Below are 50,258 nucleotides of genomic sequence, written 5' to 3'. Positions count from 1 at the left end.
TTGACGTCGGAGGCCTCGATCAGGCGGGCGCCGTCGGCGATGGCTTCGTCGTTCAACCGCAGCCCGCCGCCCTGGGCCAGGCGGCGGGCTTCGCCGTTGGACGCCGTCAGACCGGCCTTAGTGACGACCGCGGCCACCATGGCGCCGATCACCTCGTCGCGGGGCAGTTCGACGGTCGGCAGGTCGGCCGACAGTTGGCCCTTTTCGAAGGCGGCCTCGGCGGCGGCGCGGGCGGTGTGGGCGGCCTCCGAGCCGTGCAGCATCGAGGTAGCCGCGTCGGCGAGGGCCTTCTTGGCCTCGTTGATGCCGGCGCCTTCCATGGCTTCGTAGAGGGCGATCTGGTCCAGCGGCAGGTCGGTGAACAGGCGCATGAAGCGACCGACGTCGGCGTCCTCGGCGTTGCGCCAGAACTGCCAGTAGTCGTAGGGGCCGAGTTGTTCGGCGTTCAGCCAGATGGCGCCCTGGGCCGTCTTGCCCATCTTGCCGCCCGAGGCAGTGGTCAGCAGCGGCGTGGTCAGGCCGAAGGAAGCCTTCTGATCGACGCGGCGCACCAGATCGACGCCGGAGGTGATGTTACCCCACTGGTCCGAGCCGCCCATCTGCAGCGTCACGTTCAGCGAGCGGTTCAGCTCCAGGAAGTCCACCGACTGCATCAGCATGTAGTTGAACTCGAGGAAGGTCATCGGCTGTTCGCGCTCGAGGCGCAGCTTGACCGAGTCGAAGCTCAGCATCCGGTTGACCGTGAAATGCGTGCCGTAGTCGCGCAGGAACTCGACGTAGCCAAACTTCGACAGCCATTCGTCGTTGTCGACCATGACGGCGTCGGACGGGCCGTCGCCGAAGGTCAGGAACTTCTCGAACACGGTCTTGATCGAGGCGATGTTGGCCTGGATCGTCTCGTCGGTCAGTTGCGGGCGCGAGGCGTCCTTGCCGGTCGGGTCGCCGACCTTGGTGGTGCCGCCGCCCATCAGGACGACAGGCTTGTGTCCGGCCTGCTGCAGTCGACGCAGCATCATGATCTGGATCAGGCTGCCGACGTGCAGGCTGGGCGCCGTGGCGTCGAAGCCGATGTAGGCCGTCACGATCCCGTTCGAGGCGGCCTCGTCCAGCTCCACCGGGTGGGTCACCTGGTGGATATAGCCGCGCGATTGCAGGGTCTTGAGAAAGTCGGACTTGAAGGCTTGGTCGGTCATGGACGGCTCCGTAGCAGGGATGCCGGCGGCCGTCTTCCTTGTCGAGGAAGTCGCACCGCCAGCGAAGGCGGCACGAGATCGCGGCCGCTCGCTAGCTCAGCGAACGGTAATACAGGCCGGAAATGGCGCGGACGGCGATCATGGGCGCTAGCTACGGCGTGCGCGACGTGGCAGTCAACCCGCCATGACGATCTCTCCCTCGACAAAGACCCTTCGCGTGCTCGGTTTCATGACCGGCACCTCGCTCGACGCCGTGGACATGGCGGTGATCGAAACCGACGGTGAGAACATCATCAGCTTCGGTCCGGCCGGCGAGATGAAGCTGGACGCCGAGACCCGCGCCATCGTCGAGGACGCCATCGAGGACGCTCTGGACTGGGAGCGCGACGAGGAAGAACCCGACAGCTTCGAGGACGCCCGCATGGCGGTGGCGGACGCCCATCTGGCGGCGGCGCTCGGCTTCATGGCGGTGAACGGGGTCAAGGCCAGTTCGCTGGACCTGGTCGGGGTGCATGGCCAGACCGTGCTTCATGAGGCGCCGACGGCGGAACTGCCGGGGCGCACGGTGCAACTGATCGACGCCCTGAGCGTGGCCGAAGGCTTGGACGTACGCACGGCCCATGATTTCCGCAGCGCAGACGTGGCCGCAGGCGGGCAGGGCGCGCCGCTGGCCCCGGTCTATCACGCGGCCCTGGTCAGAAAGGCGGGGCTGAGCGGGCCGGTCGCCGTGCTGAACCTGGGGGGCGTGGGGAACATCACCCTGATCCGCGCCGATGGCGGGTTGGAAGCCTTCGACACCGGCCCGGCGAACGGCATGGTCGATCTGCTGGTCCAGTCACGCGGCAGGAAGCGCATGGACGAGGGCGGCAAACTGGCGGCGGCGGGGACGGTCGATCAGGCTGTGCTGGCCGCCTATCTGGCCCATCCCTATTTCGCGGCGACAGGGCCGAAGTCTCTGGACCGGTTCGACTTCTCGTTGGACCCGGCGGCGGGTCTGTCGCTGGAAGACGCGGCGGCGACGCTGACCGCCTTCGCCGCCGAGGCCGTGGCCCTGGGCGTGGCGCGCTGTTCGGCGAAGCCGGCCAAGGTCGTGGTCTGCGGCGGCGGCCGGCATAATCCGGTTCTGCTGGCGGCGATCCGAGAGCGCGCGGGCGTGCCGGTGACGACCGCCGAGGACGAGGGGTGGCGAGGCGACTCGATCGAAGCCGAGGCCTTCGCCTTCCTGGCCGCGCGCTGCCTGCTGGGCTTGCCGATCAGCTTCCCCGGCACGACCGGCGTGCCTGAGCCGATGACGGGCGGCCGCATCGTGGAGCCGGGCGCGCAGTGAGCCTGATGCAGTCCCAGCGGTTCTGGGGCGTCGCCAGCGGTGCGGCGGCGGGCGCCCTGTGGGGGCTGGTCTTCCTGGCGCCCAAGGTGGCGCCCGAGGCGTCGCCGATGATGCTGACGGCGGGGCGCTACCTCGCCTATGGTCTGATCGCCGCCCTGCTGATCGCGCCGCGCTGGCGACGGGTCACGGCGGCGCTGGACTGGAAGGCGTGGCGGGCGCTGGCCTGGCTGAGCCTGGCCGGGAACATCGTCTATTTCGTCTTCCTGGTGGTGAGCGTTCATTTCGCGGGCGTCGGCGCCTCGGCCCTGATCGTCGGCATGGTGCCGGTCGTGGTCGCCCTGTGGGGCTTGAAGGACAAGGATTCCCCGCCGTTGGCGCGCGTGGCGCCGCCCATCGCGGTCGCGGCCCTGGCGGTCGGTCTGATTGGCTGGGAATCGTTGAGCCAAGGCGCGGGCGGCCACGACGGCGTGCAGACCCTGATCGGTCTGGCCTGTGCGCTGGCGGCCCTGCTGTCCTGGTCGGCCTTTGCGGTCGGCAACAGCCGCTGGATGGGGCGGCTGCCGGCGGTCTCGCCGCACGACTGGTCGCTGCTGACCGGGGTGGTGACGGGCGGGTTCGCCCTGCTGCTGGCCCTGCCGGCGGCTCTGACCCTGGGCGTCTGGTCCGGCGAGGCCTGGATGCGGTTCCTGGGCGTCAGCATCGGGGTGGCGGTCTTCGCCTCCATCATCGGCAACGCCTTCTGGAACCAGGCCAGCCGTCTGTTGCCCCTGACGATGCTGGGCCAGATGATCGTGTCCGAGACCCTGTTCGCCTTCCTCTACGGCTTCCTGTGGGAAGGGCGCGGTCCGACCGTCATCGAGGTGGTCGCCATGATCCTGATGGTGGTCAGCGTCATCTGGTGCGTTCGCGCGCATCGCCCGGCGGCGCTGGCGGCGGCGGAAGGCGATCACTAGGTCGCAGGGGAAACTCTGAACGCCTTCGCCGATGTCGCGTTGATCCCTTAGCGGACCGGGCCCCTCTGGCGGCGCAGGTCGTGATGTCGGGCCGCGCCGGTCGTCCGTTCGGGCGCCGGCGGCGTGAACGGTCCAGAGGCGAAGATGGAGTTCCTGACAGTCGAATGGATGGGCAAGCCCGCGTGGATGTGGGCGGCCTTTCTGGTGGCCGTCGTCGCCCTGCTGACGTTCGATCTGGGCGTGCTGCACCGCAAGGCCCACGAGATCGGCGTGCGGGAAAGCCTGCTGCTGTCGGCCTTCTATATCGGCGTCGCCCTGTTGTTCGGGGTCTGGGTCTGGATTCGGCTGGGGGCGGACAGCGGGCTGGATTATCTGACCGGGTTCGCCATCGAAAAGAGCCTGGCGATGGACAATGTCTTCGTCATCGCCATGATTTTCAGCGCCTTCGGCATCCCGCGCCTGCATCAGCATCGGGTGCTGTTCTGGGGCGTGCTGGGGGTGATCGTGCTCAGGGCGATCATGATCGCGGCGGGCGCGGCGCTGGTCAGCCGATACGAGTGGGCGCTCTATGTCTTCGCCGGCTTCCTGATCTTCACCGGCGGGCGGATGATCGCGACCCGTCCCAAGGATGAAGCCGCAGCCGGGCGGGGCCTGATGAACTGGCTGATCCGGCGCGTGCCGGTGACGGATCAGCTGCACGGGGCGAGGTTCTTTGTGCGCGAGAGCGATGCGAGCGGCCAGTGGGTCTGGCGAGCCACGCCGCTGTTCCTGGCTTTGGTGACGATCGAGTTCGCAGACGTCATCTTCGCCGTGGACTCGGTGCCGGCGATCTTCGCCATCACGACGGACCCCTACATCGTCTACACGTCCAATATCTTCGCCATTCTGGGGCTGAGGGCGTTGTATTTCGCGCTGGCGGCGGTGATCCACCGCTTCGCCTACCTGAAGCAGGCGCTGGCCATCCTGCTGGTCTTCATCGGGGGGAAGGTCATCGCCGCGCCGCTGATGGGGCTGGAGAAGTTTCCGCCGGCGATCTCGCTCGGCGTGACGGCCGCCATCCTGGCCGCGGGTATCCTGTGGTCGATGTGGAAGACCCGGGCCGAAACCCGGGTCGACACATGACGTTCGATCAGGCCGGGTTTTCTTCCAGACGCTTGTCCAGATAGGCGCCGACGCGACGCTCGACCGCGCCGATGTGGTCCTGCCAGAAGTGGCTCGCGCCCTCTTCCAGTTCGTAGTCGATGACGATGCCCTTCTGGGTGCGCAGCTTGTTGACCACGCGCTCGACCTCGATGGGCGGCACGACGGTGTCGGCGGTGCCGTGCAGGAACAGGCCCGAAGCCGGGCAGGGCGCCAGGAAGCTGAAGTCGTACATGTTCGACGGCGGCGACACGGAGATGAAGCCGTCGGTTTCAGGGCGGCGCATCAGCAGTTGCATGCCGATATAGGCGCCGAACTGATAGCCGGCGACCCAGGTCTGAGTGGCGGCGGGGTTGTTGGCCTGCAGCCAGTCCAGAGCAGTGGCTGCGTCAGCCAATTCGCCGATGCCGCTGTCGAACTCGCCCTGCGACTTGCCGACGCCGCGCGAGTTGTAGCGCAGGGTGGCGAAACCACGCTGGACGAACAGCTGGTGCAGCGTCACCGCCACCGGGTTGTTCATGTGCCCGCCCGCCTTGGGGTGCGGGTGCAGGATCAGGGCGATCGGCGCATTGGGGCGCTTGCCGGGCGAATAGCGGCCTTCGATGCGGCCCGAGGCGCCGGGAAGAATGACTTCAGGCATGGATCAGAGGAATCCTGTCTTCAACTGTCGTTTCGCGGGCGGACAATACTTGACCAACGCAGTAGGACTTTCTAAGTCCGCTCGGCGTGGCGCACTTGTCTGCGAGGGCGCGGGTTCTAACACATGAGCCCCGAAAAGCGTGAAATTTTTGAGGGCATTCCATGCGCCTGTCGACAAAGGGACGATACGCCGTGATGGCGATGGCCGATCTGGCGCGCAATGGCGCGGACCGGGCGGTGTCTCTGGCCGAGATCGCCACGCGTCAGGAAATCTCTCTCAGCTATCTTGAGCAGTTGTTCGCGCGGCTGCGCAAGAGCGGCCTGGTCAAGAGCGTCCGCGGTCCGGGCGGCGGCTATCGTCTGGCGCGCGAAGCCTGCGAGACCGCCGTGGCCGAGATCGTTTTGGCGGTCGATGAGCCGATCCGCGCCACGCGCTGCGTCGGCGCCGGATCGCCCAAGGGGTGCATGATCAAGGGCGAGCGTTGCATCACCCACCATCTGTGGGAGGACCTGGGTCAGGAAATCCATCGCTATCTCGCCAGCGTCAGTCTGGAGGACGTGATCCAGAACCGCACCGGCCAGGCGCGCATGGGCGCAGCCCCGGCGACCTCAGGCATGGAGGCGGCGGCGTGAGCGTCTATCTGGATTACAATGCGTCGGGACTGGTGCGTCCTGAAGTTCAGGAGGTCATGGCCAAGGCCTTGGCCGATAACGGCAATCCGTCGGCGGTTCATGCGGCGGGTCGTCGGGCGCGGGCGCGGATCGAGACAGCGCGGGCCCAGGTGGCCGAACTGGTCGGGGCCGACCCGACCGCCGTGGTCTTTTCGTCCGGCGGCACGGAATCCAACGCCCAGGCCATCGTCAGCGCCCTGGCGGCGGGGTGCGAGCGGCTGATCGTCAGCGCCACCGAGCATCCTTGCGTGGCCGAGGCGGCGATGGTTTCGGGGGCGCCAGTCGAGGTGCTGCCGGTCGATGCGAACGGCGTGGTCGATCTGGGCTGGCTGGCCGAGGCGCTGAAACGTCCGGGCCGCGCGGTCGTCGCCATTCATCATGCGAACAATGAAAGCGGCGTGATCCAGCCCATCGCCGAGGCGGCGGTCCTGGTGCGCGCGGCGGGCGGTTGGCTGCACGTCGACGCCATCCAGTCGGCGGGCAAGGTTCCGATCGACGTGCGGGCGTTGGACGCGGACAGCCTGACGCTGTCGGCACACAAGCTGGGCGGGCCGCAGGGCGTGGGCGCTCTGGTGCTCAAGGAAGGCGTCGCCGCCGTGCGCATCCTGCACGGGGCTGGTCAGGAGCGCGGCCTGCGCGCCGGGACCGAGAACGTGCCGGGCATAGCAGGTTTCGGAGCATCGGCGGATTGCGCCGCGCGCGATCTCGCTGAGGCGATGGCGCACGTCGCCTGGCGCGATGCGGCCGAGGCCAGGGTCAAGGCGGCGGGCGCGACCATCATCGGCGGTGCGGTCGAACGCCTGCCCAACACCCTTTTCATGGCCATCGAGGGCTGGGACAGCCCGCAACAGCTGATCACTCTGGATCTGGTCGGGGTCATGGTTTCGGCCGGCTCGGCCTGTTCGTCGGGCAAGGTGAAGCCGTCCAAGGCGATCAGCGCCATGGGTCTGGATCACCTCGCGACCGGAGGCGTGCGCGTCTCCGGGGGCTGGGGCACGACCGAGGCCGACTGGGACCGGTTCGCCGAGGCCTGGGTCACGGCCTGGAACAAGCATAGAGCGCGCCTGTCTGAGCGCGTGAAGGAAGTCGCGTAAGTCATGGCTGCTGTTAAGGAAACCGTCGAAGCTGTCGCCGCGCTGGAGAAGTATGCGCACGGCTTCACCTCGGACATCGAGCAGGAGTTCGCTCCCAAGGGCCTGAGCGCCGACATCGTCCGCTTCATCTCCGAAAAGAAGGGCGAGCCGGAGTGGATGCTGGAATGGCGCCTGGCCGCCTACGAGCGCTGGCTTGCGATGGAGGAGCCGACCTGGGCGGCGGTGAAATACGAACCCGTGGACTATCAGGACCTCTACTACTACGCCGCGCCGAAACAGAAGGAGGGGCCGAAGTCGCTCGACGAGGTCGATCCCGAGATTCTGGAGGTCTACAAGAAGCTGGGCATCCCGCTGAAGGAGCAGGAGGTCCTGGCGGGCGTGCAGGGTGCGCCCAAGGTGGCCGTGGACGCCGTGTTCGACAGCGTTTCGGTTGTGACCACCTTCAAGGAGGAGTTGGCCAAGGTTGGCGTGATTTTCATGCCGATTTCCGAGGCCTTGCGCGAATATCCTGATCTGGTGCGGCAATACCTCGGCTCGGTCGTGCCGGTGTCGGACAACTACTTCGCGGCGCTGAACAGCGCGGTCTTTTCGGATGGGTCCTTCGTCTACATCCCGCCGGGCGTGAAGTGCCCGATGGAGCTGTCGACCTATTTCCGCATCAACGCGAGCCAGACCGGCCAGTTCGAACGCACCCTGATCATCGCCGACAAGGGCAGCTACGTTTCCTATCTGGAAGGCTGCACCGCGCCGATGCGCGACGAGAACCAGCTGCACGCGGCGGTCGTGGAGATCGTGGCCCTGGACGACGCCGAGGTGAAATACTCGACGGTTCAGAACTGGTACCCCGGTGACGCCGAGGGCAAGGGCGGCATCTACAACTTCGTCACCAAGCGCGCCGACTGCCGCGGCGACCGCTCCAAGGTCAGCTGGACCCAGGTCGAGACCGGCTCGGCCGTGACCTGGAAATACCCGTCCTGCATCCTGAAGGGCGAAGAGAGCTCGGGCGAGTTCTACTCCATCGCCATCACCAACGGGCATCAGCAGGCCGACACCGGCACCAAGATGATCCACCTGGGCAAGAACTCGAAGTCGCGGATCATCGCCAAGGCGGTGTCTGCGGGCAAGTCGGACTCGACCTATCGCGGCCTGGTCTCGGTGCACCCCAAGGCGACCGGCGTGCGCAACTTCACCCAGTGCGACAGCCTGCTGATCGGCAAGGAGTGCGGCTCGCACACCATCCCCTATATCGAGGCCCGCAACGGCTCGGCCCAGCTGGAGCATGAGGCGACGACGACCCGCCTGTCGGAAGACCAGCTCTTTTACGCCCAGCAGCGCGGCCTGTCGGAGGAGGAGGCGGTGGCCCTGCTGGTCAACGGCTTCGTTCGCGACGTCATGCAGAAGCTGCCGATGGAGTTCGCCGTCGAGGCGCAAAAACTAGTGGCGATCAGCCTTGAAGGCTCGGTCGGGTAAAGAAGAACAATGCTGAAGATCAACAATCTCCACGTCTCGGTCGCTGACAAGCCGATCCTCAAGGGCCTGACGCTCGAAGTGCCGGCGGGCGAAGTCCATGCCGTCATGGGGCCGAACGGGGCCGGGAAGTCGACGCTGGGCTACAGCCTGTCGGGCCGTCCCGGCTATGAGGTCACGGACGGTTCCGCCTCGTGGAACGGTCAGGACCTGCTGGAACTGGACCCGGCCGAGCGCGCGGCCAAGGGCGTCTTCCTGTCCTTCCAGTATCCGATGGAGATCCCCGGCGTGCCGGCCATGACCTTCATCCGCACGGCGCTGAACGCCCAGAAGCGCGCGCGCGGCGAGGAAGAGGTCTCGGCTCCCGCCTTCCTGAAGCAGGTCAAGGCGGCGTCGCAGGCGCTGAAGATGGACTTCGACATGCTGAAGCGGCCGCTGAACGTCGGCTTCTCCGGCGGCGAGAAGAAGCGGATGGAAATCCTGCAGATGGCCCTGCTGGAGCCGTCGCTGCTGATCCTAGACGAGACGGACTCCGGCCTCGACATCGACGCTCTGCGTATCGTGTCGGAGGGGGTGAACGCCCTGCGCCGTGCGGACCGGTCCATGCTGGTCATCACCCACTATCAGCGCCTGCTGGACTACATCAAACCGGACAAGGTGCACGTCCTGGCCGCCGGCCGCATCGTCGCCTCGGGCGGGCCCGAACTGGCGCTGGAGCTGGAGGCGGAAGGGTACGACAAGTTCCTGCCGGCTGCGGCATGAGCGCGGCGCCGCAAATCGATCTGACGAACGCCGAGACCTTTCCATCGCGGCGCTCGGAAGCGTGGAAATACAGCGATCTGAAGCGCTGGCTTCGCGAAGCGCCTGAACCGTCCGGCACGGCGCTGGTCGGGGCTCCCGGGCCGTTCTACGACCTGGGCGGAGAGGCGATCGTCTTCGCCAACGGCCGTGCGGTCGGGGTGACCGACTTCATCGCCTCGGGCGTGCAGACCCTGCGTCTTCGCTTCCTGTCGGATGCGGTCGGCACCGGCCACACGGCGGCGGCGCGGATCGTCGCGCGTCCCGGCGCGCGGTTGCTGCTGCTGGAGACGCACGAGGGCAAGGGCTCGGCCTATGTGGCCCACAACAAGGTCGAGATCGACGTGGCCCGCGACGCCGAGGTCACGCGCGTCGTCCTGATCGAAGAGCCCGAGGACGCCATCTCGGTGACGAACGCCGAGGTGCGGCTGGACGCCGGCGGTCGCTATCGCCAGACCGTCGTCACGACCGGCGCCAAGCTGCAGCGCATCGAGACGCAGCTGAGCCATGGGGCCGAGGGCGCCGACGCGCGTCTGGACGGCCTCTATCTGTTGAAGGGTTCGCGCCACGCCGACCTGACGACCGTGGTCGATCACCTGGCCGCCGACGGCGCCACCAGCCAACTGACCAAAGGCGTCGTTCACGATACGGCGCGCGGCGTGTTTCAGGGCAAGATCATCGTCGAGCGCGGGGCCGACGGCACCGACGCCCGCATGGCCCACAACGCCCTGATCGCGTCCGAGCGTGGCGAGATCGACGCCAAGCCGGAACTGATCATCTATGCCGACGACGTGCAGTGCGCGCACGGCAATACGGTGGGGACACTGGACGAGCGCGCGCTCTTCTACATGCAGCAGCGCGGCATTCCGGCGGACGAGGCCCGCGCCCTGCTGGTCCAGGCCTTCCTGTTCGAGGTCATCGACCGGATCGATGACGAGGCGGCGAGGGAGGTGGTGCGCGCATGGCTGACGGCCAGACTCTGAAAAGCGGGCCCGTGAAGACCTTCGATCCCTACGCCGCGCGGGCGCAGTTCCCGATCCTGTCGCGACAGGTGAACGGCAAGCCGCTGGTCTATCTGGACAACGCCGCATCGGCGCAGAAGCCGCGCGCGGTGATCGACGCCCTGGTGGCGTCGATGGAGGGCAGTTACGCCAATGTTCACCGCGGCCTGCACACCCTGTCGAACGAGGCGACCGAGGCGTTCGAGGCGGCGCGCGAGATCGTCGCCCGCTTCCTGAACGCGCCCTCGGCCGAGAACATCGTCTGGACCAAGGGAGGGACCGAGGCGATCAATCTGGTCGCCAACGGGATCGGCCTGACCATCGAGCCCGGCGACGAGATCATCGTCAGCGAGATGGAGCACCACTCCAACATCGTCCCGTGGCACCTGCTGCGCGAGCGCAATGGCGCGGTGCTGAAATGGGCGCCGATCAGGGACGACGGCTCGCTGGACATGGCGGCCTATGCCGAACTGCTGGGGCCAAGGACCAAGGTCGTCGCCGTCACCCATATGTCCAACGTCCTGGGCACCATCAATCCGATCGCCGAGATCACCCGTCTGGCCCACGCCGCCGGGGCTCGGGTGCTGATCGACGGCTGCCAGGGCGCGGTTCACGCCACGCCGGACATTCAGGCGGTCGGCTGCGACTGGTATGTCATCACCGGCCACAAGCTGTATGGCCCGACCGGTGTCGGCGCCCTGTATGGCACGACCGAGGCTCTGGAGAGCCTGCCGCCCTATCAGGGCGGGGGTGAGATGATTCAGACGGTCGAGAAGGACCGAATTACCTACGCCAAACCACCGCATCGCTTCGAGGCCGGCACGCCGCCGATCCTGGAGGCCATTGGTCTGGGCGCGGCGCTGGAATGGTTGTCGGGCTTTGATCGCCAGGCCGTGGCCGCGCATGAGATGGCGCTTTATGCCCACGCTAGTGCACGGCTGGCCGACGCTGGCTGGCTGCGGGTGCTGGGCGAGGCCGAAGGGAAGGGCGCGCTGCTGACCTTCTCGGTCGAGGGCGCGCACGCCCATGACGTGGCCCAGATCATGGACCGTTACGGCGTCGCCGTGCGGGCCGGTCTGCACTGCGCCGAACCGCTGGCGAAAAGACTGGGCGTGACATCGAGCACGCGCGCCTCCTTCGCCCTATATAACACCGTGGAGGATACAGACGCCTTCGTGGATGCGCTGATCAAGGCGCGGAACTTCTTCGTGTGACGAGTATGGACGACGCCAAGACCGAAACCGCCATCAGCGACAGCGACGCCTTCGCCGCCAGCTGGGACGAGCCGCAGAAAAGCGCCCTGTCGCAGGCCGAGTTGGACAGGCTGACCGACGACCTGATCGCGGCGCTGAAGACCGTCTACGACCCGGAAATCCCGGTCGACATCTATGAGCTGGGGCTGATCTACAAGGTGGACGTGTCCGACGACCGCGACGTCTTGGTCGAGATGACGCTGACGGCGCCCGGTTGCCCTGTGGCCGGCGAAATGCCGGGCTGGGTCGAGGCGGCGGTTATGACGGTCGAGGGCGTGAAGTCCGCGCGGGCCAACCTGGTGTTCGATCCGCCGTGGGACTCGTCCAAGATGAGCGACGAGGCCAAGCTGGCCCTGAATATGTTCTGAGGACGTAGCGATGACCGAGCTTCAGACCGCCACACGACCCCGCCGACCACGCCCCAAGGCCGTCACCCTGACCGAGGCCGCCGCCGAGCGCGTGCGCGAGATCATGGCCAATGCCGAAAAGGACTACGTCGGCCTGCGGGTGGGCGTGAAGAACGGCGGCTGCGCCGGGCAGGAATACACCTTCGCCTATGCCGAGCAGATCGAGCCGCTGGACGAGGTGGTCGAGGACAGGGGCGTCACCATCCTGATCGAGCCCAAGGCCGTGCTGTTTCTGATCGGGTCCGAAATCGACTATGAGACGACGAAGCTGGCGTCCAAATTCGTCTTCCGCAATCCGAACGAGACCGACGCTTGCGGCTGCGGCGAGAGCGTGACCATTATCCCCGCCGCCGCCCTGGACGCCGACTAGAATGATCCGACTGGAAGGCGTGACCCGGCGCTATCGCAGCGCGGCGGGCGAGCGCACGGCGCTGGACGCCGTCGATCTGACCATCGGGCGCGGCGAGGTGTTCGGCGTGGTCGGGCGGTCGGGCGCCGGCAAGTCGACCCTGATCCGCGCCATCAATCGCCTGGAGACCCCTGACGCGGGCCGCATCTTCGTCGACGACCAGGAGATCACGGCGCTGAAGGCCGCCGAGCTGCGGGCCGCGCGCCGCCGGATCGGCATGATCTTCCAGCATTTCAACCTGCTGAACGCCAAGACCATTGAGGACAATGTCGCCTTCCCCCTGCGACTGGAAGGACGGCCTGAAGCCGAGGTGAAGGCGCGGACGGCGGAACTGTTGGCTCAACTGGGGCTGACGGAGCACGCGAAGAAGCACCCTGTCCAGTTGTCCGGCGGCCAGAAACAGCGCGTCGGCATCGCCCGCGCCCTGGCCTGCGGTCCCAGCGTCCTGCTGTGCGACGAGGCGACCAGCGCCCTCGACCCGGAAACGACCGAGGACATTCTGACGCTGCTGGACGGGCTGAACCGCGATCTGGGGCTGACCATTGTCCTGATCACTCACCAGATGGAGGTGGTGCGCCGCGTCTGCGATCGGGTGGCGGTGCTGAAGGACGGCAAGATCGTGGAGCAGGGCGCGACGGCGGACGTCTTCCTGCATCCGCAGCACGCCGTGACCCGCGCCATGCTGGCCGAGGGCGAGGAGGCGTTCGACGCCTCGGTCGTGCCCGCCGGCGCACGGCTGGTCAAACTGACCTTCCGCGGCGGTTCGACCTATGAGCCGGAACTGAGCCGCGTCGCGCGGACGGTGGGCGTGGACTATTCGATCCTGTCGGGACGCATCAGCCGAATCCGGGGCGAGCCCTATGGCCAGCTGGTCGTGGCCTTCACCGGCGGCGACGCCGACGCGGCCGTGGCGCAACTGACCGCGCGCGGCGTGACGGTAGAGGCGGCCTGATGTTCGAGAACGTAGCCAAGAACATTGATTGGGCCGAGATCGGCCGCGCCACCGTGGACACCCTGCTGATGCTGGGCGGGTCGCTGGTGCTGACCGTCATCCTGGGCGTGCCGCTGGGCGTGCTGCTCTATTTGTCGGGCAAGGGACGGCTGGCGGCCAATCCGGTGCTGAACGCCGTGCTGTCGCTGATCGTCAACGTTCTGCGCTCGGTGCCCTTCATCATCCTGCTGATCGTCATGCTGCCGGTGACGGTGCTGCTGGTCGGCACCTCGCTGGGCGTGGCCGGGGCCATTCCGCCGCTGGTCGTCGGGGCCGCGCCCTTTTATGCGCGTCTGGTCGAGACGGCTCTGCGCGAAGTGGACAAGGGCGTGGTCGAGGCGACCCAGGCCATGGGCGGCTCGACCTTCCAGATCGTCACGCGGGCCCTCTTGCCCGAGGCCATGCCGGGCATCATCGCCGGGGCCACGGTCACGGCCATCGCCCTGGTCAGCTACACCGCCATGGCGGGCGTCGTAGGGGCGGGCGGTCTGGGCGACCTGGCCGTACGCTTCGGCTATCAGCGCTTCCAGACCGACGTCATGGTGGTGACCGTAGTTCTGCTGCTGGTCCTCGTACAAATTCTGCAGATGATTGGCGACCGTCTGGTCGCTAAGGTTTCGCACCGCTGATTTTTCGAAAGCCTGCCCCATGATCCGCCGTTCGCTGCTGCTGTCCGCCGTCGCTGTCCTGACGCTCGCCGCCTGCGGGCAGGGCGCGGACAAGAAGGCGGGCGCCGAGGGCGCGCCTCTGCTGGTCGGCGCGACCGCCGTGCCGCACGCCGAAATCCTCGAGGTGGTGAAGCCGATTCTGGCCGCCGAGGGCGTGCCGATCGAGATCAAGGTCTTCAACGACTACGTTCAGCCGAACGTGCAACTATCTGAAAAGCGGCTGGACGTGAACTACTTCCAGACCAAGCCCTATCTGGATGAGTTCAACATCGCGCGCGGCGCTGACCTGGTTACGGTGGCCGGCGTTCACGTCGAGCCGCTGGGCGTCTATTCCAAGAAGCACACGACCCTGGCGGCGATCCCGAACGGCGCGCAGGTTGTGCTGCCGAACGATGCGTCGAACACCGGACGTGCGCTGCTGCTGTTGCAGGGCGCGGGCCTGATCACTCTGCGCGATCCGACCAATCCGCTGCAGACCGTGCGCGACGTGGCGACCAATCCCCGGGGGCTGAAGTTCCAGGAGGTCGAGGCCGCCACCATTCCGCGCATCCTGCCCCAGGTCGATGCGGCGGTGATCAACACCAACTATGCTCTGGACGCCGGCCTGAAGCCAAAGACTGACGCCCTGTCGCTGGAAGGCGCCGACAGCCCCTACGTGAACTATCTGGTGGCGCGCCCCGACAATCAGAACGACCCCCGCGTGCAGGCGCTGGCCACCGCTCTGCGCAGCCAGGCGGTCAAGGACTTCATCGCCAAGAAGTACGACGGCGCGGTGATCCCGGCGGCTTGATAAGCGGCTCTACCCTAACGACGTTTTTTCGATATGCTTTGATCTCCATTCAGGAGAACGCGTCGTGCTGTCTATGAAACGCAACATCATTCTGCTGTCCGCGACTGTCGGAGCCGCTGTTGGTCCGCTTGTGGTGTTGCGAGATGCGCTGGTCAGTTCCGAGACGGACTGAAGCGGTCAATGGTGGATCGTCGCCGCCCTGAGCGCAGCAGCAGTCTGCGGCTTGATGGGCGCGCTGGCAGGCGCGCTCCTGAAGAGGCTTATGGCCCGACTGCAGCCTCAGTAATTATCTCAAGCTGCGGTGGCTTGCTGTGGTGCGTCCATTCTGGCCATTTCGCTCGGCGTCGGGACCTGAACTGCCGGGGTGATCGCATGGCCGGTGGCCTCGGCGATCAGTTCGGCGGTCTTGCCTTCGATGGCGGTTTCCAGACGGGCCAGGAATTCCTCCTTCGACAAGCCGGTCGGGATGGGTTCGAGAAACTCCAGCGTGGCGGTCCCGGGCGTCTTGCGCGACGCCTCCTGCGGCCAGAACAGGCCGAGGTTGGTCGCCAGAGGCACCACCGGCATGTCGAAGTCGCGGTACATGTGCCAGACGCCGGAGCGATAGCGGAACTTTTCGCCGACCCTGGCCAGATGGCCTTCGGGATAGATCAGGATCTTGCGGCCTTCCTTGTGGGCGTCGGCGGCGCGTTCCTTGAGCGCCGCGCGGGCCGTATGGCCGCCGCAGCTGTTGACGACGATGGCGCCGAGCTTTCTCAGCACAGTGCCCAGCAGCGGGAACTTTTCGAGGTGGTCGCCGGTGACGAAGGCCAGGTCGTCGAACTGGTCATAGGTGGCGAAGCCGTCGCCCCAGCTCTGATGTTTGGAGGCGACGATGAAGGCTCCTTGCGGCAAGCGCTCCCGGCCGCGAACCTGAAGGCGGATGCCGGCGAACAGGGCCATGGCCTGCACCATGCGGCGCACATAACGGCGAATGATCCAACTGGTCGCGCGTCGTCCGGGCGCCAGAGCGGCGAAGGCGGCCGCCAGGCAATAGACGATCGACAGAACCCAGTAGGCGACGTTGAAAGCGAAGCTTCTCATCCCCCTGTTATGGCACAGGCGGGGGGCGATCACGCAAGAGCCTAGGCGGCTGCCTGTGTCATGAGTTCGGCGTTGGTGACGCAGTTCCGGCCGCCGCGCTTGGACGCGTAGAGGGCCTCGTCAGCGCGCTCCAGAACGCTCAGCGCGGTTTCGCCGGCGCGACGTTCAGCGAAGCCCACGGAAATGGTCACGGCGCCGAGGTCGTCATTGGTCGAGCGGCGACGCAGGGAGCGCGAGCCGATCTCCTCGCGGATGGCGTTCAGCGCCGCCTCGACCGTGCCGGGCGTCTCGCCGGGGAAGATGACCGCGAATTCCTCGCCGCCATAGCGGGCCGCGACGCGCGGATTGCGGGCGATCCGGCCCAGAACGCTGGCCACGTAACGCAAGACCTGATCGCCGGTCTGATGGCCCCAGGTGTCGTTGAAGCGCTTGAAGTGGTCGATATCGACGATGGCCAGGGTCAGACACTTGGCTTCGTTTTCGGCTTCCTCGCAGAGACGGGCCAGTTGCTCGTCGAAGGTCTTGCGGTTGGCCAGATTGGTCAAGGCGTCCGTCATGGCGTCGCGGCGCACCTGCTCAAGGTGTTCACGGAGGCGGACGACCTCGCGGTTCGATGACTCCAGGCGCTTTTCAAGCGCCGAGGTGTGACGCTGGACCTTGCGCGTGGCGCTGGACAGGGTGCTGACGATGGCGGTCAGGTCGGTCGGGCCGTCGGCGTCCTGCATCTTCGCCGAGGCGTTGCTGAGCGTTTCACCATAGGCGGTCTGGGTCTTGCGCGCGTTATCAATGGCCTCGGCCACGGCGGCGAGTTCGCGATTCAACACGGCGCCGACGTCACGGATTTCCTCAGACAGGCGTCCGCGCGGCAGGAACTCCGCCGCCAGCATTTCCGCCGTCGCGTCGGTGAAAGGCGTGTCGCCGGAGAGCAGGCGATGCAACTCTCGGCCCAAGGCGCCCTCAGGATCGCTGACGTAGTGAACCCACAGTTCGAAATTCAGCGGGGTCGGCCATACCGAGGCCTGCTGCATGGCGTCGACGACGCGATGCGCCAAGGCATACGCCTCCGGTCCCCGAAGGGAGGTCTCGACCTGCGCCGTCATTCTGATTCTCGCGCCCCTACTTCTTAGTTGGGCGACACTAGAACGCCGATCCGTAATGAGCAGTTAAGCTGGCGACCCGAAAGCCTCAGCTTCTAGTCCTGAAATACGACCGGACGACGCAGGAAGGCCGGAATGTCGTCGCCGAACCCGCCGCTGGCGGCGCGCAGGGGCTGGTCTTTCGAGGACTCGGACTTGCGGGCCTCGCGCGGCGCCTGGTCACGGTTGCGGTCGCGACCTTGACGGGCGGGCCGGGCCGGCGGGGTCACGACCTCGGCGACGGGCTCCGGCGTCGTGACGACAGCGGTTTCGACCACCGTCTCGACGGCGGATTCCGGCTTGGTCGAGCGACGGCTGCGCGCGCGACGCGGAGCCTCTTCCCGGGCCTCATCGACCTTTTCGACCTTCGGGAGCGGCGCCGTGATGGGCTCCATCGAGGCGACGTTGTCGCTCTTGGGGATGGGGCGGGGACGGTCGCTGCGGCCCCGGCCGCGTCCCTTGCCGTCGTCGCTGCGCGGGCGATCCTTGATGGAGGCGAAGTCGATGCCTTCCAGCGTCAGCTCCTGCGGCTCCATCTTGATCAGCTTCAGCACCTTATCCAGCGACTTGTCGTCGGACGGGGTGACGATCATGTAGGCTTCGCCCTTGCGACCGGCGCGACCGGTGCGGCCGATGCGGTGCACATAGTCGTCGGCGTGGTGCGAGACGTCGTAGTTGAAGACGTGGCTGACGTCAGGGATGTCGAGACCGCGCGCGGCGACGTCCGAGGCGACCAGAATCTTCAGATCGCCTCCGCGGAAGTCGGCCAGGGTCTTCATCCGCAGGGACTGATCCAGATCGCCGTGGATCGGCGCGGCGTCGAAACCGTGGGTCTTCAGCGACTTGGCGACGATATCGACTTCAGACTTGCGGTTGCAGAAGACGATGCCGTTCTTGACGTCCGAGCGCTCGATCAGGGCGCGCAGGGCCGTGCGCTTGGCCTTCGGATCGCTGGTCGGAATGCGGACCAGATACTGGGTGATGGTGTCGGCGGTCATGGCCGGACGCGAAGCCTCGATCCGGGTCGGATCCTTGAGGAACTGCGTGGTCAGGCGCGTGATCTCGGGCGGCATGGTGGCCGAGAAGAACAGGGTCTGGCGGCGCGGCGGCGTCAGTTTGAAGATGCGCTCGATGTCGGGGATGAAGCCCATGTCGAGCATGCGGTCGGCTTCGTCCACGACCATCATCTCGACGCCGGTCAGCAGGATCTTGCCGCGCTCGAACAGGTCCAGCAGGCGGCCCGGCGTGGCGATCAGGACGTCGACGCCCTTGTTCAGCAGGGCCACTTGGTCGCCCATGGACACGCCGCCAATGAGCAGCGCCCAGCTGAGTTTGGTGCCTTTGGCGTATTTGGCGAAGTTCTCGGCGACCTGGTCGGCCAGTTCGCGGGTGGGGGCCAGCACCAGGGCGCGCGGCATTCGAGCACGGGCGCGGCCCGAGCCGAGGCGGTCGATCATCGGCAGGGTGAAGGCGGCGGTCTTGCCGGTGCCGGTCTGGGCGATGCCCAGGACGTCGCGGCCGGCCAGGGCCACCGGGATAGCGGAGGCCTGAATGGGGGTGGCTTCGGTGTAGCCCGTGTCGGCGACCGCTTTGAGGGTCGTGGCCGAAAGGCCCAGCTTGGTGAATTCTGTCATGTAACCTTGAGGACGGAGGAAACGTCGTAACGTCTTCAGCTTACGGAACCGCCCCTCGTGGGCGAGTGGGCGGCGCGCATCGCCAGTCCTATCCCGAGCCTGCGGCGGTATATGGAAACCCCTACGCCTCAGTCAAGTATTTCCGTTCGGAACCGAGTGGTTGGCAAAGCCTTACAGCTCTGTAATCTCGCCTCGGGGTAGGGAAGGATTGTCGTATGCGTATGAAAACGCTTGCGTTAGCCTTGGCGGCTTGTTGCGCGACGGCGCTTCCGGCCCAGGCGGAGATGGAATCGGCCTTCGGGAACACCGTCATCTCTCATTACCCGGACGGCGCGTGGGTGAAGCACTGGTTCGACCGGGACGGCAGCTATCGGGCGACCTTCTCGGACGGCCGACGATTGACGGCGCGCTGGGCCATTGAGGGCGAGCGGGTCTGTCTGAACGGAATCAGGCCGCGAATGCTGCTGTCGCGATTCTGCACCACCCTGGTGGAAGCGTCGGTCGGGCAAAGCTGGCCCGGGCGCGATCCGCTGGGCCGTCGGGTTCGCAACGAACTGGTCGCCGGGCGCTGAAAGCCTCCCGATCCGCAGGGCGCGGACCGGGAGATTGATCGCCATCAGTCGGCGGCGGCGGCCTTCTTGGGCGCGGCTTTCTTTGCAGCCGGCTTCTTGGCGGCAGGCTTCTTGGCCGCCGCTGGCTTCTTGTCGGCAGCGGCCTTGGTCGGAGCCTTCTTCGCCGCAGGTTTCTTGGCCGCAGCCGCCTTCTTCTTCGGCGCCGCGCCGGCCTTGGCGGCGAGCAGGGGCAGGGCGGCTTCCAGGGTCAGATCTTCCGGCGCCATGCCCTTGGGCAGGGTGGCGTTGACCTTGCCCCATTTGACGTAGGGACCGAAACGACCGGCCATGACCTGAACGGGCGCTTCGTCTTCCGGGTGCGCGCCCAGTTCCTTCAGCGGGGCCGTGGCCGAGCCGCGGCCGGGACGCCCGGCGCGCTTTTCAGCCAGCAGAGCGACGGCGCGGTTAATGCCGACCTCGAACACCTCGTCGATGTCCGACACATTGGCGTAGGTGCCAGCGTGCAGGACGAAGGGACCGTAGCGGCCCAGACCCGCCGTGATCATCTTGCCGTCCTCGGGGTGAGGACCGACTTCGCGCGGCAGGGCCAGCAGGCGCAGGGCCTGTTCCAGCGTCAGGGATGCAGGGCTCCAGCCCTTGGGCAGGGATGAGCGCTTGGGCTTCTCTTCGCCCGGCGGGGTGGTTTCGACGTAGGGTCCGAAGCGGCCGATCTTCAGTTGCACCGGCTGGCCGGTCGCCGGATCGACACCCAGTTCGCGGTCGCCGCCGTCCGCGCCGCCCTCGGCGCCGTCAGGCGAGGCCACGGGGCGGGTGTATTTGCAGTCGGGGTAGCGCGAACAGCCGATGAAGGCGCCGAAGCGGCTGGTCTTCAGGCTGAGCTGTCCCTGATGGCAGAGCGGGCATTCGCGCGGGTCTGAACCATCACCCTTGTCCGGGAAGATGTGCGGGCCCAGGGCATCGTTCAGATGGTCAAGGATGGCCGTGGTGCGCAGTTCGCCGGCGGCCTGCGTGGCGGCGTGGAAGTCGGTCCAGAAGCTGCGCAGCAACGCTTTCCAGTCGAGATCGCCAGCCGACACCTCGTCCAACTGGGTCTCCAGCGCGGCGGTGAAGTCATACTCGACCCAGCGGCTGAAGAACTGCTCGAGGAAGGCCGTGACCAGCCGTCCCTTGTCCTCGGGATAGAAGCGGTTCTTGTCCATGCGGACGTATTCGCGGTCGCGCAGGGTGGTCAGGATTGAGGCGTAGGTCGAGGGGCGCCCGATGCCGAGCTCTTCCAGTTTCTTGACCAGGGTGGCTTCGGAGAAGCGCGGCGGCGGCTCGGTGAAGTGCTGGTCCGTGCGGACGGCTTCAACCTTGGCCTTGGCGCCTTCCTTCAGCGCGGGCAGGCGGCCGCCTTCGTCCTCTTCGTCTTCAGAGCCCTTCTGCTTCTCGTCGCGGCCTTCCTCGTAGGCGGCGATGAAGCCGTCGAAGGCGACGACCTGGCCCGTGGCGCGCAGGCCGGTCTGGCCGTCGGGCGTCTCGATCTCGACCGTGGTGCGGTCCAGACGGGCGCTTTCCATCTGCGAGGCGACCATGCGCTTCCAGATCAGCTCGTAGAGGCGCTGCAGGTCGCCTTCGAGACGCAGGGATTCGGGGTGGCGCGCGATATTGGTCGGACGGATGGCCTCGTGCGCTTCTTGAGCGTTCTTGGCCTTGGTCTTGTAGTAGCGCGGCTCGGCCGGGACGTAGGCGGGACCGAAACGATCGGCGATGACCTCACGCGCCTGGGCGATGCCCTCGGGGCTGACGAACAGGCCGTCGGTCCGCATGTAGGTGATCAGGCCGCCAGTGTCGTCGACGCCCTCATATAGCTTCTGCGCAGCCTGCATGGTGCGCTGGGCGGTGAAGCCCAGCTTGCGCGAGGCTTCCTGCTGCAAGGTCGAGGTGGTGAAGGGCGGGGCGGGCGAACGCTTGGCGGGCTTCTTCTCGACCGACTTGATGGTGAAGTCGCCGGCCTGGATCGCGTCGCGCGCGGCGAAGGCCATTTCCTCGGTCGGGATATCCAGGCGCTGGATGCGCTTGCCCGCGTGCTTGACCAGACGGGTGGTGAAGGGCGGGCTGTCGGCGACCAGATCGGCTTCGACCGACCAGTATTCCTGGGCCTTGAACTTCTCGATCTCCATCTCGCGATCAACGACGATGCGCAGGGCGACGGACTGCACCCGACCCGCCGAGCGGGCGCCGGGCAGCTTGCGCCACAGCACGGGCGACAGGTTGAAGCCCACCAGATAGTCGAGGGCGCGGCGGGCCAGGTAGGCCTCGACCAGTTCCATATCCAGCTGGCGCGGATTGGCCATGGCCTCGAGCACGGCGGCCTTGGTGATGGCGTTGAAGGTGACGCGCTGGACCTCGGTGTCCTTCAGCGCCTTCTTCTTGTTCAGGACTTCCAGAACGTGCCAGCTGATCGCCTCACCCTCGCGGTCGGGGTCGGTCGCGAGGATGACGCGGTCGGCGCGCTTGGCCGCCTCGGCGATCTCGGACAGGCGCTTGGACGCCTTGGCGTCGACCTCCCAATGCATGGCGAAATCGTCGTCAGGCAGCACCGAGCCGTCCTTCGACGGCAGGTCGCGGATGTGGCCGTAGGACGCCAGCACCTCATAGCCGGAACCCAGATACTTATTGATGGTCTTGGCCTTGGCGGGGCTCTCGACGATGACGAGATTCATGGCGCTCTGTTCGGGAAATTGGGGCGCGAACGTGGTTGGCGCGGAGAGGGAAGTCAATCGCATGATTGACCGGTTCCCGTATTGAGAGTTTTTGTTGTTGCGATGCGTCTATAAGTTGTGTCTTGCTGGTTCAACGCGTGAGGAGGGTTTGGAACGTGGCGGAAGCAGCAGGGCGGCACGAACTTAAGTCTGGAAGGCAGGCCCACCAGCCGACGCCGACGAACCTGGCCGACTATCCCGTGCGGGAGTATGTCGCGGCCATGGCTGTAGAGCTGGCCAGGATGGCACGCTGGGACGGTGACGAGAGCCTGGCTTCGGCTTTGGAAGCGGCCGCAGATCAGGCGCGACAGGAGACACCAACGACTCGCTCAGGCGGAGGCCAGGCCGCCGGACAATAGGCTGGCGCGTCCGACAAGGCTCAGTTCCAACAGAGCGGCGGCCACGACGCCTATCGGCAGGTCCAAGGCTCGGGCCAACTCGTCGCGCGGCGTCGGGGTGGGAGACAGAAGCGCCGCCACCTGTTCAAGCAGCGCCTCATCCAATTCCTCAGGGGCGCCATCGAACGCGGAGGCGCCCGGCGGCTCGCGAAGGGTCCGCAGGGTGGTGAAGGCGCGTTCGACGTCCTCCAGCCCCTCGCACAGGATGGCGCCCTGGCGGAGCAACTCGTTGGGGCCTTTGGAGCGGGGGTCCAGCGGAGAGCCCGGGACGGCGAAGACGTCGCGGCCCTGTTCATTGGCCAGGCGGGCGGTGATCAGGGAGCCTGAACGGATCTCGGCCTCGACCACGATCACCCCGCGCGAAAGACCCGAGATGATGCGATTGCGACGGGGGAAGTCGCGCGCCTGGGCGCGGGCGCCGACATGGCTTTCCGAGACGACGCAGCCTTGTTCGATGATCTGGCGATAGAGGTCGGCGTTTTCAGAGGGGTAGATGTCGTCCACGCCGCCGCCGAGAACCGCGACGGTGCCGGTCGGCAGGGCCCCCTGGTGCGCCGCTGCGTCGATGCCGCGCGCCAGACCAGATACGACCACATGGCCGGCCTCGCCCAACTGCTGCGACAGGCCGCGCGCGATGCGTTGGCCACCGGCCGATGCGATTCGGGCGCCGACTACGCCGATGCAGGGACGGGCCAGCAGCGCCGGATCGCCGCGCGTCCACAGCAGCGGCGGGGCTGGATCGACAGCGGCCAGCATGTCGGGATAGCCGGGGTCGCCCAGCAGGATCAGTTGCGCGCCTACGCGCTCGCCCGCCGCCAGCTCGGCCTCAACCCGTTCGATGGCGGGCAGGGCATAGCCGTCACGCCCGCTGCGACGGACCAGATCAGGCAGGGCTTCAATTGCGCGCACAGCCGAGCCGAAGCGTTGCAGCAGTTGGGAAAAGGCCACGGGACCGACACGGTCGGTGCGGGCCAGCCGAAGCCGGGCGAAGCGCTCGGCGTCGGACAGAGGGATCAAGCCTTCTTCGCCCCGATCCTGGGCTCGGCGCCTTTTAGCAGCCGGCCGATGTTCTCATGGTGGCGGATGTAGATCAGGACTGCGGTGACGATCGCCAGGATCAGGATGGCTGCAGGGGCGGGAAGGCCCAGCGCGGGCAGGGGCAGCAGGGCGTAGAGCGGCGTCAGCGCCGCGGCGACCAGAGCCGCCAGCGAGGAATAGCGCAGGGTGAAGGCGACGATCAGCCAGGTCGCCGCCGCCATCAGGCCCAGAGGCCAGCAGGCGGCCAGGATCAGGCCAAAGAAGGTCGCGACCCCCTTGCCGCCCTTGAAGCCCAGCCAGACGGGGAAGAGGTGGCCCAAGAAGGCCGCGCCGCCGGCGATCACGCCTGCGACTTCACCGAACAAATAGCGGGCGATCAGCAGGGCGACCGCGCCCTTGCCGGCGTCGAGGATCAGGGTGGCGATGGCCAGATCCTTGCGGCCCGTCCGCAGGACGTTGGTCGCGCCGATATTGCCGGAGCCGATGTTGCGCACGTCCCCGGCGCCTGCGGCGCGGGTCAGTACGACCCCGAACGGAATCGAACCGAGCAGGTATCCGCCAATCGCGACAAGCCCGAGCGTCAGAAGCGCCGGTGCGGCCAGATCCTGCAAAGTGATTCGCTCCCGTTTAGCGTGCGTCGTGGACGATGCGTCCACCGACGACAGTGAGCAAGACCTTCCCTTGCAGGCGGCGGCCGTCAAAGGGCGAATTCTTCGATTTGGAGCGAAGCGTGGCCGCGTCGACCACAATCGGCGCGCCCGCGTCGAACAGGACGAGATCGGCGGGCGCGCCCTGAGCTAGAACGCCCGCTTCCAGACCCAGCAGACCGGCAGGCCCTTGGGTCAGGGGGCGGAGCACGTCGAGCAGGTCCAGCCCATGCTCGTGATGCAGCATCAGAGCGGCGGGCAGCAGGGTCTCCAGACCCACGGCGCCGGGTTCGGCCTCGGCGAAGGGGCGGCGCTTGTTTTCAGCGGGTTCAGGGGCGTGGGCCGAAGTGATGGCGTCGATCAGGCCGTCGCGGACGGCTTCGACCAGGGCCTGGCGGTCGCTCTCGGCGCGCAGCGGCGGGTCCAGCCGATAGAAGGTCCGGTAGTCGCCGATGTCGATCTCGTTGAAGCAGAGATGGTTGATCGACACCGAGGCTGAAACCTCAAGCCCGCGCGCACGAGCGCGAGCCAGCGTGTGAAGAGCGCCTTCGGTGGAGATCTGGTCGACCAGGAAGCGGGCACCGGTCTGTTCGACCAGGGCCAGATCGCGTTCCAGCTGGATGCGCTCGGCGATGGCGGGGGCGCCGGACAGGCCCAGACGGGTCGCGAGTTCGCCAGAGGTCGCGACCGCGCCTTCCGACAGCCAGGGCTCGGCCGGACGGCAGGCGATCAGGGCGTTGAAGGTGGCGGCGTAGCTCATCACCCGCTGCAGGGTGCGCGTGTTGACGATGACCCGGTCGCCGTCGGTGAAATAGAGGGCGCCCGCCTCGTGCATCAGGCCGATCTCGGCCATGCGCTGGCCGTCTCGGCCTTGCGTCGCCGCGCCCGCCGCCCGGACGTTGACCAGATCGAGCGCCGCGCCGCGCCGCTGGATGTGATCGATCAGGGCCGGGTCGTCGATGGCCGGGTCGGTGTCGGGCTGGACCACGATGGTGGTGACGCCGCCCGCCGCCGCCGACAGGCTGGCCGACTTCAGGGTTTCCTTGGGTTCATTGCCGGGCTCGCCGGTCTTGACCCGAATATCGATCAGGCCGGGGGCGAGGCAGCGGCTCTGGGCGTCGATGACGGTCACGCCCTCGGGATGCTGAGTCGCCTGACCATGGACGACCTCGACGATGCGCCCGTCGTTGATCAGGAGAGCGCCGGGGCCGTCGTAGTCGCTGGCGGGATCGAGCAGACGGGCGTTGATAATCGCGAGCGTGTTCGGAGCGGCGGTCATGCGGCGGCTCCGGCGCGGCGGTGGGCGAGGGCGGCCAAGACGGCCATGCGGGCGGCGACGCCCATCTCGACCTGGTCCTGAATAAGGGAGACGCCGAGGTCGTCGGCCACGTCAGAATCGATCTCGACACCCCGGTTCATCGGGCCAGGGTGCATGACCTTGGCGTTGGGCGCGGCCCAGGCCAGCTTCTCGCGGTCCAGACCCCAGAAGCGGAAATACTCGCGGGTCGAGGGGATCAGGGCGCCGGTCATGCGTTCCAGCTGAAGGCGCAGCATCATGACCACGTCGCAGCCGGCCAAGCCCTCCTTCATGTCGTGGAAGACCTCGCAGCCCCATCGGTCGGCGTCGCCGGGCACCAGGGTCGGCGGGCCGATCAGGCGCACCCGCGCGCCCATCATCGACAACAGGGCCACGTTGGAGCGGGCCACGCGGCTGTGGGCGATGTCGCCGCAGATAGCGATCGTCAGACCGCCGACGTCGCCAAAGGCGCGGCGAAGGCTGAGCAGGTCGAGGAGGGCTTGCGTCGGGTGTTCATGGCGACCGTCGCCGGCGTTGACGACCGCGCAGCCGACCTTTTGAGAGAGCAGGTCCACGGCACCCGACGAGGCATGACGCACTACCAGGATTTCCGGCTTCATCGCGTTCAGCGTCACCGCGGTGTCGATCAGGGTCTCGCCCTTGGCGACCGATGAGGCCGAGACCGGCATGGTCACCACGTCGGCGCCCAGTCGCTTGGCGGCGATCTCGAACGACGAACTGGTGCGGGTCGAATTCTCGAAGAACAGGTTCACCACCGTCTGGCCGCGCATCAGATCGACGCCCTTGGCCGACTGTCGATTGAAATCGACAAAGGCGTCGGCGAGATCCAGCAGCGCCAGGGCAGCGGGTGGATTCAGATCGCCAGCGGCGAGGAAGTGATCGCGGGGAAACGGCAGCAGCCGTTCCTCGATGGTTTCGGTGACGGAAGCGGCATGGGTCATCGAGACGCCGCTATAAGCCCGACTCTCGACGAGGGGAAGGTCAGGCGCGCAGACGGTCCAGCGCGCCCTGCAGAATCCAGGCGGCGGCGGTGCGGTCCACCACGTCGGCGCGACGCTTGCGTGTCAGGTCCAGCTCGTCGATCAGAAAGCGTTCGACCGCCGTGGTCGACAGGCGCTCGTCCTGGAACGCGACATTGACGGGGCGGATGCGCTCCAGATTGCGTGCGAAGGCGCGGCAGGACTGGGCGCGCGGACCCTCGGTCCCGTCCATGTTCAGCGGCAGGCCGATGACCAGAGCCGAGACGTTGCGGCCGTTCATCAGCTTGATCAGCTGCTCCGCGTCCTGGGTGAATTTCGTCTTGCGGATCAGCTGCAGCGGACTGGCGATCATGCGGCTGGTGTCGGACACCGCCACGCCGATGGTGTTCTCGCCCAGATCCAGCCCCAGCCAGGCGGTGTCGGGCGGGCAGGCGGCGGGCAGGTCTGTCAGGTCAAATACGGGCACGGGCTCCCCATATTGCAATGCGGGACGCTTGTCGAAGCCGCATAGGGCGGTTAACCCACGACAGGAGTCAGTCTGGGCGACTCCCTTGCGCCCTGGCTGGATGATTTTCGGAGATTTCCATGGCTATCGACGCCGCGACGGTGAGGCGTGTCGCCCACCTCGCCCGCATCAAGACCCCCGAGGACCGCCTGGAGCCGCTGGCCCAGGAGCTGAACGGCATCCTGAACTGGATCGAGCAGCTCAACGAGGTCGATGTGCAGGGCGTCGAGCCGATGACCTCCAACGTCGCCCAACCGCTGCGTTTGCGTGACGACGTCGTCACCGACGGCGCCAAGGTGGACGCAGTCCTGTCGAACGCTCCGAAGTCGGCCGACGGTTTCTTCGTCGTGCCCAAGGTCGTGGATTAAGTCATGAGCGATCTGACCAAGCTTACCCTCAAGGACGCCATCGAGGGCCTGAAGGCCAAGACCTTCTCGTCGGAAGAACTGACGCGCGCCTTCCTGACGACCATCGAAGCGTCGAATCCTACCCTGAACGCCTATATCGAAGTGACCGCGGACAAGGCGCTGGGACAGGCGCGCGCTTCTGACGCCAAACTGGCCAAGGGCGAGGGCGGCGACCTGGAAGGCGCGCCGCTGGGCATCAAGGACCTGTTCTGCACCGAGGGCGTGCAGACAACCGCAGGCTCCAACATGCTGCGCGGCTTCGTGCCGCCCTATGAGTCCACCGTCACCGCCAATCTGTGGCGCGAAGGCGCGGTCATGCTGGGCAAGCTCAACATGGACGAGTTCGCCATGGGCTCGGCCAACGAGACCTCGGCCTTTGGTCCGGTGAAAAACCCCTGGCGGGTCAGCGGGTCGAACGCCGCGTTGACGCCGGGCGGTTCGTCGGGCGGTTCGGCCTCGGCTGTGGCGTCTGATATGTGTCTGGCTGCAACGGCCTCGGACACTGGCGGCTCGATCCGCCAGCCCGCCGCCTTCACCGGCACGGTCGGCATCAAGCCCACCTATGGACGCGCCAGCCGCTTCGGCATGGTGGCCTTCGCCTCGTCGCTGGATCAGGCCGGCCCGATCACCAAGACGGTGACCGACGCCGCCATCCTGCTGAAGTCCATGTGCTCGTTCGACGCCAAGGACTCGACCAGCCTCGACATCCCGACGCCGGACTGGACCCAGTCGGTCGGCCAGTCGGTCAAGGGCCTGCGCATCGGCGTGCCGGCGGAATACCTGATCGACGGCATGTCCGAAGAGATCAAGGCGCTGTGGCAACAGGGCGTCGAGTGGCTGAAGGCCGCAGGCTGTGAGATCGTCGAGATCAGCCTGCCGCACACCAAGTACGCCCTGCCAGCCTATTATATCGTGGCCCCGGCCGAGGCCTCGTCGAATCTGGCACGCTATGACGGCATGCGCTTCGGTCACCGCGCCGAAGACTTCTCGTCGCTGGACGACCTCTACGCCGCATCGCGGGCCGAGGGCTTCGGCAAGGAGGTCCAGCGTCGCCTGACCATCGGCACCTATGTGCTGTCGGCCGGCTTCTATGACGCCTACTACGTCAAGGCGCTGAAGGTGCGTCGCCGCATCGCCGAGGACTTCGACAACGTCTGGGGCAAGGTGGACGCCATCCTGACCCCGTCGACCCCGACGGCGGCGTTCAAGCTGGGCGACAAGCAGATCGACCCGCTGACCATGTATCTGAACGACGTCTTCACGGTGACGACCAACCTGGCCGGTCTGCCGGGCATCTCGGTGCCCGCGGGTCTGAGCAGCGATGGTCTGCCGCTGGGCCTTCAGGTCATCGGCAAGGCCCTTGATGAGGCGACCGTCTTCCAGGTCGCGGCCGCACTGGAAGACTCCGCCGGTTTCGTCGCCAAACCGGCCAAGTGGTGGTGAGCATGTCTGAGAACAAAACAGTGATCAAAGGTCGCACCGGCGACTGGGAAATCGTCATGGGGCTGGAAATCCACGCCCAAGTTGCGTCGAACGCCAAGCTGTTCTCGGGCGCTGCTGTCGGTTTCGGCGCGGGTCCGAACGAGCAGGTGTCGCTGGTCGACGCCGGATTCCCTGGCATGCTGCCGACCCTGAACAGGCACTGTGTCGAGCAGGCGGTGAAGTCGGGTCTGGGCCTGAAGGCGCAGATCAATCTGAAGAGCCAGTTCGACCGCAAGAACTACTTCTATCCTGATCTGCCGACCGGCTATCAGATCAGCCAGTTGTATCACCCGATCGTGGGCGAGGGCGTGGTCGAGGTGGAGGCCGAGGACGGCAGCTTCTTCAACGTGGGCATCGAGCGCCTGCACCTGGAGCAGGACGCGGGCAAGCTCATCCACGACCTGTCGCCGACCGAGTCCTATGTCGACCTGAACCGGGCCGGCACGGCGCTGATGGAGATCGTCTCGCGTCCCGACATCCGTTCGCCTGAACAGGCGGTCGCCTACGTCAAGAAGATCCGGACCATCCTGATCTACCTGGGCACCTGCGACGGCGACATGGAGAAGGGCAACCTGCGCGCCGACGTCAACGTCTCGGTCTGCCGCGTCGGCAACTACGACAAGTTCAAGGAAACGGGCGACTTCGGCTTCCTGGGCACGCGTTGCGAGATCAAGAACGTCAACAGCTTCCGCTTCATCAGCCAGGCGATCAACTACGAGGCGCGCCGCCAGGTCGAGATTCTCGAGGACGGCGGTTCGATCACTCAGGAAACTCGCCTGTACGATCCGACGGCGGGCGAAACGCGCTCGATGCGTTCGAAGGAAGAGGCGATGGACTATCGCTATTTCCCCGACCCCGACCTGCTGCCGCTGGAAATCGAACAGGCCTGGATCGACGAGATCAAGGCCGATCTGCCGGAACTGCCGGACGAGAAGCGCCGTCGTCTGATGGCTGACTACGGTCTGTCGCAATACGACGCCGTGGTGCTGATCTCGGAACAGGCCAAGGCCGACTACTTCGAGGCCGCTGCGAAAGGACGCGACGCCAAGCTGGTGTCCAACTGGGTGACCAACGAGGTCTCTGCGCGCCTGGCTGCGGACGGCAAGGACTTCGGCGAGAACCCGCTGCCGGCGGCGCATGTCGCGCAACTGGTCGAGTTGATCGAGACCAACGTCATTTCGTCCAAGATCGCCAAGGAGGTCTTCGACTACGTCTGGAACGGCGAGGGTTCGCCCGCCGAGGTAGTCGAGAAGCACGGCCTGAAGCAGGTGACCGATACCGGCGCTATCGAGAAGGCGGTCGACGACATCATCGCCGCCAACCCGGACAAGGCGGCGGCGGTCGCCGAGAAGCCTCAGGCTCTCGGCTGGTTCGTCGGTCAGGTGATGAAGGCGACGGGCGGCAAGGCCAACCCAGCCGCCGTCAACGACATCCTGAAGGCCAAGCTGGGACTGTAAGGCTCAGGCCTCCATCCTGGCCCAATAGAAAAAGGCCCCGGAGATCGCTCTCCGGGGCCTCTTTTGTCCGGCGCTGACTACCAGTTCCAGGCGTCGCGGACGACTTCGATGATGTAGCCGTCGTATTCGTCGATCAGATAGATCGTGTTGTCGACGTAGACCCAGCGAGTGCCCGGAGGCGGGTAGCCGAGGCCGTAGGTCCGCCAGTCGTTGACCTGATAGCGCCAGAAGATGTCCGGCAGGTATTGGCCGACGTAGTACTGGCGGTTCCAATAGGTGCGCGGCACGCTGTAGTAGCCGTAGCCCGGCGCGAAATAGAAGCCGAGGCGTACGCCGTTCCAGCCTCGGAAGCGGCTGTCGTTACGCCACCAGTCGCTGCGATGGCTGCGGTTCCAGTCGCGCCGCCACTGATCGCGATTCCAGCGGTTGTGAAAATCGCGGTAGTCGCGGTCGTTGTTCCAGTTGGGACGATCGGGGCGATTGGGCCGACCAGGCTGATCCGGACGGCCGGGCCTGTTCCAATCCGGCCGGTTCGGACGTCCTGGCTGCTGTGACCCGGGACGGTCTGGCCGATTCCAGTCGGGGCGGTCAGGACGGTTGGGCTGATTGGGGCGATCAGGACGATCCGGACGGTTCGGCCGATCCGGCGTTCCGGGGCGATCGGGCCGGTCCGGCTGATCTGGTCGGTTCGGCCCCTGACCATTGGGGCGGTCAGGGCGGTCCGGTCGATTGGGGCGCTCGGGACGGTTCGGTCGCTCGGGGCGCGGCGTTTCTGGGCGACCCTGATCACCTGGGCGATCGGGACGATCAGGACGCGGTTGTCCGGCGCCGGGACGGCCTTCGCCGCCCGGACGCTGGGGGCGATCAGGGCGCGGCGTGTCGGGCCGGGTTTGCGGGCGGTCAGGCCGGGACGCGCGGGGTTCGTCACGGCGCTGCTGTGGTGATGCGGCCCGATCGCCGCGCGGGGCCTGACGCTGGGCGCGCGGCGAATCCTCGGCCTGCGCCTGTCGTTCCTGAGCCAGGGTGGCCACAGGGGCGAGCGCGGGCAGGGCGAAGCTGGCGATGGCGGTGAACACCATCAGAGAACGTTTCATGGTCGTCTTCCTCGCACGCCGATCCCGGCGGCTTGACCACCAATCTGACGTCGACGCCATGAACCACGGCTGAACGCGGATCGCTGGAAACGTGCAGCATTTCAAAATGAAACCCCGCAGAGCCGTGCTCTGCGGGGTGATTTCCGAGTCCTGACGGAACGCTCTAGTAGACGTCGTGCAGCACGCTGGCGATCAGGCCGGTGGCGACGGCGATCAGCAGGATGTCGTTATTGGCGTGGACGTAGCGATAGCCGCGCGGGGCCGGTCGCAGGTTGTAATAATAGGGGTCGTCCACGTAGTAGCCGCGATAGGCGGAGGGCAGATAGCCGCCCTGACGCCAACGATAGCCGTAATAGCGGGGATCGACGCGGTAGTAGCCGCGGCCGGGCGCATACCAGTAGCCGTTGCGGGCGCCGCGATAGTCGCGGAACTCAGGCCGGCCCCGCCACCAGTCGCGATTGTTGCGGTCCCAGCGTTCCACCCGGCGCTGATCCTGTCGCCAGTCCCGGCGGTCGTCGCGGCGGTCCTGACGCCACTCACGGCGGTCGTCACGTCGATCCTGGCGCCATTCGCGACGATCATCCCGGCGATCGTGGCGGTCATCGCGACGGTCCTGGCGATATTCGCGATGATCGCGGCTCTGCGCCTGGGTCGCCAGCGGCGCGGCCGTGGTGGTCAGCGCCAGGGCGACGATGGCGGCCTTGGTGAGGCGGTTCATCTCTACGTCTCCGTAGTCTGGGCGCCGAAGAAAGCTGCGGACGGCCCGTTGAAACAGGAGCGCAGGTTCGAGTTCGGCGCATGAACTCGTCCTGAACATGGATGTCAGGTTTGCGCCTTGTCTGTTCATCGGGCGCAGGCCATGTCTGGCGTCTGAACGCGAGTGGAAGGCGATGACGATGACCCAGCCGATCGAGCTCTGGTACTGGCCCACACCGAACGGGTGGAAGATCTCCATCGCGCTGGAGGAGATGGGTTTGCCCTATGTCGTCAGGCCGGTGAACATCGGGGCGGGCGAGCAGTTCGAGTCTGCGTTTCAAGCCATCAGCCCCAATGGCCGGATGCCCGCCATCGTTGATCCTGACGGTCCCGGCGGCGCCCCGCTGTCGATCTTCGAGTCCGGAGCCATCCTGCAATACCTGGGTCTGAAGTCGGGCCAGTTCTATCCTTCCGACCTGCGGGCGAGGGTCGAGGTCGATCAGTGGCTGTTCTGGCAGGTAGGCGGTCTGGGGCCGATGGCGGGCCAGACGCACCATTTCCGCCAGTACGCGCCCGCGATGATCAGGGACCAGCGTCAGATCGCCTATGGCGTGCAGCGCTACACCAACGAGACGCATCGGCTGTATGGCGTCCTGAACAGGAGGCTGGCGGATCGGGACTATGTCGCCGGGGACTACTCCATCGCCGACATGGCGATCTGGCCGTGGATCCTGCCGGCGCACCAGGGGCAGGATCTGGCCGAGTTTCCGCATCTGGCCGCCTGGATGGAGCGGGTCGGAGCGCGACCGGCGGTCAGAGCAGGCAGGGGCGTAGGTGAGCAATTGCGCGCCAATCTGGCCGCGTCCGGCCAGGCGGCCGAGGCGGCGCGGCGTGTTCTTTTCGGCCAGCGGGCGCGTTAACTCTAATTTCAAACCGGCGGTATTTGAATGCAGTTCGAACGGCACGGTCAGAATGACCAAGGCCTGGAGAACCGACATGACCGCGCACCAAACCGCGCCTGAGACCATCGAAACCGCAGCGCTGCCGCTGCCCACGATCGACATGGACGGGGACGCCCTGTTCCGGCTGGGTCTGGCCTATTCGGCCGGGCTGGACGGCTGCCCCGTCGATAGGGTTTCGGCCCATATGATCTTCAACCTGGCGTCCATGAAGGGATCGGTCGAGGCGCGCGAGTATCGCCGCGACCTGAGCCAGGAGATGGAGCACGACGAGATCGCCGAGGCCCAGCGCGCCGCACGCCGCTGGATCGACGCCGGTTCGAGCACGCTGGCCGCCTGATCTGGCTGCGGATGGCTGGACCAGGCGACGAGGTCGGGTTATGGACCCGGCCAAGACCCGTCGCCGAAGGATTCCTCCCATGCTCGCTCGCATCTATCGCCCGGCCAAGACCGCGATGCAGTCGGGCAAGGCCAAGACCCACGACTGGCGTCTGGAGTTCGAACCGGCTTCCGCCCGCACCCAAGACCCGCTGACCGGCTGGACCAGCACGACCGACATGAACGGTCAGGTGCGGTTGAACTTCGAAACCAAGGAAGAGGCCGTTGAGTACGCCGAGCGTCACGGCATCGCCTTCCGCCTGCACGAGCCGCAGGACGCGCCGCTGATCCTCAAGGCCTACGCCGACAACTTCGCCACCAACCGCAAGCAGTCCTGGACCCACTAGGTTCGGGCGACCGCTGCGGTCCAGGCCGAGGCGCCCTTAGCTCAACCGGATAGAGCACCCGCCTTCTAAGCGGTGGCAAGCTATTGAACTAGAACGGATCGACCCAACTGTTCCCGGTCGGTTCCGGCCAGCTAAGGCCTTGAAATGACTGGCGCGGTCGAGGCGAGTCCGACGGTCTGGTGCGCCTGTGCGACCGCCGGAGGACGGGCTGCCGCGATGTCACGCTGCACATATCCGTAAAGCTGGCTGCCCAACCAGGCAATCAGGCTGACTACAATGGTAGCCAGCATCCCGAGCGCCATGCGGATGCCCTTCTTGATGGCCTCCGTCTCGCCCTTCACGTCACTGATCGCGCCGCCAAGGGCCTCATAGCGCAAGGTGCACTCGCGCTCATGGCTCTCAATCTTGGCGTAAGCTCCGGCCACCGTCTGCTTCCCCGTCGTCACCCGGCGCCCTCCCAGTGGCATAAGCGTACCCCGACGGCGTTGTGTTCCTTCACGCCCCGGATCGTTTCATCAGTATCGCGGCTCGACCATGTGATCGGCTTGGCGATTGCGCAGAAGGTGTTGGCGCCCGCGACCGGGGCCTCAATCACGGCGGAACCCGTCAGACTGGCGCAACCGTTCAGGGTCAGCATCGCGCACAGCAGCATCAACGCGGGCGTCGTCGGCTTTCCGAATGGCGCGGTCTGCATCGGCTCGGTCTTTCGTGACTTGAGATTGGCGGCCGTCCTTGCGGCCCTCACGGAACAGCAGGACGGTGGCGAGGAAGGCGAGGGCGCCGAACGCCCCTCTGATCCCCAGCAGCCGCCATGCGACCGCCACCAGAGCGACGCCGGCGGCGAAAAGGACGATGAACGGGACGTTCTCGATCAGCCAGTTCATCGCGCCCACTCGCCAGTCTTGCCCTTCAGCCAGCTCAGGAACTGGCCCACCGTCTTGTCTTCCAGTATCGATCGGTTCGCCTTCGTCGCGGCTTCCCCTGCGATCAGATCCGCACGGGCTTCCACATCGGCGGCGATCACCGCCGCCGCCGTCACTGGTCCGAAGAAGTGCGCGGCATAGAGAGACGCCTTGTTAATCGGGATGCCGCGCTCGCGCAGATAGGTGACGTTCTTGGCCGTGAAGGTCTTGACGCGCTGCAACTGCTCTTCGGGCGACGGCTTCAGACCGCCGAACGCCGGGCGACGGATATACTCGCCCTTGGCGTCCTTGCCCCAGGCGCCGCCCTCACCAACCCAACTTTTGAGGATGAACTGATAGAGGCCGGAAGCCGTCGACGATTTGGCCTGTATGTAGGGTCTGTCGTCGCTCTCGATCTTCGACAGCATCGGCCAATAGTCAGCCGGGATCGCGAAAAGGTCCGCCGCCGTGATCGTCGGCGGTTTCAGGTCGTTCAGCTTGGCGACCGTATCGCGCCCGGCCCAGCCATCCACCGTCAGGCCAAAGCGTTCCTGAAATAGCCGAACGAAAGCGTCGTCTGAAATCACGCTCACGACGCATCGCCCTTCGTTCCCGCGCGAATGGCGGCCACCTGCGCCAGCATCTTCGTCATCTGTTCGGCCGACGGCGTGACCACGGTCAGGGTCGCCGCGAAGACGATCATCCAGGCAAGTGTCGAGACAACGAAGGCGGGTTTGTCGAAATAGATCGATAGGCCCAAGATCACCACGAGCACGCCGGTCAAACCGGCCAGATAGTTCAGACGGTTCGGCCATCGCGAGTGCTCGATTGCGGCTGCGGCGCCGATGATCAAATCTAGCTTTTGGGGACGCGCGGAGGTCATGCCGCATAATCGCGGTTGTTCCCACGACTGGAATGCACCGCTTGAAGCGACAAAGGGTTGCGCGGGAAGGTCAGGCCGCTAGGTTTGATTTATGAGCAAGAAAGACGATCCCGCCGCCCGGACGTGGCGGAACATTCAGGAAGCGTTTCGCAAGCACGGATGGAAAGAGGTAGCCCGTTCAGAGGATCGAGATCCTCATGGCGAACCCATGGATTCACATAAGCTGGCATCGCGCCCGGCGTCCTCGACGAGACACTGACACCATGCCCATCAGCGATGACGCTCTCGACTACAATCTTGATCAGGTGTCGATTCTCGGGCGCGCTCTGTACATCGGTGGCTGGGCGCGAGCTCTGTCCCCCCGCATCCTCTTGGACGGCAGAGATCTGCCGTTCATGACGGAAAGAGTCGTTAGGGCTGACGTCGCTTCTTTCTTCGACGAACCCGACGCAGCGACTTGGGGTTTTGTGCTGGTCGCCATGCTGCCCGAAGGAAGGATAGACCGCACTCGACTCACGGTTCAGTTGCGGATCGACGTGGTGCTGACCGATCCAGCTAGATTCATCATCGCTGGGGAAGACTATGCGGGCAAAGCCCTGATCGAGGGTTTCATCAGCAAGGTCCATGAGACCAAGGGGAGCCTGCTGGAACTCGGCAGTCGCGCCAGGAGCGGAAACTCCTATCGCGGCCTGTTCCCTGACGACATCGAATACACCGGGATCGACATCACCTCCGGCCCGAATGTTGATGTGGTCGGTGATGCCCACAGCATGTCGGACGTGATCGACAAGCGGTTCGACTACATTTTCTCGATCTCAGTTTTCGAGCACCTTTTGATGCCGTGGAAGGTGGCCATCGAAATGGGCAAGGTACTGAAGCCTGGCGGCCTGGCCTATATCCAGTCGCATTCGGCTTATCCTCTTCACGATGAGCCATGGGACTTCTGGCGATTTTCGAAGAACGCCTGGAGTGCGCTTTTTAACGCCCACACCGGGTTTGAAGTTGTCGATGCGCAGTACCGGTACCCGGCCTTCGTGGTCCCCAAACTCATCGGAGAAGCTGGCCATGAGGACGTCAGCACATCCATGAACCATCTGGTGAGCGCGTGCTTGGTCAGGAAGGTCGGCGAGCCGAAGGTCGAGTGGGCAGCCAACACGGCTGACGTTTACGACCTCGGCTATTCGCACGGGGAGCGTTAGGGGTTCAGGGCGGCCACTTTCGCTCGCAACGCCTTGACCTCTTCCCAGAGGAAAGGAAGCAGGTAGTCGGGTCGTATCATCATTTCGCCCCCATCGCCTTCGACGTAGCCGCCAAAGTCGCAGCCTAGGTCTTCGCCTATCTTGGCCCACTCGCTGGCGTCGAAGCCGAAGTGTTGACGCCGTCCAGGACGGCTTTCCTGCGCCTCAACGTCGACCTCCTTTTCCACCATGCGGGGAATGCGATAGGTCTGTTGAACCATGCGCTTGCGCTTTGCTGGAACCTCGACAACCTGATCTTCCTGACGGCCGTCAGCGCCGATAACTGGATTTCCCGCCTCGTCGAACTTCGGAGTCGTCATGCGGATCATGCGGGGCTGACCAGCATCATCTAGATCCAGTTCCCGGATCTCATGCATGACAGGATTACCCTGCTCGTCTAGCAGGGGCGCTTCGTCCCACAGAAGGTTTTCCTGCTTTACCATTTCGATACGGCGGGTCGCGATGCCGTCCACCACCTCAATCACCTCATGAGAGCCCCAGGCGATTTCGCTGGCCTGGACCAAACGCGGCTCACGCCGCACGACCGGCACTGTCCCCCCGACTTTGAACCGATAGGAATATCCGCTGACCCTTTCGAACACGGCGGAACGGGCTTCCTCAGACAGCCCCGTCATGCCGGTTTTCTGCATGGGATCGCTACTGACGGTCGGGTTGTTAGCCAGATAGATCGTGGTGAAGCGTTGTGATGCGCCCCCGACGGCCTTCTGGTTGTCCGTATTGGGGTAGATTGAGGCACCGACAAAAATGTCAGTGACACCGGTCTCGCCAAGGCGAAGGTTGTTGGAGGCGTCTAGCACTGCCAGCGACGCGTTGGTGTTGTCGGCGCGCTTGGCGCCGTAAGAGACCCCATTAGGCAGGCGCACGCCAAGTGCGGAATAGGTGCCGGAGAAATCCGCGCCATAGGCGTGATTGCCGAGATCGCGATAAGATGCGGTCGCGTTCGAATAGTCATCATAGGCCGCTTGCTTGGTTGAGCCAGGACCAACCATATAGCCGCGTTCGTAGATTGGCCCCATACCCGATCCCAGCAGGGCGTGCCCCGCAGTTACGGTATTGTTGCCCGGATTGCCGCCGTTGACGGTAACGCCATAGACGGAGGGAGCCGCGATTCCGGCCGCTCCGATGCCGGCGCCAAAGTCTGAGCCAGAGTGATTGTCGATGTCGAACTCGACGATGTTGACGAACTCAGGCGTGACACCTGTGTCGAGGTGCATTAACAAGTTCATCGTCCAGGCTTTGTAGCAGCCAGAACGCATATTGACCCCACCGTAGAGCAACACCTTGCCGCCCTCGTCTCCAGGGCCGCTTTCGCTCCCACCCCCGGTGCCGGGCGTGCCCTTAGAATAGTTGGCTCCCAGGGCGAAATCGAACTGGCGAACGCTGACGCTTTCGTTTGTGTCGTCAAACAATAGATGGAAATGACCTTTGGTTGGCCAACCGTTGCCGACCGGGTCGAACGTTATAAGTGGGCCACCAAGCAAATAGTTGACCGGCTGCAGGTTCGACAGGTTGGATAGCGCCTTGCCGTCCAAGACGGCCTGACCCGTCACCGACAGGTTTGAGAAATCAACATTCAGCTTCCCCGCGACGGCTTGGGCCGCGTCGATCACATCCTGTGGCGATATGGGGTCGGCACCCACTGGCTGGATGATCGCGCGGCGGATCAGGCGCATCAGGTCTTGCTGGCGCGCCGTCCCTTTGTTGCTGTCGGCATTGAGCGCAGGCATCGAGAGGGGGGCAGCCCTAGAGAACTGGCTTTCCCTGGCGCCAACGACTAATCGATCTACCGTCACCGTGCAGTTTTGCACTGGCGAGCCAAGTACGACCTGGCCCGAACCGTACGATCTCTCATACACACCGCCGACCGATGAAGATCACGCCTTGGTCTCTTGTCCGGACTGCGGGGCGGGAGTGTTCGTCGATGACGCATCTTTCCGTCGTGACGCCGCCGCCCGCCAAGCCCTCTCCGCAGCACCTGGGGAGGCGGGGGAATGAGCAAGCTGATTTGGCGTCTTCGATACACCTTCCTGCTGTTGCGCTCTCCATACGTCATCACGCCGCTTGAGGCTTGGTCGATGTCGGCTGGGTCGTGGGAAGCGAACGACGACACGCGCGGGTCAGATCCAATGCCGACACCAGCGGACGCCCTCTACGAAGACCAATATTACTGGAGCGAGAACTGATGACCGCCCCGATGCCTGAGACCATGAGCCCGCGCGAGAAGGTGGAACTGAAGCCGTGTCCGTTCTGTGGTTCGCAGCCCGAGCGACACCCATCCGGCGACGGAACGGGCACGATGATCGAGTGCATCGCGCCAGACTGCCCCAACCCGCACGTTTCCTATTACGGAGATGGCGAGGCTGAGGCCCGATGGAACCGCCGCGCAGCCCTCGCCTCATCCGGCGATCATGCGGAACTGGCGCGCTGGATCGACGACTATGAGCGGGACGCGGCCATTGATGCAGAGGATGACGGCGACCTGTCCCACGTCGATGACGGCCTACGCGAGTTTCCAATGCGGGGGGTCAAAGCCCTCATCGCAGAGGTCGCGGCGCTGCGGGGTGAGCGTGATCGTCTGGCGAAAGAGTTGCACGACGAAGTGAGGGCTTGTGTCATCGCCTCGAAATCCGACCGATTAACAAGGTAGTGGTTGGGGTGGTGCGTTTCGCTGGACTGGAAGTCATCAGCCATGCGCTGACAAATGGCCCGCAGCTTCTCAGCCTCTGGCGCGGGCGGGGTGATTGGTGATGGCTGCCAGAACGGTTCCGATCGGGGGTTAGCCAAGTTCAGAGCGTTCATGCTGCGGTCGCCAAGTTCCGCCCCTATCGGGTAGTTGATATGGACACCGCGTCGGGGCTTTCCATCGAAGCAGTTCATCCCGATGTCGCCCGCGTCGATCCGATACCGAAGACCATCGACGTAGAGCTCGATGAAAGCAGTCTTGGTCGGCTTCCATCCGTATTCGCCGTATCGCTCTGACGGCGGACATCCGACGAACTCAACCTGCACCATGCCCGCGGGGCAATCCTTGCCGTAGTAGGTCGCACCGTCGTTCACCGGCTGCACTTCCTCGCGGGCTTGGGGTTTCGACAGGGCCTCAATCACCTCTCGGATTTCGTTGTGCCGAATGGTCGAATTTGTCCCCTTAACCAGGGCGTCTCGGAGCTATGCAGCCGAGCAATCCGTCAACGCCACCGAAGCAGAGCGCAAGCTGGCTGACGAGCGCCTGAACTACGAAGGCGCCCTGTCGGACATAGACAGCCTGCTCACTGTCCTGATCCGACGCATCAATGGAGAGAAGGACTTAGCGTCTGCCGCCGAATGGGTGCGACTGAACTATCCGCTCGCCGCTGAAAAAATCATCAGCAAGGAGGCCGAACGTGGGTGAGGTCGTAGAGGATGCTGGCTGGGATTGGTGCCCGCCAGGAGAACCGATAACCGGCAAGACTTATCGTGCGGATGGGTGGGTCTACCGCGATCTTCCTCGCATGGCGCCGGAGCAGCTAGACCAGTTGGTGGCAATAATTGGAGACGATAACATCGTCTGGCTGTCTAAGGCCGATTATGGGTCGTCTAAGCGCGGCCAGCTTCTGATTTCTCCGGCGGGAATGCAAAGTCTCTCGGCCCATAACGGGGCGCGCCAATGACTGACCCTATGGAACTGGTGAAGCGGCTGGAGGGTCGCGCTCAATATGCTGTCGCTGATCCGCTTGTGTCCGAAGCCGCCGCCTGCATCCGCGAGTTGGTGGAGCGCCAGACAAAACTTGCCGACGCAGCCCGAGCCTATTTCGTCGGTTGGATGATGGATGAAGCTGACGACAGCGGCCCCATCTTCACAGGATGCTCTACGGAACAGCATCTCGCCGCAAAGCGCCTCGGAGACGCCCTCCCTCCAGCACCAGGAACGAAACCATGAGCGGCGTTCCTCCTGACCTCCCGCCGCGGTTGACGACTACTGAGGTCTGCGCGCTCGGACGCATCTCGGTTCGCACCTTCGCCCGCCGGCGCCGGGAAGGGCGATATTTGCTCGAGCCGTGCGATCGCGGTTCCGAAAACCTGTGGCGCCTCGCGGATGTTCTGCGCGCGCTTGATCTGGTCCAATCTCAACCGGCGCCCGTAGTGGCCGCCCCACCAAAGGTCGATCCCGATGCCATCCGTGCAGCAAGAGCTGGGCAAGTACGTCAGCGTCCGGGTCCGCAAGGACGGGACAGCGCGCGTCCTGTTCGAGGTGCCCGCACGACTCCGGCCCTCACACTGGCCTTCGACGCGTCCGCTCCCGATTGAGGGCAGGCGGGGGGACCTGACAGATGCTGCCGAGGTGGCGCGGATCCAGGCTGACGCCAGACGCCTCTACGCTGAGCTGATGGCGGCACGTGACGGCGCACCGAAAGTCGATCCGAACGCTCGCACCTTCAGCACGCTCATCACAGCTTGGCAGAATTCTCAGTCGTGGAAGGACAACAAGCCACGGACGAACAAGGGTTACGAAGAGTGTCTGCGCGAGATCAAGGCATGGGAGACGGCGAGCAATCCTGACCCCACGCACCTGACGGTGCCGGACATTGAAGCGTTTATCGGCATCTACGATGACCGGCCGACAACCCGCTATCACGTCCGCAAGGTCCTGCGCATGGTCATGGCGCAGGCCGTCCGTCTGAAGTGGCGCACCGACAATCCTGTCGACGAGGTGAAGGTCGCCATGCCGAAGTCGCGGGTGACGATCTGGGAGCAGGCCGACGTCGACACATACGTCTGGGCGGCGCTCGCCGCGGGCAATCCCGACCTCGCAGCGATCATCCTCACCGAGTGGGAGATCGGGCAGCGCCTGACCGATGTGGTGCTGTTTCGGCGCGGCGGCGAATACCTGCCCAAGGAGGGCGTATTCAGCTTCGATCAGAGCAAGACAGCCCAGCCGGTCGCCATACCCGTCAGCAACCGCCTGAGGGCCATCCTCGCCATGATTGAGCGGCCGGGCTCACTCTATCTCTTCCACGACACCACGGCGGCGCGCAGCACGGCGTCCCTGGTGCTCGACCTGCTGTTCGAGGGGCAGCGCGTCGGGGCCATTCCTAGCGCTGTTCAGATGGGCAAGACGCTCGGCATCAGCGATGTTGCCGTGGGCAAGGCCCTGAGAAAGCTGCGCGTGCAAGGATGTGTGGCGACCGTCGACGGAACAATGATGCTGAAGCGTCCGAACTGGGATGACGGGGCCAAGCCGTTCGCCAATGTCGAGCGCCTGTCCCATGTCTTTGGTGATGTCCGAACCCGCTTCGTTCTGCCAGCCGGAGGGCGTCACCTGGTGCTGCGCGCCATCCGCCATAGCTGCGTCGTGCAGCTAGCTCGCCACGGCGCTGAGGTGCCGGAGATCGTCAGCGTGACCGGCCACAGTCTGTCCAGCGCGAACGAAATCCTGAAGGTCTATATGCCGCGCGACAGCCGCGTGGCGATGAACGCTCAGAGGAAACGGGGGCTGGTCGCGTGAGAACATCACGCGCACAGAGTCTGACGGACCGATCTAACGGGAGTCAGACGGTCGGCATTCGTTCTCTTGCCCGACGATCCGAAACCCCTTACGGAGCAACGCTTTCCGGCTCAATGCGCCCTTAGCTCAACCGGATAGAGCACCCGCCTTCTAAGCGGGATGTTGCAGGTTCGAGTCCTGCAGGGCGCGCCAGGCTTTCAGACCCTTTTCGAGATCCGCGATCAGATCCGCGGGGTCTTCCAGCCCCACATGCAGGCGCAGCAGTTGACCGGCCAGGCTCGGGGCATGCTGGCGCCAGGCCAGTTGCGGGGTTTCGTGCGTGATCAGGCTTTCGAAGCCGCCCCAGGAATAGCCCATGCCGAACAGGCTGAGGGCGCCCATCAGGGCGTGGGCCGAAGATCTGTCGCCCCCCTTCATGACGACGCCCATGAGGGCCGCGCCTCCTGCATAGTCGCGCCGCCACAGGTCGTGGCCGACCGAGCTGGGCAGGGGCGGGAAGAGGACGCGCTCGACCTCCGGCTGAGTCTGCAGCCATTCGGCGACCTGAAGCGCGGATTTGAGCGCCTCATTGTATCGCAGCGGCAGGGTGCGCAGGCCGCGCAGGGCCAGCCAGGCGTCGTCGGGCGAGACGTGCCATCCCATGTCTTCGATGGCGTGCAGGACGGCGCGAGCGATCTCCGTGTCCTGGACGGCTATGGCGCCCATCAGCAGATCGGAGTGGCCAGCCGCATATTTGGTCACGGCCTGGACGCTGACATCGACGCCATGTCCGAGCGGGCGGAAGGCCAGGCCTGCGGCCCAGGTGTTGTCCATCACCGTCAGCACGCCTCGCGCCCGACAGGCGGCCGTCAAGGCGGGGACGTCGACGATCTCGAAGGTCAGCGAGGAGGGCGATTCGATCAGCAACAGCCGCGTCCGTTCGCTAAAAAGCGACAGGATGTCGGTCGTCGAGGCGTCCGCTGGATGGAAGCGCGTCGCAATCCCGCGGGCAGCCAGGTGGCGGGTCAGGAAGCGGCGGGTGGGCCCGTAGACGGCGTCGCTGGTCACAACCTCGTCGCCCGGGCGCAGGAGAGCGAGCAGAGGCACAGTGACCGCGGCGAGCCCGGAGGGGACCAGGAAGGCCTCGCTGGCGCCTTCCAGATCAGCCAGGGCTGCGCGCAGCTCGCGGGCGGCGCCGGTCCCGTCCAGACCGTAAACCGGGCCAGGCGTCGAATCCTGCATCGAGGCCGGATCGTCGCTGAGCATGGTGGAGGCGCGTTCGACCGGGGGATTGACCGGCCGCCGTCCCTGGCCGCGGCGCGTGGCGGAGGCGATCAGGCGGGTGCGGTCGGAAAGGCGAGGCATATGGGCTCCGGCGGGTTGCGGTTCTGAGCCTAGAGGGCTCTAAAGAAGGCGGGGGCGCAAGCTGGCGAGGGTGACGGAATGCGGGCGGCGAAGATCTTGACGGGAATATCGCTGGCGCTGCTGCTGGCGACAGCCGCCTGCCAGCGGCAGGCCGAGACCGATCACGCCGAGACGCCGCCGACCCCGCGCCCGACCACGACCGTCATGCCGCCGGACGTCGCCAGTCCGACATTGGCGGCGATCAAGCTGCGCGGACACCTCAAATGCGGGGTCAATCAGGGCCTGGTGGGTTTCGCCTTCACGGACAATCGCGGCGCGTGGCGAGGCTTTGACGTCGACTTCTGTCGCGCGACGGCGGCAGCGATCTTTGGCGACCCGGATGCGGTGCGGTTCGTGCCGCTGACGGCGGAACTAAGGTTCGAGGCCCTTCGTGACGGGCGGGTGGATGTCCTGTGGCGCAACACGTCCTGGACCATGAGCCGCGACGCAGGTGGTGACCTGAGCTTTGCGGGCATCAACTACTATGACGGTCAGGGCTTCCTGGTTCGCCGCGCCCTGAACCTGAACAGCGCCTCGGAACTGAACGGCGCGCGGATTTGCGTTCAGTCGGGTTCGACGACCGAACTGAACGTCGAAGACTATTTCCGCACACGCGGGATCGAGTTCCGACCGGTCGTCGTGAAGACAGAAGAAGAAGCGCGACAGGCCTACGCACGCGAGGCGTGCGACGCCTTTACGGCGGATATCTCGGCGCTGGCGGCGGCGCGGACGACCCTGCCGAACCCTCAGCAGCACGCCATACTGCCCGACGTCATCTCCAAGGAGCCGCTGGGCCCCGTCGTGCGTCGCGGGGATGATCAGTGGACGGCGGTGATCCGCTGGACCCTGAATGCGCTGATCCTCGGCGAGGAACTGGGCGTGACCAAGGGCAATGTGGCCGGGTTGCAGCGGGACAGTCAGGACTCACGCATCCGTCGACTGCTCGGCGAGGAGGGGGAATTCGGGCCGTCGCTGGGCCTGTCCCGCACATGGGCGCGAGACGCGATCGCGGCGGGCGGAAACTATGGCGAGATTTTCGAGCGGAACCTTGGCCAGCAATCGGCGCTGAATCTGGCCAGGGGGCTGAACGCGCAATGGAGCGCCCGGCCGGGCGGCCTGATCTACGGGCTGCCTGTTCGGTAACGGCGCCGACGGCGTATGGGGGACCGATGACCGTAACGACCAGGAAGAAGCTGCCGCTTCATGTGCTGATGCTGATCGGCTTTGTGGTGGGGCTGCTAGGCGGTCTCGCCGTCAATCTGACGATCGGCGGCGACACGGGCTGGGTCCAGTGGATCACCACCAATATCACCGGGCCGGCGGGTCAGATTTTCCTGCGGCTGCTGTTCATGTTGGTGCTGCCCCTGCTGTTCTCGGCGCTGGTGGTCGGCGTGGCCGAGATGGGCGACCTGAAGACCCTGGGGCGGGCGGGAACCAAGAGCCTGCTGTTCACGGTGTTCATCTCCGCCATCGCCGTGCTGATCGGCCTGGTCATGGTCAATGTCTTCCGACCTGGCGACGGCGTGGATCCCGCGCTGGCCCAGCAACTGCTGGAGCAGGGGCGGAGCGGCGCGGCCGCCATCGTCGGCAGCGCGCCGGATTCGGTGCGGGCGGGCGACTTCTTCCTCGATCTGGTGCCGTCCAACGTCTTCACGGCGGCGGCGCAGAACGAAATCCTGCCGGTCATGGTCTTCGCGCTGATGTTCGGCATCGGGCTGGTGCTGGCCAAGAGCCCCGTCACAGATAGCCTGCAGAAGACCATTGAGGGGGTGTTCGAGGTGATGATGAAGCTCATCAACCTGGTCATTCGCCTGGCGCCGATCGCCATCGCCTGTCTGATGTTCAATCTTGCGGCGTTGTTCGGCTGGGACCTGCTGGTGCGCTTGGCCGCCTTTGTCGCGGTCGCCGTGGGGGCGATGGCGATCCACATGTTCGTCGTCTATCCGATCTGCATCGCGACGCTGGGAGGAATGTCGCCGTTGAAGTTCTTCCGCGATATCCGCGAGGCCATGGTGGTGTCCTTCTCCACCGCCTCGTCCAACGCCAGCCTGCCGGTGTCGCTGCGCGTCGCCGAGCAGAACCTGGGCCTGCCGCGCAAGATCGCCCGTTTCGTCCTGACGGTCGGGGCCACGGCGAATCAGAACGGCACGGCCCTTTTCGAGGGCGTGACGGTGCTGTTCCTGGCGCAGTTCTTTGGCATCGACCTGAGCCTGGGGCAGCAATTCATCGTCATGCTGGTCTGCATCCTGGGCGGGGTCGGCACGGCGGGGGTGCCGGCGGGCAGCCTGCCGGTCATCGCCATGATTCTGGCCATGGTGGGCGTGCCGCCGGAAGGGATTGGCCTGATCCTGGGCGTCGACCGCTTCCTGGATATGTGCCGCACCACGCTGAACGTGACCGGCGATCTGGTCGTCGCCACCGTGGTGTCGCGCGGCGAGGAAGAGAAGGACGCGGAGATTCCGGCGACGGCCTGAAGATCAGCCGAGGGCTACAGGGACGTCAGATCGCGCGCCCCACTCGGCCCACGAGCCGTCGTAGAGCTGCGATGGTCGACCCAGTTGCGCCAGGCCGAGGGTCAGGATGGCGGCGGTCACGCCCGAGCCACAGGTGGTGATGACGGGGCGATCCAGATCGACGCCGGCACCGCGGAAGGCCGACTCCAGAGCTTCGCCACGCTTGAGCGTCCCGTCCGGTTTCAATAGCTGGCCGAAGGGCAGGTTAAGCGCGCCGGGCATGTGGCCGGAACGCAGGCCGGCGCGAGGCTCGGCGGCCTCGCCTCGGAAACGGGGCGCGCCTCGGGCGTCCACGACCTGATCATTGCCGCTCAAGGCCCGACGGACCTGATCCAGATCCACGACATCCGCGGAGGCGAAGTCGGCCAGGAAGGTGGAGGCGTTCCTGGCGGCGATAGGGCCATGGTCCAGCGGGCGTCCTTCCGCACGCCATTTCGGCAAGCCGCCGTCCAGAACACGCACTTTTTTCGCGCCCATGACGCGCAGCGTCCACCAGACCCGCGCCGCCGAGAACAGGCCCTGGGCGTCATAGACCACGATCTCGTCGCTGTCGGAGACGCCCAGCGCGCCCATCGCCGCGGCAAATGCCTGTGGTGTCGGCAGCATGTGCGGATAGGGGCTGGCGGGATCGGAGATCGCCTCCAGATCGAAGAAGAGGGCGCCGGGCAGTCGTTCGGCTTCAAAATCCGCGCTGGCGTCGCGTCCGTCCAGCCACCAGGTGGCGTCGATGATCCGCAGGTCAGGCGCGTCGAGGCGATCCGCCAGGTCTTGCGTCGAGATCAGTGGGCTGTCCGAGGGTCGCATGGCGGCACGATAACACAGGCTGCCCAGCCGTGTGGTCAGGCCGTGAGTCGCCCTGTAGGTTGCGCAGCAGAGAGTTCGACGCCACCTGTCGGACGCAAAGTTGCGGCACTGAGCCGCGATATTACCGACTCAAACCGTTGAAAGCGCCGCCGTGAACCGTCCCAACGCCGTCATTGAACTGTCCGCTGGCCTGAAGAAGCCCGTCGTGATCGGCGGCGGACGTCGCATCGTCTTCATTGCTGGTCCCTGCCAAATGGAAAGCCGTCAGCACGCGCTGGAGACGGCGCACCGCCTGAAGGAGATCGGCGAGCGACTGGACGTCGGCATCATCTACAAGACCAGTTTCGACAAGGCGAACCGCACCAGCGCTACCGCCGCGCGCGGCATCGGCCTGAAGGACTCGCTGCCGATCTTCGCCGAAATCCGCGAAGTGACTGGCCTTCCGACCCTGACCGATGTCCACTCCGAGGCCCAGTGCGAAGGCGTGGCCGAGGCCGTGGACGTGCTGCAGATCCCGGCCTTCCTTTCGCGCCAGACCGACCTGCTCCTGGCGGCAGCCGCCACCGGCAAGGCGATCAACATCAAGAAGGGTCAGTTCCTGGCCCCTTGGGACATGAAGAACGTCATCGCCAAGGTGGTCGGCGCTGGCAACCCCAACGTCATGGCCTGCGAGCGCGGCGCCAGCTTCGGCTACAACACCCTGGTCAGCGACATGCGGTCGCTGCCGATCATGCGCGAGATCGGCTGCCCCGTCGTCTTTGACGCCACCCACAGCGTGCAGCAGCCGGGCGGGCAGGGCACGTCCTCGGGCGGCCAGCGCGAGTTCGTGCCGATCCTGGCTCGTGCGGCCGTGGCCGTGGGCGTCGACGCCGTCTTTGTCGAGACGCACGAGGACCCCGACAATGCTCCGTCGGACGGCCCCAACATGGTGCCGCTGGACCAGTTCGAGGCTCTGGCCGCCGAGTTGATCGCCTTCGACGATCTGGCCATCAAGGTCGGCGCCAAGGCGCCGATGGCGAACCCGTCCTGAATCCGCTAGTTCGGCGTCATGGCTGAACGATCACTCGATTTGGGCGCGCTGCAGACCTTGCTGGCGCAGGTGCATGAGCTGAAGGTCGCCTGCGTCGGCGATCTGATGCTGGATCGTTACGTCTATGGTGAGGTCAGCCGTATCTCGCCCGAGGCGCCTATTCCGGTGTTGCGTGCGCGACGTAGCGTGGCCATGCCCGGCGGCGTGGGCAATGTGGCGCGAAACGTCGCGGCCCTGGGCGGCCAAGCCCGGCTGGGTGCGGTCGTTGGGCAAGATGCGGCAGGTGCCGAACTGACCGACCTGATCGCCGCAGAGGACCGGGTCGAGGACGCGCTGGTTCGCCCCGAGGGCGCGGCCACCATCGTCAAGACGCGCTTTGTCGCCGCCGGACAGCAACTGCTGCGGCTGGACGACGAACAGCCTGCGACCGCCGCCTATGACGACAGGGCGGTGTTCAAGGGCACCAAGGCCATCCTGCTGTCCGACTACGCCAAGGGCGTGGTGGACGACCCCCTGATCGAGACGGCCTTGTGGGCGGGTCGAGAGTATGGCGCGCCGGTCATCGTCGACCCCAAGGGCCGCGACTTCGCTCGCTATGGCGCTGTTGACCTGATCAAGCCCAACGCCAGCGAATTGGCCGGAGCCACCGGCCTGCCGGTGGAAACGGATGCCGAGGTTGAGGCGGCGCTGGCGGCTTTGCTGGCTTCCACCACCGTCAAGGCGGTCGTCGTCACACGGGCGGGGAAAGGCATGACCCTGGCGCGTCGTGACGGGGCCGTAGTGCATTTCCCCGGTCGGGCGCGTGAAGTCTTTGACGTGTCGGGCGCTGGCGACACCTCGCTGGCGGCGCTGGGCCTGGCCTTGGGCGCGGGCGCGACGCTGGAGGCAGCGGTGCAGTTCGCCATCCTTGCGTCCGGCGTCGTCGTCGGCAAGAGCGGCACAGCCGTCGTCACCCCCGCAGAACTGATCGAAGCCGAGATGAGCCAGCACGCGGCCCTGGCCCAGTCCAAGGTCACCCCGCTGGACGAACTGTCCGATCAGGTCGAGGCGTGGAAGCGTCAGGGCCTGAAGGTTGGCTTCACCAATGGCTGTTTCGACATTCTGCACCGGGGCCACGTGGCCTATCTGGCCCAGGCGCGCGGCTGGTGCGACCGGCTGGTGGTGGCGCTGAACACCGACGCCTCGGTCCGCCGCCTGAAGGGCGAGGGGCGTCCTGTCAACGATCTGGACAGCCGCGCCGCCGTCATCGGCGGCCTGGCCAGCGTGGACCGGGTGACGGCCTTTGACGATCCGACGCCGATGGCCTTGATCGAGAGGCTTCGGCCCGATGTCCTGATCAAGGGTGCGGACTACACCAAGGACAAGGTGGTCGGCGCGACCGAGGTCGAGAGCTGGGGCGGGGTGGTCCGCCTGGCCGATTTCGCCGACGGCTATTCCACGACCAAGACGATCGAGAAGATGATCGGAGACGCCCAATGACCCCTCGCATGATCGTGGTGACGGGCGGGGCGGGCTTCATCGGCTCCAATATCGTGGCGCGCCTGTGCGACAGCGATGCCTGGGACGTGGTTGTCTGCGATCGGCTGGAGACCGCCGACCTGGCCAAGTGGAAAAACATAGCCAAGCACGCCATCGCCGACCTGTGGGCGCCGGAAGAACTGTTCGAGCAACTGGAACGGCACGCCGATCGGATCGAGGCCGTGGTGCATATGGGCGCCATCTCTTCGACGACCGAGCCGGACGCCGACCTGATCCTGCGCACCAATTTCAGCCTGTCGCGCGATATCTGGGACTGGTGCGCCTTGCGCGACGTGCGGATGATCTATGCCTCGTCTGCGGCGACCTATGGCGACGGCGAGACGGGCTTCGAGGATCGCGACGATCCTGAGAGCCTGAATGCGCTTCGCCCTCTAAACGCCTATGGTTATTCGAAATACCTGTTTGATCAATACGCCGTGCGCCAGGCAGATCGGGATCAGGCGCCGCGTCAGTGGGCAGGGTTGAAGTTCTTCAACGTCTATGGCCCGAACGAGGGTCATAAGGGCGGGATGAAGTCGGTCGTGGCCCAGATCTGGCCCAAGGTTCAGGCGGGCGAGACGGTCAGCCTGTTTAAATCGCACAACCCCAACTATCCCGATGGCGGCCAGTTGCGCGACTTCGTCTATGTCGACGACGTGGTGAACATCATCGACTGGCTGTTGCAGACGCCGGACGTGTCGGGCGTGTTCAACGCCGGCTCGGGTCAAGCGCGGTCCTTCGCCGATCTGGCGCGCGCGACCTTTGCTGCAGCGGGCAAGGAGCCGTCGATAGCCTATGTGGACATGC

At 65.7% G+C, this 50,258-nt stretch carries 52 protein-coding genes and 1 tRNA gene (1 of these 53 running past the window's edge); 33 read left to right on the top strand and 20 right to left on the bottom strand.

The features are described from left to right. A partial coding sequence (gene tyrS, locus B4A39_RS12320; RefSeq protein WP_292036833.1) for a tyrosine--tRNA ligase occupies nucleotides 1-1,193 on the bottom strand: 1,193 nt, incomplete at its 3' end. 184 nt (nucleotides 1,194-1,377) lie between these two features. On the opposite strand from tyrS, the gene B4A39_RS12315 reads away from it, so the two are divergent. The 3 genes from B4A39_RS12315 (at nucleotide 1,378) to B4A39_RS12305 (ending at nucleotide 4,595) form a co-directional block, all read left to right on the top strand. After that, complete coding sequence (locus tag B4A39_RS12315; RefSeq protein WP_292036831.1) at nucleotides 1,378-2,520, top strand: anhydro-N-acetylmuramic acid kinase; 1,143 nt, start codon at nucleotides 1,378-1,380, stop codon at nucleotides 2,518-2,520. A 5-nt stretch (nucleotides 2,521-2,525) separates the two neighbouring features. Continuing rightward, a complete protein-coding gene (locus B4A39_RS12310) occupies nucleotides 2,526-3,473 on the top strand; it encodes a DMT family transporter (RefSeq protein ID WP_292036842.1) in 948 nt (315 codons plus the stop codon). Between the two features lie 144 nt (nucleotides 3,474-3,617). Further along, a complete protein-coding gene (locus B4A39_RS12305) occupies nucleotides 3,618-4,595 on the top strand; it encodes a TerC family protein (protein ID WP_292036829.1) in 978 nt (325 codons plus the stop codon). Between the two features lie 7 nt (nucleotides 4,596-4,602). Here B4A39_RS12305 and B4A39_RS12300 read toward each other — a convergent pair whose 3' ends face one another. Next, entirely contained in the window at nucleotides 4,603-5,253 is a 651-nt protein-coding gene (locus B4A39_RS12300) for an alpha/beta hydrolase (protein WP_292036826.1), read from the bottom strand. Nucleotides 5,254-5,414: 161 nt separating this feature from the next. Here B4A39_RS12300 and B4A39_RS12295 point away from each other — a divergent pair, with 161 nt between their 5' ends. From B4A39_RS12295 to B4A39_RS12245, 11 genes are read left to right on the top strand one after another with little or no spacing between them, the layout of a single operon-like run. Beyond that, nucleotides 5,415-5,885: an Rrf2 family transcriptional regulator gene (locus tag B4A39_RS12295; RefSeq protein ID WP_292036824.1), complete on the top strand. Its 471-nt coding sequence runs from the start codon at nucleotides 5,415-5,417 to the stop codon at nucleotides 5,883-5,885. Continuing rightward, nucleotides 5,882-7,018: a cysteine desulfurase family protein gene (locus B4A39_RS12290; RefSeq protein WP_292036823.1), complete on the top strand. Its 1,137-nt coding sequence runs from the start codon at nucleotides 5,882-5,884 to the stop codon at nucleotides 7,016-7,018. Before B4A39_RS12295 ends, B4A39_RS12290 begins: the two co-directional genes overlap by 4 nt. Nucleotides 7,019-7,021: 3 nt before the next feature. After that, a complete protein-coding gene (gene sufB, locus B4A39_RS12285; RefSeq protein WP_292036821.1) occupies nucleotides 7,022-8,488 on the top strand; it encodes a Fe-S cluster assembly protein SufB in 1,467 nt (488 codons plus the stop codon). 9 nt (nucleotides 8,489-8,497) lie between these two features. Then, nucleotides 8,498-9,247 (top strand): Fe-S cluster assembly ATPase SufC, encoded by a 750-nt coding sequence (gene sufC / locus B4A39_RS12280; protein ID WP_292036819.1) that lies wholly within the window; start codon nucleotides 8,498-8,500, stop codon nucleotides 9,245-9,247. Continuing rightward, the gene (gene sufD / locus B4A39_RS12275) at nucleotides 9,244-10,266 is read left to right on the top strand and encodes a Fe-S cluster assembly protein SufD (protein ID WP_292036817.1); all 1,023 of its coding nucleotides are present in this window, start codon (nucleotides 9,244-9,246) and stop codon (nucleotides 10,264-10,266) included. The genes sufC and sufD overlap by 4 nt, the downstream gene beginning before the upstream one ends. After that, nucleotides 10,245-11,498, top strand: coding sequence for an aminotransferase class V-fold PLP-dependent enzyme (locus tag B4A39_RS12270; protein WP_292036815.1), 1,254 nt, complete (start codon nucleotides 10,245-10,247; stop codon nucleotides 11,496-11,498). The genes sufD and B4A39_RS12270 overlap by 22 nt, the downstream gene beginning before the upstream one ends. 5 nt (nucleotides 11,499-11,503) lie before the next feature. After that, on the top strand, nucleotides 11,504-11,905 hold the full coding sequence (locus B4A39_RS12265; RefSeq protein ID WP_292036814.1) for an SUF system Fe-S cluster assembly protein: 402 nt from the start codon (nucleotides 11,504-11,506) through the stop codon (nucleotides 11,903-11,905). A 10-nt stretch (nucleotides 11,906-11,915) separates the two neighbouring features. Next, on the top strand, nucleotides 11,916-12,314 hold the full coding sequence (locus B4A39_RS12260; protein WP_292036812.1) for a HesB/IscA family protein: 399 nt from the start codon (nucleotides 11,916-11,918) through the stop codon (nucleotides 12,312-12,314). Between the two features lies 1 nt (nucleotide 12,315). After that, nucleotides 12,316-13,305, top strand: a complete 990-nt coding sequence (locus B4A39_RS12255; protein ID WP_292036810.1) for a methionine ABC transporter ATP-binding protein — start codon at nucleotides 12,316-12,318, stop codon at nucleotides 13,303-13,305. Then, a complete protein-coding gene (locus B4A39_RS12250) occupies nucleotides 13,305-13,973 on the top strand; it encodes a methionine ABC transporter permease (RefSeq protein ID WP_292036808.1) in 669 nt (222 codons plus the stop codon). Before B4A39_RS12255 ends, B4A39_RS12250 begins: the two co-directional genes overlap by 1 nt. A gap of 19 nt (nucleotides 13,974-13,992) precedes the next feature. Continuing rightward, nucleotides 13,993-14,802 carry a MetQ/NlpA family ABC transporter substrate-binding protein gene (locus tag B4A39_RS12245; protein ID WP_292036807.1) on the top strand — a complete coding sequence of 270 codons (810 nt, stop codon included), beginning with the start codon at nucleotides 13,993-13,995 and terminating at the stop codon, nucleotides 14,800-14,802. 291 nt (nucleotides 14,803-15,093) lie between these two features. Here B4A39_RS12245 and B4A39_RS12240 read toward each other — a convergent pair whose 3' ends face one another. The 3 genes from B4A39_RS12240 to B4A39_RS12230 form a co-directional block, all read right to left on the bottom strand. Then, entirely contained in the window at nucleotides 15,094-15,885 is a 792-nt protein-coding gene (locus tag B4A39_RS12240; protein ID WP_292036806.1) for a lysophospholipid acyltransferase family protein, read from the bottom strand. Between the two features lie 41 nt (nucleotides 15,886-15,926). Continuing rightward, on the bottom strand, nucleotides 15,927-16,985 hold the full coding sequence (locus B4A39_RS12235) for a GGDEF domain-containing protein (RefSeq protein ID WP_292036805.1): 1,059 nt from the start codon (nucleotides 16,983-16,985) through the stop codon (nucleotides 15,927-15,929). A gap of 92 nt (nucleotides 16,986-17,077) precedes the next feature. Next, nucleotides 17,078-18,655, bottom strand: a complete 1,578-nt coding sequence (locus B4A39_RS12230) for a DEAD/DEAH box helicase (RefSeq protein ID WP_292036804.1) — start codon at nucleotides 18,653-18,655, stop codon at nucleotides 17,078-17,080. Nucleotides 18,656-18,939: 284 nt separating this feature from the next. Here B4A39_RS12230 and B4A39_RS12225 point away from each other — a divergent pair, with 284 nt between their 5' ends. Next, the gene (locus B4A39_RS12225; protein ID WP_292036803.1) at nucleotides 18,940-19,227 is read left to right on the top strand and encodes a hypothetical protein; all 288 of its coding nucleotides are present in this window, start codon (nucleotides 18,940-18,942) and stop codon (nucleotides 19,225-19,227) included. Nucleotides 19,228-19,271: 44 nt separating this feature from the next. Here the strand turns inward: B4A39_RS12225 and topA are convergent, their stop codons facing one another. From topA to ruvX, 6 genes are all read right to left on the bottom strand, one after another. Further along, the gene (gene topA, locus B4A39_RS12220) at nucleotides 19,272-21,932 is read right to left on the bottom strand and encodes a type I DNA topoisomerase (protein WP_292036802.1); all 2,661 of its coding nucleotides are present in this window, start codon (nucleotides 21,930-21,932) and stop codon (nucleotides 19,272-19,274) included. Nucleotides 21,933-22,300: 368 nt separating this feature from the next. Continuing rightward, nucleotides 22,301-23,386 carry a DNA-processing protein DprA gene (gene dprA, locus B4A39_RS12215; RefSeq protein WP_292036801.1) on the bottom strand — a complete coding sequence of 362 codons (1,086 nt, stop codon included), beginning with the start codon at nucleotides 23,384-23,386 and terminating at the stop codon, nucleotides 22,301-22,303. Beyond that, a complete protein-coding gene (gene plsY, locus B4A39_RS12210; RefSeq protein ID WP_292036800.1) occupies nucleotides 23,383-24,018 on the bottom strand; it encodes a glycerol-3-phosphate 1-O-acyltransferase PlsY in 636 nt (211 codons plus the stop codon). Before plsY ends, dprA begins: the two co-directional genes overlap by 4 nt. A gap of 16 nt (nucleotides 24,019-24,034) precedes the next feature. Further along, complete coding sequence (gene pyrC / locus B4A39_RS12205; protein WP_292036799.1) at nucleotides 24,035-25,333, bottom strand: dihydroorotase; 1,299 nt, start codon at nucleotides 25,331-25,333, stop codon at nucleotides 24,035-24,037. Next, nucleotides 25,330-26,313, bottom strand: coding sequence for an aspartate carbamoyltransferase catalytic subunit (locus tag B4A39_RS12200; protein WP_292036798.1), 984 nt, complete (start codon nucleotides 26,311-26,313; stop codon nucleotides 25,330-25,332). Before B4A39_RS12200 ends, pyrC begins: the two co-directional genes overlap by 4 nt. A 40-nt stretch (nucleotides 26,314-26,353) precedes the next feature. After that, complete coding sequence (gene ruvX, locus B4A39_RS12195; RefSeq protein ID WP_292036797.1) at nucleotides 26,354-26,818, bottom strand: Holliday junction resolvase RuvX; 465 nt, start codon at nucleotides 26,816-26,818, stop codon at nucleotides 26,354-26,356. 119 nt (nucleotides 26,819-26,937) lie between these two features. On the opposite strand from ruvX, the gene gatC reads away from it, so the two are divergent. The 3 genes from gatC to gatB are packed head-to-tail and all read left to right on the top strand — an operon-like array spanning nucleotide 26,938 to nucleotide 30,203. Continuing rightward, nucleotides 26,938-27,225 carry an Asp-tRNA(Asn)/Glu-tRNA(Gln) amidotransferase subunit GatC gene (gene gatC, locus B4A39_RS12190; protein WP_292036795.1) on the top strand — a complete coding sequence of 96 codons (288 nt, stop codon included), beginning with the start codon at nucleotides 26,938-26,940 and terminating at the stop codon, nucleotides 27,223-27,225. 3 nt (nucleotides 27,226-27,228) lie between these two features. Next, a complete protein-coding gene (gatA, locus tag B4A39_RS12185) occupies nucleotides 27,229-28,707 on the top strand; it encodes an Asp-tRNA(Asn)/Glu-tRNA(Gln) amidotransferase subunit GatA (RefSeq protein ID WP_292036794.1) in 1,479 nt (492 codons plus the stop codon). A 2-nt stretch (nucleotides 28,708-28,709) separates the two neighbouring features. After that, the gene (gene gatB / locus B4A39_RS12180) at nucleotides 28,710-30,203 is read left to right on the top strand and encodes an Asp-tRNA(Asn)/Glu-tRNA(Gln) amidotransferase subunit GatB (protein ID WP_292036792.1); all 1,494 of its coding nucleotides are present in this window, start codon (nucleotides 28,710-28,712) and stop codon (nucleotides 30,201-30,203) included. 77 nt (nucleotides 30,204-30,280) lie between these two features. Here gatB and B4A39_RS12175 read toward each other — a convergent pair whose 3' ends face one another. After that, nucleotides 30,281-31,297: an RcnB family protein gene (locus B4A39_RS12175; RefSeq protein ID WP_292036791.1), complete on the bottom strand. Its 1,017-nt coding sequence runs from the start codon at nucleotides 31,295-31,297 to the stop codon at nucleotides 30,281-30,283. Nucleotides 31,298-31,460: 163 nt separating this feature from the next. Next, complete coding sequence (locus tag B4A39_RS12170) at nucleotides 31,461-32,015, bottom strand: RcnB family protein (protein ID WP_292036789.1); 555 nt, start codon at nucleotides 32,013-32,015, stop codon at nucleotides 31,461-31,463. A 178-nt stretch (nucleotides 32,016-32,193) separates the two neighbouring features. Between B4A39_RS12170 and B4A39_RS12165 the strand changes: the two genes are divergently transcribed. The 3 genes from B4A39_RS12165 (at nucleotide 32,194) to B4A39_RS12155 (ending at nucleotide 33,677) form a co-directional block, all read left to right on the top strand. Continuing rightward, entirely contained in the window at nucleotides 32,194-32,913 is a 720-nt protein-coding gene (locus B4A39_RS12165; protein WP_292036787.1) for a glutathione S-transferase N-terminal domain-containing protein, read from the top strand. Between the two features lie 76 nt (nucleotides 32,914-32,989). Further along, the gene (locus B4A39_RS12160; RefSeq protein ID WP_292036785.1) at nucleotides 32,990-33,292 is read left to right on the top strand and encodes a sel1 repeat family protein; all 303 of its coding nucleotides are present in this window, start codon (nucleotides 32,990-32,992) and stop codon (nucleotides 33,290-33,292) included. A 79-nt stretch (nucleotides 33,293-33,371) separates the two neighbouring features. Continuing rightward, nucleotides 33,372-33,677 (top strand): ETC complex I subunit, encoded by a 306-nt coding sequence (locus B4A39_RS12155; RefSeq protein WP_292036783.1) that lies wholly within the window; start codon nucleotides 33,372-33,374, stop codon nucleotides 33,675-33,677. A 131-nt stretch (nucleotides 33,678-33,808) separates the two neighbouring features. Here B4A39_RS12155 and B4A39_RS12150 read toward each other — a convergent pair whose 3' ends face one another. The 4 genes from B4A39_RS12150 to B4A39_RS12135 form a co-directional block, all read right to left on the bottom strand. After that, nucleotides 33,809-34,123, bottom strand: coding sequence for a hypothetical protein (locus tag B4A39_RS12150; RefSeq protein ID WP_292036781.1), 315 nt, complete (start codon nucleotides 34,121-34,123; stop codon nucleotides 33,809-33,811). 141 nt (nucleotides 34,124-34,264) lie between these two features. Continuing rightward, complete coding sequence (locus tag B4A39_RS12145) at nucleotides 34,265-34,561, bottom strand: hypothetical protein (RefSeq protein WP_292036780.1); 297 nt, start codon at nucleotides 34,559-34,561, stop codon at nucleotides 34,265-34,267. Then, nucleotides 34,558-35,172, bottom strand: a complete 615-nt coding sequence (locus B4A39_RS12140) for a peptidoglycan-binding domain-containing protein (protein ID WP_292036779.1) — start codon at nucleotides 35,170-35,172, stop codon at nucleotides 34,558-34,560. Before B4A39_RS12140 ends, B4A39_RS12145 begins: the two co-directional genes overlap by 4 nt. Further along, nucleotides 35,169-35,432: a hypothetical protein gene (locus B4A39_RS12135; protein WP_292036778.1), complete on the bottom strand. Its 264-nt coding sequence runs from the start codon at nucleotides 35,430-35,432 to the stop codon at nucleotides 35,169-35,171. The genes B4A39_RS12140 and B4A39_RS12135 overlap by 4 nt, the downstream gene beginning before the upstream one ends. 293 nt (nucleotides 35,433-35,725) lie before the next feature. Between B4A39_RS12135 and B4A39_RS12130 the strand changes: the two genes are divergently transcribed. Continuing rightward, entirely contained in the window at nucleotides 35,726-36,661 is a 936-nt protein-coding gene (locus B4A39_RS12130) for a methyltransferase domain-containing protein (protein ID WP_292036775.1), read from the top strand. Here the strand turns inward: B4A39_RS12130 and B4A39_RS12125 are convergent. After that, on the bottom strand, nucleotides 36,658-38,448 hold the full coding sequence (locus B4A39_RS12125; protein ID WP_292036774.1) for a hypothetical protein: 1,791 nt from the start codon (nucleotides 38,446-38,448) through the stop codon (nucleotides 36,658-36,660). The genes B4A39_RS12130 and B4A39_RS12125 overlap by 4 nt on opposite strands. 264 nt (nucleotides 38,449-38,712) lie before the next feature. On the opposite strand from B4A39_RS12125, the gene B4A39_RS12120 reads away from it, so the two are divergent. The 6 genes from B4A39_RS12120 (at nucleotide 38,713) to B4A39_RS12095 (ending at nucleotide 42,395) form a co-directional block, all read left to right on the top strand. Beyond that, nucleotides 38,713-38,904 (top strand): hypothetical protein, encoded by a 192-nt coding sequence (locus B4A39_RS12120; RefSeq protein ID WP_292036773.1) that lies wholly within the window; start codon nucleotides 38,713-38,715, stop codon nucleotides 38,902-38,904. After that, nucleotides 38,904-39,368: a Lar family restriction alleviation protein gene (locus tag B4A39_RS12115; protein ID WP_292036772.1), complete on the top strand. Its 465-nt coding sequence runs from the start codon at nucleotides 38,904-38,906 to the stop codon at nucleotides 39,366-39,368. The genes B4A39_RS12120 and B4A39_RS12115 overlap by 1 nt, the downstream gene beginning before the upstream one ends. 480 nt (nucleotides 39,369-39,848) lie before the next feature. After that, nucleotides 39,849-40,109, top strand: coding sequence for a hypothetical protein (locus B4A39_RS12110; protein ID WP_292036770.1), 261 nt, complete (start codon nucleotides 39,849-39,851; stop codon nucleotides 40,107-40,109). A 267-nt stretch (nucleotides 40,110-40,376) separates the two neighbouring features. Beyond that, a complete protein-coding gene (locus B4A39_RS12105; RefSeq protein ID WP_292036769.1) occupies nucleotides 40,377-40,637 on the top strand; it encodes a hypothetical protein in 261 nt (86 codons plus the stop codon). Nucleotides 40,638-40,877: 240 nt separating this feature from the next. After that, complete coding sequence (locus B4A39_RS12100) at nucleotides 40,878-42,203, top strand: hypothetical protein (RefSeq protein WP_292036768.1); 1,326 nt, start codon at nucleotides 40,878-40,880, stop codon at nucleotides 42,201-42,203. 115 nt (nucleotides 42,204-42,318) lie between these two features. Beyond that, a tRNA-Arg gene (locus tag B4A39_RS12095) sits at nucleotides 42,319-42,395 on the top strand. Here B4A39_RS12095 and metC read toward each other — a convergent pair. Next, on the bottom strand, nucleotides 42,354-43,547 hold the full coding sequence (gene metC, locus B4A39_RS12090; RefSeq protein ID WP_292036841.1) for a cystathionine beta-lyase: 1,194 nt from the start codon (nucleotides 43,545-43,547) through the stop codon (nucleotides 42,354-42,356). The two genes, B4A39_RS12095 and metC, sit on opposite strands and share 42 nt — an antisense overlap. A gap of 96 nt (nucleotides 43,548-43,643) precedes the next feature. Here metC and B4A39_RS12085 point away from each other — a divergent pair, with 96 nt between their 5' ends. Continuing rightward, the gene (locus tag B4A39_RS12085; protein WP_292036767.1) at nucleotides 43,644-44,729 is read left to right on the top strand and encodes an amino acid ABC transporter substrate-binding protein; all 1,086 of its coding nucleotides are present in this window, start codon (nucleotides 43,644-43,646) and stop codon (nucleotides 44,727-44,729) included. Nucleotides 44,730-44,755: 26 nt separating this feature from the next. Beyond that, the gene (locus tag B4A39_RS12080) at nucleotides 44,756-46,060 is read left to right on the top strand and encodes a dicarboxylate/amino acid:cation symporter (RefSeq protein WP_292036766.1); all 1,305 of its coding nucleotides are present in this window, start codon (nucleotides 44,756-44,758) and stop codon (nucleotides 46,058-46,060) included. A gap of 3 nt (nucleotides 46,061-46,063) precedes the next feature. On the opposite strand, the gene sseA is transcribed toward B4A39_RS12080, so the two are convergent. Further along, nucleotides 46,064-46,903, bottom strand: coding sequence for a 3-mercaptopyruvate sulfurtransferase (gene sseA, locus B4A39_RS12075; RefSeq protein ID WP_292036765.1), 840 nt, complete (start codon nucleotides 46,901-46,903; stop codon nucleotides 46,064-46,066). Between the two features lie 151 nt (nucleotides 46,904-47,054). Between sseA and kdsA the strand changes: the two genes are divergently transcribed. The 3 genes in view from kdsA to rfaD are tightly spaced (at most 18 nt apart) and all read left to right on the top strand, a layout consistent with a single transcriptional unit that may run on beyond the window. Further along, nucleotides 47,055-47,933, top strand: coding sequence for a 3-deoxy-8-phosphooctulonate synthase (kdsA, locus tag B4A39_RS12070; RefSeq protein WP_292036764.1), 879 nt, complete (start codon nucleotides 47,055-47,057; stop codon nucleotides 47,931-47,933). 18 nt (nucleotides 47,934-47,951) lie between these two features. Continuing rightward, on the top strand, nucleotides 47,952-49,412 hold the full coding sequence (gene rfaE2, locus B4A39_RS12065; RefSeq protein WP_292036763.1) for a D-glycero-beta-D-manno-heptose 1-phosphate adenylyltransferase: 1,461 nt from the start codon (nucleotides 47,952-47,954) through the stop codon (nucleotides 49,410-49,412). Beyond that, nucleotides 49,409-50,258, top strand: partial view of an ADP-glyceromanno-heptose 6-epimerase gene (gene rfaD / locus B4A39_RS12060; protein ID WP_292036761.1) — the 5' portion only. It continues 152 nt past the right edge of the window; the window shows 850 of its 1,002 coding nt (coding positions 1-850); it begins with the start codon at nucleotides 49,409-49,411; the stop codon falls past the right edge of the window. Before rfaE2 ends, rfaD begins: the two co-directional genes overlap by 4 nt.

This window comes from Brevundimonas sp. UBA4553, assembly GCF_002387245.1.
GTDB lineage: Bacteria > Pseudomonadota > Alphaproteobacteria > Caulobacterales > Caulobacteraceae > Brevundimonas.
The sequence above is the reverse complement of the archived record's forward strand: the minus strand, read 5'-3'. Positions and strand labels throughout refer to the sequence as shown.

Bases quoted from the DNA above. Each gene is read 5' to 3' on its own strand.
- B4A39_RS12315 (WP_292036831.1), top strand. From the start codon at position 1,378: ATGACGATCTCTCCCTCGACAAAGACCCTTCGCGTGCTCGGTTTCATG.
- B4A39_RS12310 (WP_292036842.1), top strand. From the start codon at position 2,526: ATGCAGTCCCAGCGGTTCTGGGGCGTCGCCAGCGGTGCGGCGGCGGGC.
- B4A39_RS12305 (WP_292036829.1), top strand. From the start codon at position 3,618: ATGGAGTTCCTGACAGTCGAATGGATGGGCAAGCCCGCGTGGATGTGG.
- B4A39_RS12300 (WP_292036826.1), bottom strand. From the start codon at position 5,253: ATGCCTGAAGTCATTCTTCCCGGCGCCTCGGGCCGCATCGAAGGCCGC.
- B4A39_RS12295 (WP_292036824.1), top strand. From the start codon at position 5,415: ATGCGCCTGTCGACAAAGGGACGATACGCCGTGATGGCGATGGCCGAT.
- sufB (WP_292036821.1), top strand. From the start codon at position 7,022: ATGGCTGCTGTTAAGGAAACCGTCGAAGCTGTCGCCGCGCTGGAGAAG.
- sufC (WP_292036819.1), top strand. From the start codon at position 8,498: ATGCTGAAGATCAACAATCTCCACGTCTCGGTCGCTGACAAGCCGATC.
- sufD (WP_292036817.1), top strand. From the start codon at position 9,244: ATGAGCGCGGCGCCGCAAATCGATCTGACGAACGCCGAGACCTTTCCA.
- B4A39_RS12270 (WP_292036815.1), top strand. From the start codon at position 10,245: ATGGCTGACGGCCAGACTCTGAAAAGCGGGCCCGTGAAGACCTTCGAT.
- B4A39_RS12265 (WP_292036814.1), top strand. From the start codon at position 11,504: ATGGACGACGCCAAGACCGAAACCGCCATCAGCGACAGCGACGCCTTC.
- B4A39_RS12260 (WP_292036812.1), top strand. From the start codon at position 11,916: ATGACCGAGCTTCAGACCGCCACACGACCCCGCCGACCACGCCCCAAG.
- B4A39_RS12255 (WP_292036810.1), top strand. From the start codon at position 12,316: ATGATCCGACTGGAAGGCGTGACCCGGCGCTATCGCAGCGCGGCGGGC.
- B4A39_RS12250 (WP_292036808.1), top strand. From the start codon at position 13,305: ATGTTCGAGAACGTAGCCAAGAACATTGATTGGGCCGAGATCGGCCGC.
- B4A39_RS12245 (WP_292036807.1), top strand. From the start codon at position 13,993: ATGATCCGCCGTTCGCTGCTGCTGTCCGCCGTCGCTGTCCTGACGCTC.
- B4A39_RS12240 (WP_292036806.1), bottom strand. From the start codon at position 15,885: ATGAGAAGCTTCGCTTTCAACGTCGCCTACTGGGTTCTGTCGATCGTC.
- B4A39_RS12235 (WP_292036805.1), bottom strand. From the start codon at position 16,985: ATGACGGCGCAGGTCGAGACCTCCCTTCGGGGACCGGAGGCGTATGCC.
- B4A39_RS12230 (WP_292036804.1), bottom strand. From the start codon at position 18,655: ATGACAGAATTCACCAAGCTGGGCCTTTCGGCCACGACCCTCAAAGCG.
- B4A39_RS12225 (WP_292036803.1), top strand. From the start codon at position 18,940: ATGGAATCGGCCTTCGGGAACACCGTCATCTCTCATTACCCGGACGGC.
- topA (WP_292036802.1), bottom strand. From the start codon at position 21,932: ATGAATCTCGTCATCGTCGAGAGCCCCGCCAAGGCCAAGACCATCAAT.
- pyrC (WP_292036799.1), bottom strand. From the start codon at position 25,333: ATGACCGCCGCTCCGAACACGCTCGCGATTATCAACGCCCGTCTGCTC.
- B4A39_RS12200 (WP_292036798.1), bottom strand. From the start codon at position 26,313: ATGACCCATGCCGCTTCCGTCACCGAAACCATCGAGGAACGGCTGCTG.
- gatC (WP_292036795.1), top strand. From the start codon at position 26,938: ATGGCTATCGACGCCGCGACGGTGAGGCGTGTCGCCCACCTCGCCCGC.
- gatA (WP_292036794.1), top strand. From the start codon at position 27,229: ATGAGCGATCTGACCAAGCTTACCCTCAAGGACGCCATCGAGGGCCTG.
- gatB (WP_292036792.1), top strand. From the start codon at position 28,710: ATGTCTGAGAACAAAACAGTGATCAAAGGTCGCACCGGCGACTGGGAA.
- B4A39_RS12175 (WP_292036791.1), bottom strand. From the start codon at position 31,297: ATGAAACGTTCTCTGATGGTGTTCACCGCCATCGCCAGCTTCGCCCTG.
- B4A39_RS12170 (WP_292036789.1), bottom strand. From the start codon at position 32,015: ATGAACCGCCTCACCAAGGCCGCCATCGTCGCCCTGGCGCTGACCACC.
- B4A39_RS12165 (WP_292036787.1), top strand. From the start codon at position 32,194: ATGACCCAGCCGATCGAGCTCTGGTACTGGCCCACACCGAACGGGTGG.
- B4A39_RS12160 (WP_292036785.1), top strand. From the start codon at position 32,990: ATGACCGCGCACCAAACCGCGCCTGAGACCATCGAAACCGCAGCGCTG.
- B4A39_RS12155 (WP_292036783.1), top strand. From the start codon at position 33,372: ATGCTCGCTCGCATCTATCGCCCGGCCAAGACCGCGATGCAGTCGGGC.
- B4A39_RS12145 (WP_292036780.1), bottom strand. From the start codon at position 34,561: ATGAACTGGCTGATCGAGAACGTCCCGTTCATCGTCCTTTTCGCCGCC.
- B4A39_RS12130 (WP_292036775.1), top strand. From the start codon at position 35,726: ATGCCCATCAGCGATGACGCTCTCGACTACAATCTTGATCAGGTGTCG.
- B4A39_RS12125 (WP_292036774.1), bottom strand. From the start codon at position 38,448: ATGCCTGCGCTCAATGCCGACAGCAACAAAGGGACGGCGCGCCAGCAA.
- B4A39_RS12120 (WP_292036773.1), top strand. From the start codon at position 38,713: ATGAGCAAGCTGATTTGGCGTCTTCGATACACCTTCCTGCTGTTGCGC.
- B4A39_RS12115 (WP_292036772.1), top strand. From the start codon at position 38,904: ATGACCGCCCCGATGCCTGAGACCATGAGCCCGCGCGAGAAGGTGGAA.
- B4A39_RS12110 (WP_292036770.1), top strand. From the start codon at position 39,849: ATGGTCGAATTTGTCCCCTTAACCAGGGCGTCTCGGAGCTATGCAGCC.
- B4A39_RS12105 (WP_292036769.1), top strand. From the start codon at position 40,377: ATGGAACTGGTGAAGCGGCTGGAGGGTCGCGCTCAATATGCTGTCGCT.
- metC (WP_292036841.1), bottom strand. From the start codon at position 43,547: ATGCCTCGCCTTTCCGACCGCACCCGCCTGATCGCCTCCGCCACGCGC.
- B4A39_RS12080 (WP_292036766.1), top strand. From the start codon at position 44,756: ATGACCGTAACGACCAGGAAGAAGCTGCCGCTTCATGTGCTGATGCTG.
- sseA (WP_292036765.1), bottom strand. From the start codon at position 46,903: ATGCGACCCTCGGACAGCCCACTGATCTCGACGCAAGACCTGGCGGAT.
- rfaE2 (WP_292036763.1), top strand. From the start codon at position 47,952: ATGGCTGAACGATCACTCGATTTGGGCGCGCTGCAGACCTTGCTGGCG.